The sequence below is a fragment of the Planococcus sp. TJ-302 genome (genome assembly GCF_058268455.1).
The window spans coordinates 1,209,457-1,266,858 of the sequence record NZ_JBZDOI010000001.1 but is presented as its reverse complement, the minus strand read 5'-3'; the positions used below and the strand labels follow the sequence as shown (position 1 = coordinate 1,266,858).

The window sequence follows — 57,402 nt, the reverse complement described above, 5'->3', positions numbered from 1 at the left end:
TGGCAATGGAATCTTTGAAGCATGCCAATGAGCGCAAAGATGAGTTGCTTGCGATGACATCCCATAATTTAAGAACACCGTTGTACGGCATTATCGGCATTGCCGAGTCGTTGCAGGAAATGGCATATGGACGCATACCGCAAAATGCGAACCAGCAGCTCGGAACCATTGTTACAAGCGGGAAGAAATTGGCGCATATGATCAACGATATTTTGGATTTTTCCAAGCTTAAACAGAATGCGCTCGATGTTCATGTCGAACCGGTGAAACTGCTTGATTTGGCTGAAACAGTGCTTACAGTGTGCCGGCCATTGCTTAAAGACAAAGACGTTTCCTTGTACCACACGATTCCAGAAGATCTTCCGGAGGTTATTGCTGATCCGGACAGGGTGCAGCAGGTTCTTTTCAATCTGCTGGACAACTCCATCAAATACACAGTCTCGGGCGAAATTGTCATTACTGCTAATCAAATCGGCAAACAGATTCAAATTTCCGTACGGGATACCGGTATCGGCATCAAAGAAGAAGAGATTCCGACTTTATTCGAACCGTTTCCATTGAAGCCGGAATCGGATGTCGACGGGATCCGGGATACAGGTATCGGCATCGGTTTGAACATCTCCAAACGGCTCGTCGAATTGCAAGGCGGCTGGCTGGAAGTGGAATCGAAAGCTGGAAAAGGGTCGACGTTCAGCTTTACGCTGCCTATCTATATGAAAGAAGAATTGGCCGAACCGCAGGAAGCCGAGAAAGTTAAAATCGAAGAATTGTCCACTGCAGAGCTTACGCAATCCCTTAGCCAGCGTAGACGGGAACAAAAACAGATCCGTATTCTGGTTGTCGACCATATCGATGTCAATCGGCAGATGGTGACCTACCATCTGATGCGGGAAGGGTTTGAAGTGACCGGGGTTTCCGAAGGAAAAGAAGCGCTCAAACTTCTCGGCGAACAGCCGATCGATCTTGTCATTCTTGAATGGGCGCTGGCAGATATGACCGGAGACGAATTATGCCGCAGCATCCGAAAAGAATTCACGTTAACGGAACTGCCGATCCTGATGATGTCGGAAGAAGAAGGTATGCGCCATAAGACAAACGCTTTCACCGCAGGCGCCAATGATTATTTGGTAAAGCCGTGCGATAAGGAAGAATTCCTGCTGCGCGTCGAAACTCTGGCCAATTTGAGAAGCTTGACGCAGGAAATCACGAACGTCAATTATTTCCTGGAGCGCAACATCAAAGAACGTACGATGGCTCTGGAAATCACCAATATGAACTTGGTGACTGTAAACGATGAAATCCAGGAAATCGAGAAATCCAGAAACGAAATGCTATCGACGATCTCTCACGAATTGGGGACGCCGATTACACTGATTCACAGCTATATCCAGGCAGTCAAAGAAAGCCTCATCGACGAGAAAAATCCGAGATACCTGGACATGATCCATAACAAACTGCTGTTGTTGGAACGCCTGACAGAAGATTTAACCGAGCTGTCAAAATACAAATCCGGCAATATGACGCTGCGCTTTGAAGAAGTGAAGCTGAGCCAGTGGCTGAACCGCTTGACCACCGGCATGGAATCCGATGTCACTCAAAGCGGAAGGAAATTCGAACACAGTGCAAGAGGACGCAATCCGCTCGAAGATCAGTTTATCCTGTCAATTGACGTCGACAGAATCGACCAAGTGTTTTCCAATGTCCTATGGAATGCAGTAAAGCATACTTCGTCAGAGGATGGGAAAATCACGATTTCAACCGAAGTCTACGCAAGTGGCACGGAAGGGGCAGTGCTTGACCTGGAGGAATTTGAGGGCGAAGTCATCATAAAAGTGGCGGACACCGGAAGCGGGATCGACCAGGAAGTATTGCCGCATATTTTCGATCGATTCTTTAAAATGGAGAAATCGGAACATTACAAAGGAAGCGGCTTGGGCCTCGCCATTGCAAAAGAAATCATCCTTTCCCATAAAGGGGAAATTTGGGCTGAAAGCGAACCGGGCAAGGGAAGCGTGTTCTATATTGCTTTGCCACTGAGTTTTTAAAAACGATAGGAGGTGTTCGCCATGAACGAAGCTACTGTAATGGTCGTTGAAGATGAAGAAGGAATCCGCGAACTCATGCGGTTGTTCCTGATTAAAAAAGGCTACCGCGTCATAGATGCTGAAGATGGCTATGAAGCGATGGATAAATTGGCGAAGGAAAACCCTGACATTATTTTGCTCGACATCGAAATGCCGGGGATGAATGGCCTGGAAGTCTGTGAACAAATCCGACTGCAGACGAAAATGCCAATTTTATTTGTCAGCTACCGCAAAGAACTTTCCTATAAGATCAATGGCCTCGAAGCGGGAGGGGACGATTATATAACCAAGCCTTTCGACTTCAATGAACTTGAAGCCCGCATCCGTGCCATCCTCCGGAGAAACGGCTGGAAAAACGGCGACGAAGATAAATTGGCCATTTTGGAATTCGGGGACATGAAAATCCACATCGACGCAAGGGAACTTTACGTTAACGACGAGCAGGTCCGGCTTTATCATAAGGAATTCCAATTGCTTCTCCTGTTGGCCCAAAACCCGAACCGCGTGTGGACGGCAGAACAATTATACGACCGGATTTGGGGCTATTATTCCGAAGGGGATATCCAGACCGTCAAAGTCCATATCAGCAACCTACGGCGGAAAGTGGAGAAAGATCCCGCTAATCCGGTGCATATCCGGACCGTCAGAGGCTTCGGCTATAAGTTCACAACAGAATAATATCAACCAGCAACAGCCCCGCCATCCAGGCGGGGCTGTTTTTGTTTTGCGGGATTAACATAGTCCTTTTCATTTCGCTCCAGGCGGACGCTTTCCGCTTCACTCAAAATTGTCTCTTGATACAAATCAAATTCTTTTATCAAAGAATACGAAAGATACACTTTCTGCAGTTTCTTTCAGTTCTCCAGATATGCAGCAAAACAGCTTCGACTCCTAAGGGAACAGTGAAGCGATGAAGTGCCTAAATCCATTCATGCGTCAGCACGAGTTAGTTTGGTGCGAGCCCGCAGCAAAGAATTGGCCGAACTACCTTCGGCCAATTCTTTGCGACGAAGCTAGTGCAGCGATGCAGGAGCATACGTTTTAGCGGGACTATTTTGCGGGATATCAGCTCTTTTATTAGATTAAAATTTATATCAATTAAGCTTAATTTAAAATATTTTAATAATTAAATCTATTTAACTTTGTTTTAACCTTGCCTCTTTAGTATTAGGTCAAATGATTGAGAATAAAGGAGGAAAAGAAAATGGTTGAAAACAATTTTAAAATCACAGACGATCGGCAGCTTGGCAATTTCGATAGTCAAACTGTATTCAAACGCCCCGAAGCGCTAAGAGCTTCCGGCCCCACTGGGACCGTCATCGGGCTGACCGAGAATCATGCCGGATCGCTGGCTTATCTATTCGGTTTTGTATCCGGGTTCCTGCTTCTTATCGTCGAAAGGGAAAATCGCTTCGTACGCTTTCATGCGCTGCAGTCAATTTTGCTTTCAATCGCATTCGTTACTGTATTCACCGTCCTTGGGATGCTTCCAGTCATCGGCTGGTTATCAGGAGTGATCTTAATGCCTATCGGTTTAGTGCTTTGGATCATCCTTATGTTAAACGCCTCTAACGGCAAATATTCAAAAGTCTTCTACATTGGACAATTTGCTGAAAAGCATTTGCGTTAAAAGCATCACAAAATTCATTGGAAACAGAGGTGTCAGGAAATGGAGAGTACATTCAACGTCAAAGAATTTTTAAAGGCTTTACGCAAGCGGCTTCCACTGATCATTATGGTGACTTTGCTATTCGTTGCGTTAAGCGGGGTTGTCAGCTACACCATGATGAAGCCGATTTATCAGGCTTCGACGCAAATTCTGGTCAACCAGAATACGACGGCGGCGCAGCCATTCGATACGCAGGACATTGATGCAAATATCCAGTTGATCAGCACGTACAATGTCATCATCAAAAGCCCAATCATTTTATCGGCTGTCATTAAAGAACTTGGCTTGAACGAGACGGTCGCAGAACTGAACGAACGCATTACGGTATCAAATATTGAAAATTCACAGGTAGTGACGTTGGATGTGGAAGACGCCTCGATGGAAAAAGCGGTCCTTATCGCTAATACGACGGCATCCGTATTCCAGGCTGAAATCAAAAACTTGATGAAAGTCGACAACGTTAATATTCTGGCGCCAGCGATTGTACCGATTGAGCCCGAACCGGTTAAACCGGATCCGCTATTCAATATGGGTGTCGGGGCAATCATCGGACTTATGCTTGGAACAGGGCTTGCAATTTTGCTCGATCAGATGAACACAACAATCCGTACTGAGGAAGACATCGAAGCGATAGTCGGCCTTAACGTACTGGGCATCGTCAGCCGCACTGAAGGCGGCAAGGAAAAACGCAGATCTTCGACATTAAAAGATAAGAAGGAGTTGTTGGTAGATGTGGACAGCGAAAAAATCAAATCGATCGGTGGGACGAAAATTGGTGGTTCGTACTAACCCCCAATCCATTACTACTGAACAATACCGTACGATTCGGACAAATATCAATTTCTCTATGCCGGGCCCTGATACACAGACAATCCTATTTACATCAGCAGCGAAAGAGGAAGGGAAATCGACGACTTCCTGCAATATGGCAATTGTGTTTGCCGAAGCCGGAAAACGTGTGCTGCTGGTCGATGCGGATATGAGACGCCCGACATTGCACCATACCTTCCAGCAAAGCAATAAAGTCGGCCTGTCGAATCTTCTGCTGAAAAAAGGCAGGCTCCAGGATAGCGTGAAACGGAGCGGTGTGGTGGGCCTTGATTTGCTGCTATGCGGCCAGATTCCGCCAAATCCGGCTGAACTTCTCAGCTCTCCGGCTCTTGACTCGCTAATTGAAGAGATGAAAGAAAAATATGATTTGATCATTTTCGACTCGCCGCCGCTGTTGTCGGTTACCGATTCGAAAATCCTGGCGAATAAATGCGACGCCACAGTATTGGTTGTCAATACCGGCAGATCCGAGAAGGAAAGCGTCATTAAAGCAAGGGACGCGCTGGTAACTTCTAAAGCCTTCATCATGGGTGTGGTCATGAATAATTATGAAATCAGCAAAGATACTTATTATTACCAAGGTTACGGAGACGAATAGCAACATTAAAAAACAGAGATGAGATGGGGTAATTCAATTGACGATTAAGAAAAGATACCTGTCGTTATTCTTCATCGATTCGTTGATTATTATTTCTTCTATCTATGCCTGTTATTTATTCTTATATCCGTATGCCAGCGTGTTGACCAATGAAATGCTTTTCATCAGCACGATAGCGCTGTTCATCGCTTGGCACTCATTTGCCTGGCATTACGGGCTGTACCGGAAAATTTGGGCCTATGCTTCAATCGATGAACTCAAGTCGATTGTCATGGCAGTAACGTTCACCATTCTTGTAGCAGCCGTTATGCAATACACGTATTCTACACAATTATATGTGAGAACGCTGATGCTTTCTTGGCTGCTGCTGGTTTTCTTTTTCGGAGCTTCGCGGCTTTCGCTGCGGTTGATCCAGGAACAGGCGATCAGGCGTAAAGCGGTATTAACGAGTCGAACAATGGTCATCGGTGCAGGCCAGGCAGGAAGAATGATAGCAAGGCATATGAAGGATAATCCGGAATGGGGAAGAAATCCCGTGATCTTTGTGGATGATGACAAGAAAAAATGGGGGCTCGAGATGCTGGGCATCGAAGTTGTCGGCGCGCTCGACAATATCCCGGCCTATGTCGTAGACCACCGCATCGATCAAATAGTCATCGCAATTCCTTCATTATCTAAAAAAGCGATGGCGGAACTGACAAAAAAATGTTTGGATACTGGCGCAAAAACACAGACTATCCCGAGAATTGAAGATTTGATGACCGGAAAAATCCAAGTCAGCGATATCCGTGATGTGAAAATCGAGGATTTGCTCGGCCGCGAGGAAGTCAAGCTGGATATGCAAGCAATCAATGACCAGCTTAGCGGCAAGTCAATCATGGTAACAGGTGCAGGTGGGTCGATCGGTTCTGAAATCTGCCGGCAAATCGCAAAATTCAATCCCGCAGAAATTCTGCTTTTGGGGCATGGTGAGAATTCCATCTATACCATCGATATGGAGCTGCGGGCAAAAGTGCCGAAAACGACGAAAATTGTTCCAATCATCGCGGATGTGCAGGACAGGGAACGGATATTCCACGTCATCAAGACCCTTGAGCCGGATCTCATTTATCATGCTGCAGCTCATAAACATGTGCCGCTGATGGAAGCGAACCCGCTGGAAGCGGTCAAGAACAATATATTCGGCACCAAAAACGTGGCAGAGGCAGCTGACAAGTTCGGCGTAGGCAGTTTTGTCATGATTTCCACAGACAAGGCCGTCAATCCTCCGAATATTATGGGGGCAACGAAACGCTTTGCGGAAATGATCGTACAGAACTTGGCCGTCAACAGCAATACCACATTTGCGGCAGTTCGCTTCGGCAATGTTCTAGGTTCCCGCGGCAGTGTGGTCCCGCTCTTTAAGCAGCAGATTGCAGCAGGCGGGCCGATCACGGTAACGGATGAAAATATGACGCGGTATTTCATGACGATTCCGGAAGCTTCCAGGCTGGTGATCCAAGCGGGACTGCTCGCTTCTGGCGGTGAGGTCTTCGTTCTGGATATGGGCGAACCGGTGAAAATCGTCGATCTTGCGCGGAACTTGATCAAACTTTCCGGTTTCGAAGAAAATGACATTAAAATCCAATTTTCCGGCATGCGCCCAGGAGAAAAATTATACGAAGAATTGCTTGATGAAAGTGAAATACAGACAGATAAGATTTTCCCGAAAATCTATATCGGCAAGGCGACTCCAATCAGCCAAGTCGAGATGAGCCGCGTCCTGAAACAGCTTCCGGATTTAGGTCCTGAGGAAACGAAGGAAATCCTGCTGAAACTCGCTAACCGCAAGCGGCCGGAAACTGGCCAGCCGCCTGAATGGCAAGATCAATGGAAAGCTAAAGCAGCGGGCAAGTTCGCATAGGTTTTTGAGAAACCGTCTGCCATCCTTGATGAAGCACCACAACTACTAGAGAAAAATACATTAAAGGAGGAAGTGCGGATGCGTGATTTGCCCATGAAAATATACGACAATTCGCCGATTTACTTCCAAAACCTTTTTGCGAGCGTGGAGGGATACAGAAGGACAAAAAGCCGACATGGCAACATTTACTTCAAATACCTGAAAGAATTGGGCAAACGGGATTATTCTGATGCGGTTTATGAAAAAACCTATCAGCAACAGGAACTCCAGAAGCTAGTCAAATATGCCTTTGAAAAGAGCCCGTTTTACCGGGACTTCTACAAAGGGGTCGACATCAGCTCAATAAAAACGGTAGATGACTTGAAGAGATTGCCGGTGCTGGAAAAAGAGATGGTCCGGGAGAACATCGCTTCCATGTACACCATCTCGGAAAACTCCGCCATCGTATCCCATACGTTGGACTCAGCTGGAATTCCGCTGAAATTCCTTTTCACTAAAGAGGATATGCAAAAGCATATGGCGTTTCTGGATTTTTTCAAAAAACAGCACGGAGTCACCAATTTGGAAATGAAAAGAGCTTCTTTCAGCTCCAATCGGTTTATACCGAAGAGGCAGCAGAAAAAGGTGTTCTGGCGCGACAATTATTCAAGCAAGCAGCGCCTGTATTCCGCTTATTACTGCAACGAAAAGAACGCAGGTTTTTTTGTGGAAAATCTTGATGGCTATAAGCCGGACTTCATCGACGGGCTGCCATCAGCCCTTTATGAGGTGGCGAAATACATCAACCAGCACCGGATCATCTTGTCGTTCCATCCGATTGCGATTTTCTCGTCCGCCGAAACTTTGACGCCTCAGCACCGCCGGGAAATTGAAATGGCTTTCGATTGCCCGGTCCGCAATCATTATGCTTCCGCAGAAGGGGCGCCGTTCATAACGGAATGCCCGAAAGGCAGGCTGCATTATAATTTGAGCTCAGGCATCATCGAAACGACAATCGACAAGGAAATGATCATAACGGGTTTCAATACGTATGGAACGCCATTGATTCGCTACAAAACCGGAGAACGCATCGATATGGCGAAAGATGGGGGATACTGCGAATGCGGCAGCGCTCATCCGGTCGTCCATCCTTTACAGGACCGGGGAGATGATTTTCTCCAATCGAAAAGTAAAGGCAAATTCACGGCTCTGTATATGTCTATGGCCAGCAGCCGTTTTTCCGGCAGCATACGGAAAATACAGTTTATCCAAAATTCGCCGGATGTCATCGACGTGATGATAGAAGCGGCAGAAAGTTATACGAACGCTATGACTGAATCGATCCATGAAGAAATGGTTTATATTTTTGGCAACGACATGCGATTTAATATGCGCATCGTAGAAGAAATTCCTATGCAGCCGAACAGTAAATTCCGGCTGGTGATCAATAATCTGAACGGATAACGAACTGCTTGCAAGAAAAATAGGCGAAAAGCTGAAATTTGACGGGGTGATTTATTGATGAAGATTCTACCAATCGAACAAAACCAGAGCACCAATCTTTACATTCAAGCGCCATACCAGAAGGAAAAGATATTCCTTTCTTCTCCTCATATGACCGGAAACGAAATGAAATACATCAATGAAGCATTTGATACCAATTGGATCGCTCCAATCGGGCCGAATGTCGACAAGTTCGAAGCGGAACTTGCTGCGTATACAGGAGCGGCAGCCGGGGCTGCGTTGAGTTCTGGCACGGCAGCAATTCATTTGGCCCTTCATTTATTGGGTGTCGGCAAAGGGGATCGAGTATTTTGTTCATCACTGACATTCGTTGCCAGCGCAAACCCTATCTTATACGAAGGAGCAGAACCGGTTTTCATCGACGCGGAAGAACAGACATGGAACATGTCCCCAACTGCTCTCCGAAAAGCCTTTGTGGCATCGGCAGAAGAAGGGAAATTGCCCAAAGCAGTGATTGTCGTCAATTTATACGGCCAAAGCGCGCAGATGGACGAATTGCTGGAAATCTGCAACGAGTACGGCGTACCCATCATTGAAGATGCGGCTGAATCGCTTGGCTCTCTTTACAAAGGACGCAGCAGCGGGACCCTCGGTAAATTTGGCATCTATTCCTTCAATGGCAATAAAATCATCACAGCGTCAAGCGGAGGAATGCTGATTTCCGATGATGCTAAAGCGCTGGTGAAAGCTAGATTCCTTGCCTCACAGGCAAAGGATCCTGCGCCATATTATAAACACCATGAAGTTGGCTATAATTACCGAATGAGCAACATCCTTGCAGGAGTTGGCAGAGCGCAATTAGAGGCGATTGAAGACCGGGTCAATGCCCGCCGTGCGATTTATGAGAGGTATGCAGAAGCCTTCAAGGATATCGAAGCTATTGAATTCCAGCCAGAACTGGAAGATACGCGTTCAAACCGCTGGCTGAGCGCCTTTACGCTTAACACGGATATTACCGCATTGACGCCTGAAAACATCAAGCGCGCCCTTGAGACCGAGGAAATCGAATCCCGCAATATTTGGAACCCGCTGCACCAACAAGAGTTATTCAAGGATGCTCCTTTTTACAAAGATGGCGATGGCGAAGCAGTCAGTGAACGGATTTTCCGCCACGGCTTATGCCTGCCGTCGGGATCGAATATGACAATCGCCCAGCAAAATCGAGTCATCCGTGTTATTAAAAACCTTTTTAATAATTGATAAGGGAGTTGAAGGGACATTCCGGTGAGGGATGGCCCTTTTGCGATTCACGGAAGCCATGGCCAAAACGACTCAAGCGTAGCGTGACAGCTAGACTTACTTTTTATTGGCGTCTATTCTGAGAAATGGGGAGATGGCTATGAAACTTGTCCAGCTTATGATAATAATGTTATTCGTAATAATAGTTGCAGCGTGCGGATCGGAAAGGGATCCGGAAGTTCCGGAAAACGGTGGGCAGCCGCCAGCAGAAGAACCAGCAGAAGAACCAGCAGAAGAACCGGCAGAAGAACCGGCAGAGGAACCAGAAGAGGAACCAGAAGAACCTGCAGGCGTGGAAAGCGATCCTTACAGCTTTTTTATGAAAGATGGCACCATCGCGCATTTTAGAGGGGATGGAAACGAATATGCGCAGCTCACGGTCCGCACCGTTTTTCTGGAAGAGGACCATATCGCTTTATACGAAGACAATGGCGGTACTACAATTCTGAAGGTATTCCGGATCGCCGATAATGTGGCGGACTTGGTTCTGGAGAAGCCGGAGTTCTATGAAGAATACAATCCGCCGCTTGAAGAGCTCAAAGCCTTGAAACCGATTTCCCGCTTCTTTGAATTGCCGATTGGAGTTGGCGATAAAGTGGACGGATTAGAGGTAGTGGAGATCGATGTTGCGACGGAAACCCCTTATGCAAATTTCGATAATGCAATCATGACCGAGAAACATGAAGATGATGGCGCGACAATCCGCAATTATTACGTGGAAGGGCTCGGTGAAGTGAAGCGGGAGTTTATCATGGGAGAAGGAACGGATGAGTACCGAGTGACATCATCTTTGGAATCGATTGAATAAGCCAGTATCCGGCCTGTGCGTTCGCAGGCCGTTTTTTTGTTGAATTATCCAAGAAATAAATGCCAAAAGCAGGAAAATGGTGTATTCTAGAATTCGATATCAAGCGCAAAGGAATGAAGAAAATGAAGCACATGGTTACAGCGAATGATGTAGCGAAACTGGCAGGGGTATCCCAGTCTTCCGTTTCACGGGTCTATTTTGAAGGGGCAAAAGTTTCGGAGAAAACCCGTGCCAAAGTGCTGGCAGCGGCTGAACAGTTGGGCTATCGGCCCAATGAATTTGCGCGCAGTCTGATCACCAACAAAACCAAAATCATCGGCTTGGTGATGAAAGGGGTCGAGAATCCCTTTTATCCGCAAGTGTTGAAGCAATTTACAACGGCGTTCAAAAAACTGGGCTACAGCATCTTATTTGTGCATACGCAAAATGAGGAAATCCAGCCGGAAGATGTGGAAACTTTGCTGAATTATAATGTAGCGGGTGTCATTATCACGGATGCTGCGATGTCATTGAAAGTAGCAGAAGATTTCCGTTCAAACCGCATTCCGCTTGTGTTTTTCAACCGCAAATTAAACACGGATGAATTTTATTCGGTGTGCTGCAATAACTTGGACGCCAGCAGAAAAGTCGCCGAGTACCTGATCGGCCAAGGCATCAAAGAGATGGTTTACATTTCCGGCAACGGCAACACGTCGACCAGTCTCGAACGGGAAGCGGGTTTCATGGAAGTCTTGAAGAAAAAAGGCATTAGCCATCGGAAATATGCATCGGACTATACATATGCAGGCGGCTTCAAGACTGCACTGGGCATGGTGGAACAAGGACCAGTTCCAGCGGCTATTTTTGCTGCGAACGATATTATGGCGCTGGGCGTTATCGACGCGCTGAAAAAGAATTCACTGCGTATTCCGGAAGACGTAAAAGTGGTCGGATTCGACAACATCGATATGGCAGCATGGTTGGGTTATCAGCTGACTACGTGGGAGCAGCCCATTGAAAAAATGGTGGAAAAAACAATTGAATATATCATGGATGAAATCGTTGATTACACTGGCTTAGCAAGGGCAGTTGAGATTGATGGGAAATTAATCAAACGAAAAACTGCCTGAAAATTATTGACTTTCAAGATTAATTGCAATATTCTTCTTGGTAGCACATGTTTTGCATACGTATTCAAAAATTGGAGGGAATCCCATTGGTAAAAGTATATAAAGCTGGGAAATCGCAAGAAGAAGTAAGCGCAAACGATTTTAAAGTGTCGCAGATTGTTGCAGAAGCATTGAAAGATGTGGAAGCGCGCGGGGATGAAGCAGTTCGAGATTTGTCGGAAAAATTCGATAAGTGGTCTCCTGAAGCATTCAGACTCACTGAAGCGCAAGTAAATGAAATCGTTTCCAAAGTTCCTGCCTCTGTGATTGAAGACATCAAATTCGCACAAAAGAACATCAAAGCATTCGCTGAAGCACAGCTCGCGTCATTGAGCGATGTAGAAGTCCAACACATTCCAGGCGTCATTCTGGGCCATAAAAATATTCCAGTCAACAGTGTAGGCTGTTACATCCCAGGCGGGCGTTATCCAATGGTGGCATCTGCGCATATGAGTGTGCTCACTGCAAAAGTTGCCGGCGTTAAACGTGTAATCGCTTGCACGCCGCCAATCAACGGAGAAATTCCGAATGCTACGATTGCTGCCATGTCTTTAGCAGGCGCAGATGAAATCTATTTGCTTGGCGGAATTCAGGCAATGGCAGCAATGGCAATCGGCACTGAGACAATCGAAGCGGTCGACATGATCGTAGGACCGGGTAATGCATTCGTTGCAGAAGCGAAACGCCAATTATACGGCAGAGTCGGGATTGATTTATTCGCAGGCCCAACGGAGACTTTGGTGGTAGCAGACCATACAGCAGACGCGGAAATGGTCGCGACAGACATTTTAGGCCAAGGAGAACACGGTCCAACGTCGCCAGGCGCATTGATCACCACTTCTGAGCAATTGGCTGAAGAGACAGTCAAAGAAATTGAGCGCCAACTCAAAACTTTGTCGACTGCTGACGTAGCCCGCGTATCATGGGAAGATTATGGACAGATCCTTATTGTCGACTCTATCGAAGAAGCGCGCATCGAAGCAGATCGCCTTGCATTTGAACACGTGGAAATTCTGACGGAAAACCCGGATTACTTCCTGGAAAATATGACGAATTACGGCTGCTTGTTCCTAGGGCCAGAAACCAACGTCGCTTACGGTGATAAAGTCATCGGCACAAACCACACCTTGCCGACAAAAGGCGCAGCACGCTATACAGGTGGCTTATGGGTTGGCAAATTCATCAAAACGGTCACTTACCAAAAAATCACGACACCTGAAGCAAGCGCCTATATCGGTGAATACGCTGCACGACTGTGCCAGCTTGAAAACTTTGCAGGCCACGCAGAACAAGCGCTATTGCGCGTAAAACGCTACGGTAAAAAATAATAGAGTGCTTATTAAGCCGATATTTTGCAAAACAGTCCCGCTTTCACGTGGACTTGCGCCGAACTAACTCGTGCTAGCGAACAAGTTAGTCGTCACTTCATCGTTTCACTGCTCCCTTATGAGTCGGACTATTTTGCTCCATATCTAAAGAACCGAAAAAAACTGCAGAAAGTGTATCTTTCATGCTCTTCAGTAAAGAAAAAACTCTCTAAAAAGAAATACCTTTGAATGTAGCGGAAGGCGGCGAACAAGTTGGGCAAAAGGATTTTGACCAACTTGTTTGCGACGAAGCGCATGGCGCTGTAGGAGCAATGGTTTTCGCAGCGCGGAAGGCGTCCGCCTGAAGCGAAATGAAAAGAGCTAACAAGTGTCTCTTAGAAAGTTGGCATATCCCAAAGCTTGATGGAGGAAATTATATGATTGGCATGATAGGTTTATTTGGCGGATTGGCGTTATTGATTTACTTGACGATGAAAGGCATGAACTTGCTGATTGCGGCACCGCTCACTGCTTTGCTTGTCGGAATCATGAACGGGTTGCCGCTCTTCCCGCAGCTTGCGGAAGAAGGCGCAGCCAACTTCCTGACAAATTACATGACAGGATTTACGGGTTTTATCGCCTCGTGGTACCTGATGTTCCTGACAGGTGCGATTTTTGGTAAAGTGATGGAAGACAGCGGTGCAGCCGACAGTGTGTCAAAATGGATTGTTGGCAAACTTGGTATGAAACGGGCGGCGCTGGCTGTCGTTCTCGCCTGTGCCGTTTTGACTTATGGCGGCGTGAGTTTGTTCGTCGTGGCTTTCTCGGTCTATCCGATGGCGCTTAGCTTGTTCAAGCAAGCGGACCTGCCTCGCCGCTTTATACCGGCTGCCCTGGCATTCGGTTCGACCACATTTACAATGACGTCAGCGGGTTCACCTGAAATCCAGAACTGGATTCCGATTGAATTCCTTGGCACGACGCCATACGCTGGCTGGGAAGTCAGTGCGATTGTCGCCGTGTTTATGATGATATTCGGTTATTGGTGGCTGAAGAAGATGATCACAAAAGCCGTCTCGAAAGGCGAGCATTTCGTTTCGAGAAAAACGGATCCGACTGCGGATACCCGCAAAGAATTACCGAATCCGCTTCTCAGCATGGTGCCGTTGTTAGTGGTGTTGATCATTTCGTTCATTTTCCACGATTCACTGGGAACTTCTGCGTTGATCATAGCGCTTAGCGGCGGGATCGCCGCTACGTATGTGATCAACCGCAAGTATTTTACGAATATCGGCAAGGCGTTTGGCGACGGAGCGCTTGGCGCAGTTATTGCGATTGCCAATACAGCAGCCGTTGTAGGATTTGGCGGAGTCGTCAAAGCGACTCCTGCATTTGAAACAGCTGTCGGCGTCATTACTGGTATTCCAGGAAGTCCGCTGATCGGCGGCGCGCTTGCCGTTGCCGTCATCGCCGGATTGACAGGTTCGTCATCAGGCGGGCAAGCGATTGCCTTGCCGCTTCTGGCACCGCATTACCTGGATCTGGGCGTTGACCCGGAAGCGCTTCATAGAACGGTCGCTATTTCATCCGGTTCCCTGGATTCCTTGCCGCAAGGCGGTTATGTGGTAACGACAATCCGTTCGATTGCCGGTGAGACCCATAAGGATGCATATCCTGCATTCGGTGCGCTGTCTGTAGTGGTGCCGCTTCTTGGCGCGGTTCTCGCAGTAGTGTTGTTCTCTCTAGGTTTATAAGATCTAAATACCCAATGAGCTAGTTTTCAGCTAGTTTGTTGGGTATACTTTTTTTAGATGGACTATTTGGAAGAGGTGCAAAACATGGAAAAGATTTCGATTCTCGGCAGCGGCACGATGGGGCATTCCATCGCATTATCAGCAGCGTGGGCAGGGCATCCTGTAAAAGTTTTTGGCATTAATGAGCAAGACCTGGAAAATGCAAACAACGGCCTTGCCAATAAACTGGGCGTGATGGTCGACAACGATTTATTCGGCGAAGCGGATGCGAAACGCATCAAAGACACCATCCAATTCTCGACTTCTCTTGAAGAAACTGTCGAAGGCGCGACGTTCATCATCGAAGTGATTCCGGAAGTGCTGGAATTGAAGAAAGAAATGTACGCTACTCTTGAGAAGCTTGTCGGAGAAGACGTCGTTATCGCGAGCAATACATCGGGTTTCATGCCAAGTCTGCTGTCTGAAAAAATGGCGCATCCAAACCGATTCGTCGTGACGCATTTCTGGAATCCAGGTCATCTTATTCCGTTGGTCGAAGTAGTCAAAGGCAGCAAGACCGACGAAGAAACCGTGCAGCGTGCGATGCAAATTATTGTGGATATGAATAAGAAACCGATTTTATTGCAAAAAGAACTGCCTGGCTTTATCGGCAATCGTCTGCAATACGCGTTGTTCCGTGAAGCGCAAGCGCTGTTGGATTCCGGAGCGGCGTCAAAAGAAGATATTGATGCAGCAGTCACTTATAGCATTGGGCGCCGCTTGCCGGTGACCGGACCATTAATGACAGCCGATATGGGCGGCTTGGATGTGTTTTCGGCAATTTCGAATTATTTGTTCGAAGATTTGGCGACCGACCAGCGCTCAGGCAAAATTTTGTCGGAACTTGCGGCAGAAGGCAATTTGGGCGACAAGAGCGGCAAAGGCTTCTACGATTGGGAGCCAGCCGTATCGCGTAAACTCAATGCCGACCGGGAAAGGACGCTGATCCATTTCCTGAAAAATGATCTGCAGGCAATGGGGGAGAGCGAATAATGGGTGCATACTTTTCCGAACTTGCCGGGAAGACCGTCATTGTAACCGGTGGCAGCAAAGGGATCGGCCGGGATATTGCCCGGACTTTTGCAGAACTGGGGGCGAATGTCGTCATCTCGGGACGCAATCAGCAAGCGCTCGATAATGCGCTGAGCGAGCTTCATGAATTTAATCCGCGCTGCATCGCAGTGGCCGGTGATTTGAGTGCAGTAGCAGAAGTACGGCGGCTGATTGAAACGGCAGCGGACACTTTCGGTACAGTCGATGTGCTGGTGAATAATGCAGGCGTTAATATCGCAAAACCTGCGATGGAAGTGACGGAATCAGACTGGGACACGGTCCTGGATTTGAACTTGAAATCGGCCTTTTTCGCCAGCCAGGCAGCTGCTAAATATATGCTTGCACAGAAAAGCGGGCGCATCATCAATATTGCTTCCCAAATGGCATTTGTCGGCTATATCAAGCGCGCAGCCTATTGCTCAAGCAAAGGCGGCATGGTGCAAATGACCAAAGCGCTGGCTGTGGAATGGGCGAAAGGCGGGGTAAAGGTCAATGCCGTAGCTCCGACGTTCATCGAAACAGAATTCACAGCGAAGATGTTCGAAGACGAAGCATTTAAGAAAGACGTCGAGAGCCGCATTCTTCTGGACGGCCTCGCGCAGCCGAAAGACATATCTGGAGCTGTGTTGTATCTCGCTTCGGATTTATCGAATTTCGTGACAGGCGAAACAATCAAAGTCGACGGAGGATGGACCGCCATTTGACGTATAAAACGTAAAACCGTAAAGCAAATAATATTGAAGGGCAGAGAAAACGATTCGTTTTCTCTGCCTTTTATTATTAGTAGTTGCCTGACTGCAAATGGAGACTTCTGGGACTCTTTTAATATGAAGGCGCTTTCATATGAGTTTTGTCTCAGTCAAAAGTCCGAATAATACAATAAAAATCAGAAAAGTCTTTCAATTGGCTCTAAACGCTTTATAATGAACAAATATAAACAAAGGGAGATGAGGCAATGGCGAACCTGAGAAACGACTCTTTGCATCTGCATCGGGAACATCAAGGAAAACTCGAAGTCCGTTCAAAAGTGGCGGTCGGAAATGAAAGGGAGTTAAGTCTCGCCTATTCTCCCGGAGTAGCAGAGCCGTGCAAGGAAATTGCGCAGGACACGGGGAAAGTCTACGAGTACACGATGAAAGGCAATACGGTGGCAGTCATTACAGATGGCACCGCGGTTCTCGGACTTGGCAATATCGGCCCTCATGCGGCGTTGCCGGTGATGGAAGGGAAAGCGGTGCTGTTCAAAGAATTCGCGGGCGTTGATGCATTTCCAATCTGCTTGGACACAACAGACGCTGAAACAATCATCCAAACGGTTAAACTGCTGGAGCCCGGCTTTGGCGGAGTCAATTTGGAAGACATTTCTGCGCCTACTTGCTTTATCGTAGAGCAGCGCTTGAAAGATGAGATGGGAATCCCGATATTCCACGATGATCAGCATGGAACGGCCATTGTGACGCTTGCCGGATTGATCAATTCCCTGAAACTGGTCGGTAAAAACGTTGATGAAGTAAAAGTGGTCGTCAACGGGGCAGGAGCCGCAGGGATTGCGGTCGTAAAGCTGCTGAGCAAATACGGTTTCAGCCAGTTGGTCATGTGTGATACGAAAGGCGCCATTTTTAAAGGCCGTTCCTACGGAATGAATCCATTCAAGGAAGAAGTAGCAGAAATGACCAATTATGGCCGGTCTGAAGGCAAACTTGGAGATGTTATCAAAGGGGCGGACGTGTTTATCGGCGTATCGGCCGAGGGAGCTTTGAGTGAAGAAATGGTGGCATCGATGAATGCAGAACCCATCATCTTTGCGATGGCGAACCCGAACCCGGAGATTTTGCCGCACGCGGCAAAACGCGCAGGGGCCCGCATTGTGGGCACGGGACGTTCCGACTTTCCGAACCAGGTCAATAACGTCCTGGCGTTCCCAGGCATCTTCCGCGGGGCACTGGACGTCCGTGCTACTGAAATCAATGATGCGATGAAAATTGCGGCAGTAGAAGCGATTGCCGGGCTGCTGGAATTGCACGAACTCCACGATGAATACGTCATTCCAGCGCCATTCGACTTGCGCGTTGCACCGGCAGTAGCAGCCGCAGTGGCGCAAGCTGCGATTGATACGGGTGTGGCTAAGCGGCCGATTGGTACAAATGCCTCTGCTGCACAGGAAGCTCTTTCAGGAAAAACGATATATTAAAAGAAAGCCGCCCATTCAGCAAGTTGAATGGGCGGTTTTGTTCTGGAATTTATTTCACCAGTTCGGGAGTTTGTATTGCGCGGCGGACTTTTTGCAGCGCTTGTTCAAGGTCTTCCAGCAAATCGTCGCGGTTTTCGAGGCCGACAGATAAACGCAGAACACCGTCTGTGATGCCGCGCTTCTCGCGGTATTCTTTCGGCATAGATGCATGGGACATTGTCGCCGGGTAAGAAAGAATCGTTTCGACTGCTCCCAAACTTACCGCAAATACCGGAATTTTGAGGCTCTCCACAAAAATCCGGGCAGCATCTTTGTCTCTCAGGCGCAGCGATACAACAGCTCCCGCGTCGCGTGCTTGGCGCTCATGGATCGGATTGCCCGGATGGAATGTGAAGCCCGGATAATAGACTTCTTCCACGGCGGGATGGCTATGCAAATATTGCGCAATGACACGGGCAGAAGCGGATGATTGCTTCAACCGTGCGCCCAGAGTTTTGATGCCTTGGATCAAGGTATAGGAATCATGCGCCCCCAAGACCGAACCGAACGTATTTTGAATAAAGCCGAGACGATCCGCCAATTCCGGATCTTTGACGACTGCGAGCCCCGCGATGATATCGCTGTGGCCGGATAGGAATTTCGTCGCGCTGTGCAAGACGACATCTGCGCCCAAAGCAAGCGGGTTCTGGTACAAAGGCGTCATGAATGTATTGTCGACAAATGTTAAACAGCCATTGGCTTTTGCGAGCTTGGCGGCTATTTCGATGTCGGTGATATTCATGACCGGATTGGATGGTGTTTCTATATAAACGACTTTCGTATTGGACTGGATAGCTGCGGCCATTTCGCTGAGGTCGGTCATGTCGACAAAACTAAAGGAAATTCCGAATTTGGTAAGCACTTCCGTGACAAAGCGGTAAGTGCCCCCGTAGACATCTTCCGATACAAGGACGTGGTCGCCAGCCGACAGCAGCATGAACGCGGAAGAAATGGCAGCCATGCCGGAAGCGAAAGCGAATCCGCGTGTGCCGCCTTCGAGTTTGGCAATGGTTTCTTCCAGCTTTAAACGTGTGGGATTGCCGGAGCGGCTGTAATCGAACGGTCCGAATTCGTCAAAGCTGGCCTGATGGTATGTGGAAGACAAGTGAATCGGGACATTGACCGCCCCGGTTTCTTTGTCGACTCCGGCTGCGTGGATGAATTGGGTTTCCAAATGTGTCATAGGCGAAGGACCTCCTTGTCCAGTTTTGCGAATGCTTGGGTAAGATCGGCTGTCAGGTCTTCAATGTCTTCGATGCCGACGGAAAAGCGGAGCAGGCAATCGCAAATTCCGCGGCGCGTCCGCTCTTCATAAGGGATATCGGCGTGCGTCTGGGTGGCGGGATAGGTGATGAAACTTTCCACGCCGCCGAGGCTTTCAGCGAACGTGATCAGTTCCAAATTTTCCAGAAACGGACCGACCAATGATGCGTCTTGCAAGCGGAATGACAACATGCCTCCTTTTCCGGGATAAAGGACATCTGTGACCGCAGGGTGATGTGTCAGAAACTCAGCAGCTTCGCACGCATTTTTTTCGTGCTGTTTCATGCGAAGCGGCAGCGTCTTCAAGCCGCGGATCAACAACCAGGAATCGAACGGCGATAACACTGCGCCAGCTGAATTGTGAAGCACGCCCAGTTTCTCGCAAAGCGCCTGGCCTTTGGCAGCAACCAAGCCGCCGAGCACGTCATTATGGCCGCCGATATACTTTGTCGCGCTGTGCACGACGATGTCTGCGCCTAATGTTATAGGCTGTTGAAGATAAGGCGTTAAAAAGGTGTTGTCGGCAATGAGCAGCAAACCATGTTTTTTCGCCAGTTTTCCGTAGGCGCCCAGGTCGATTTCCTGCATCAATGGATTGGTTGGCGTCTCGATGAATAACGCTTTCGTTTTATCTGTGATCAAGCTTTCAGTGTGGCTGACATCATTGAAATCTGCGTAAACGGTGCGGATATTGTAAATCTCCGAATAATGCTGGAGCAGCCGGTAAGTGCCTCCGTAAATATCTTCCGGTACCAATACCTCGTCATCAGGCCTGAACAGCGACAGCACCAGTTGAATTGCCGCCATTCCGGAACTACAGGCAAATCCAGCATCCGCGCCTTCAAGAGCGGCGATGCCTTCTTCCAGTACGGAGCGAGTCGGGTTTTTGGTGCGCGTGTAATCATAGCCTGTCGACCTGCCAAGCCCCTCATGTTCATAAGCGGTCGACAAATAGATTGGGGTGCTGACCGCCCCTGTCGTTTTATCGGTTTTATTGCCTAATTGCACTAGTTGCGTTTCAATGCCGAATTTTGCCATGGGAATCATCCTTTCAAAATAAAAACAGGGGCTCGCTTCTTGAAAAAGAAGAAAGCCCCTGTTTTGGGAACCTAATCTTCTCATCTTCTAAGCCGAGGCTTATTGGAATTAGCACCGTAGCCATAAGGGCTGGTTGCTGAGACTTCACAGGGCCAAATCCCTCCGTCTCTCTAGATAAGAAATAAAATATGAAGTTTTAATGTGCGTGCAGGGTAAAGGTCCACCGATCAAACAGCGCCTTTAGATAAAGTTTACTTTAATACAGCAGGGCGAATTTTACAAGGGAAAGTTTAAATTTTTAAAAAATTATTTGTAGATCAGAAAGTTGAGATGGCTCTGTTTCTTTCCGGTTAATTTGAATTACGAAAAAGTTGAACGAACTGTCGTTTCATCTTGAATGGACATCGGAAAAGTCTATCTTGACTAGGTAAGAAGGGATGCGTTCAAGAAAACCAAGCGCCTTGAAAACATTATCGGGAACAGCAATTGACTGGTTTTTCTGGGTGCTGAGCAGGAACCGTGTAGAAAAAAGAAAATACCGCTACACTTGTAAAAGTGAGGAGTGATGAATGATGACTAGTAAAAAATTCGAAAACATACCATTGGCTGTACTGGACTTGGCGCCGGTCAACGCAGACAGCGATGCGGCTCAATCATTCAAGAACAGCGTCGAATTGGCGCAGCATGTAGAGAAATTAGGTTTTAACCGGCTTTGGCTTGCTGAGCACCATAATATGCCGGGCATCGGCAGTTCTGCGACATCAGTTTTAATCGGCCACATTGCCGGGCAAACAAAGCGGATCCGTGTAGGTTCAGGAGGCGTCATGCTGCCGAACCATGCGCCGCTCGTTATCGCAGAGCAATTCGGTACGCTTGAATCGCTGTACCCCGGCCGCATTGACCTTGGTTTAGGGCGCGCGCCCGGGAGCGACCAGGCGACAGCTTATGCGCTGCGCCGAACGTTGCACAGCAGCGGGGATGAGTTTCCACAGCAAGTAGAAGAACTGCAAAACTATTTTTCCGAAAATCCAAAAGGCAGCGTCCGCGCTTTTCCTGGAACCGGTCTGGATGTGCCGCTTTGGCTGCTTGGTTCAAGCGGCTTCAGTGCTAGGCTTGCGGCGATTAAAGGCTTGCCATTTTCATTTGCCAGCCATTTTGCGCCGGACTACACGATGCAGGCTTTGCAGCTCTACCACCAGAACTTTAAACCTTCCGCCGCATTGAAAGAGCCGTATGCCATGGTCGGCGTCAATGTCATTGCAGCGGATACACAGGAGAGGGCGGAATGGCTTGCAACATCCGGCCAGCAGCAGATGTTTGCGCTGATGCGAGGTATGCCGACCCATTTCCAGCCGCCGATCGATGATCTCGAAAAGGTTTGGTCGGACCGTGAAATTGCCATTTTCAAAGAAAAACTGGCTTCAGAATCGATGATTGTCGGCACACCGGATGTGGTCCGCGAAAAGCTGCGGAACTTTATCAATAAAACCCGGGCGAACGAAGTCATTGTCAATTCCCAGATTTTTCATCTTGAAGACCGCCTGCGTTCTTACAGCCTTCTTGGCGATATGATGGAATAAATACCATGTCTCTGCTAAAGCAATTGCTTTGGCGGGGATTTTTTTGTGCAATAAAAAGCACCGCCAGGATTTGGCGGTGCAAGGAGTGGAAGCTATTGGAGCCGTTTAGCTTGCTGCGCTTCAATTTTGATTTCCTGGGGTGCATCGTCATCTTTCGAGTTGGCATAATCTGGTGCGCCTTCGCCAATCATGTTTTGGGCAGCATTATAATCTTCTTCGATTTCGCGCGGTGTTTCCTGCGGATCGATTCTGATTTTGGCCATTGGAAAGACCTCCTTTCCGCTGATGTTTGATTAAAGCCAGTGAAGGAAGGCGGACGTCTATATGCTTTATTATACTGACTATTCCGTCATTAATAAAGTTTCAATGCTTTTTATTGAAAACAAAACCCGCCAGAGCTTGTGGCTCGAGCGGGTTTTGGTTATTGCTGTTCGGTTGCTTCGGCATTCAACAGGATGCTTTCGAAATAGACAGCTGGAGAATCTTTTTGCCATTCCTCTGCTATTGCTTCAGCGGTATTAGAAGATGCGCTATAAGCCATTTCTGTGCGTAGATCATCAGTCAGGGGAATCTTCACCATTGGCCCTTCCGGTGTCAGCCAATTCAACCGTTCGCGTGGATTTTGAGCCGTGTGCGAGATCCATGCTCCCTCGTCTTGGGGAGTGCTGAAGAAGGGTTCCGGCGACATCATAAACCAGCTGTCAGCTTGATGCTTCGGCGGAAGCCAAAAGTTTTTCAGAAGTTTGCCTTCTTCGATTGTCAATTCCGTTATTTCATGGCGCAATTCGTTGACTGGATCGCCATTTCCAAGCGCCAGATTCCGTGAAACGTAAATATTGCCTTGCAGGATTTCAGCAGAATCCATCGCGATGATGCCGTATGGATTAGTAGTCGGGTCGTTGCCGTATTCCGGATCTGTTGTGCGCATGCCGGGTTCGGGGTTCCAAGAACGCACGTCTGCGTCTCCGATGCCTGCTGTATTCATAGAGACGACGAACGGCAGCCAGCTTGTGTTTTCAAGATGTTCGAAAACAATTGTGGTGCCATTGTCTAATTGTCGCTCCGTTAACGTATAGCTGCCGAGCGGCAAGCTGAATAGCGTAATGTTCCGCTTGCCGTCTGCGTCCGGTTCTGCCAGCGTAAAGAAAGCTGGTTTTTCGATCTCCAACTTTATATCATCTTGTGAATAGATTTCTGTTGTATTGGTCATGAACATCATTCCAGTGAACATGATGAGCACCATAAAAAATGCGACTGCAAATAAAACAATGATTTTCCTTAACATTCGGGGGACACCTCAATTTTTTTCTTCACCGTTGATTATATCATGGCCGCGCGGGGAGCTGAGGCGGGAAATAGGGGATGGATATGAACAAATCGACAAAAAAAGATGCCCCAAGAGGCATCTTTCATAATACTTTCTCCAGGAAATCCCGGGCTCGTTCGGTTTTCGGGGATGCAAAGAATTCCCGCGGCTCTCCTTCTTCGACAAGGACGCCGTGATCCAGGAACAGCACGCGGTCTGCGACTTCCCGTGCAAAGCCCATTTCATGCGTCACAACAGCCATCGTCATACCGGATTTCGCCAAATCTTTCATAACATCCAACACTTCTTTGACCATTTCAGGATCAAGTGCGGATGTCGGTTCATCAAAAAGCATCAATTCAGGTTCCATCGCCAACGCCCGGGCGATTGCCACACGCTGTTTCTGGCCGCCGGACAAGCTGCTCGGATAAGCTTTCTCTTTTTCTGACAGGCCGACGCGCAGCAATAACGCACGCGCTTTTTCTTCAGCCAGCGCTTTATTCTCGCCTTTCACTTTCATCGGAGCGTATGTCAGGTTTTCAAGAACCGTCAAATGCGGGAACAAGTGGAAATGCTGGAACACCATGCCGATTTGCTGGCGGATTTTCTGTACATCCTTTTTCGGTCCTGTCAGGTCCTGCCCATTAATGATCACTTTTCCGGCTGTCGGAATCTCCAGCATGTTCAAGCAGCGCAGAAACGTCGATTTTCCTGAGCCGGAAGGGCCGATGATGGAAACTACTTCGCCTTTTTTTATTTCAGCAGTAATGTCTGTCAGTACTTCGTTGGATCCAAATTTCTTGTACAAATGCTCCACTTTAATCACTTTGCTTCAGCCTCCGTTCAAACATTCTGCCAAGTACAGTCAATCCCATAACCAGGCACCAGTAAATCAAGCCGACGAACAGCAGCGGTTCAAAGTTGCGGAATAAATCAGAGCCGACCACTTGCGCGCGGCGCATCAAATCGAGATAGCCGATCGTTGAAACGATTGCAGATTCTTTCGTCAATGTGATAAATTCGTTCATCAACGCCGGCAGGATATTTTTCAGCGCCTGCGGCAAGATGATATCTTTCATCATGGCACGGTAGGGAATGCCGAGAGCTTGAGCAGCTTCCATTTGCCCTTTGTCGACCGCTTGGATACCGGCGCGGATAATTTCAGAAATATAAGCGGATGAGTTCAAGCCAAATGCCAAAATCGCGGACAAGAAAGGCGAGATGTCATAGCCGGTCAGCTGCGGAATCGAATAATAGATGATCATCAATTGCAGGATCAGGGGCGTGCCGCGGAATATCGATGTATACGCGTCAGCGAACCAGCGCAGCGGTTTGATCGAGCCGATTTTGAACAATGCCAAAATCGTTCCCAGAATCGAACCGAGGATGATTGCGACAATCACGAATTTTAATGTGACCCAAATCCCTTCCAGGATAAAGGGGATATAAGGAACCATTTGTGAAAAGTCCAAATTCATAAGTTACAACTCTTTTCTTTTGAAGATTCATCCCGGCAATGGGGATGTTCTAATAAATAGTGAGCGGCGGACAAAGCCCGCCGCTCAATGGAATGTCTTTTATTCTTCAATCTTCCACTTTTTCTTCAATTCTTCCAATTCGCCGCTTTCTTCCAGATCAGCGAGGACAGCATTGACTTCTTCCACCAATTCACTGCCCTTAGGGAATGCGACAGCCATACCTGGTGAAGAAGTTGTCGGATCATCAAAGGCGCCTAAGTCCTGCGCTTCGATATAGCCTTTTGCTACTTCTTTGTCCATGTAAGCTGCATCGATGCGGCCAGAAAGGATTTCCTGGATCAATGCGCCGGAATCATCCAACGCTTTTAATTCAAAGTTTATGCCTTCTTCTTTGATAATGGCCTTAGCGCCTTCTTCCTGGATTGTACCAAGCTGGACACCAACTTTTTTGCCTTCGAGGTCTTCAAGCGTTTTCACATCTGAGTCTTTCGGGGTTACGAACATTTCTCCTGAGAAATGGTATTCTGTCGAGAAATCGACGTTTTCTTTGCGTGCTTCAGTCGCTGACATGCCCGCAATTACCATATCGACACGATCGTTCTGCAATGCGCCGATCAAACCATCGAATTTCATGTCGGTGATTTTCAATTCATAGCCCATTTCCTCAGCAATGAGATTAGCCATATCGATGTCGAATCCGACGAATTCACCGGATGCATCACGCGATTCGAATGGCGGGAATTCTGCTGAAGTTCCCATTTCTAAGACTTTGTCTTCTTCAGAAGCGCCTGAACCACCGGATTCCGGAGTATCGCTTCCGCAAGCTCCAATAAGCAAAGCAGATGATGCAAATAAAACAGCTAATGTGTGTTTTTTAGTAATAGTCAATGTTTTTCCCCCTATATGAGTATATTTGGATAAATATTCATCTGTATGCATTTTAACAAAAATCATGGAATTTGCAAAGTTTTATTTTCATAGAGAGGGACAGGTTTAGGATTTTCGGATTCTGGCGTATAATGGCGGAGAATGGAGGGGGATTATGAAAAAACTATTACTTACAGGATTTGAACCGTTTTTGGCATTTACCGTCAATCCAACGATGCGGATTGTTGCAGAACTGGATGGAAAAGAAATCGGCGGCTTTACGATCATCAGCAAAGTGCTGCCGGTTGATTTTCATTTATCCGGCCAGCATTTGCTGTCGCATATCGAAGAGGTTGAGCCAGACGCGGTCATTTCACTTGGCCTTGCAGCAGGGCGCTATAAAATCACACCCGAACGCATCGCCATCAACGTCAAAGACGGCGAACCGGACAATGAAGGGCATCAGCCGGTGGATGAACCGATAAGAGAAAGCGGCAAGTCGGCATACCTCACCACTTTGCCGGCACGGCAGATGGTTGATCGGCTCAAAACTGAAGGACTGCCTGCGGATATTTCCAATACTGCTGGCGCTTATCTATGCAATAACGTCATGTACGAAGGCTTGCATTTCGCGGAAACGATGAAACCGAGCATGCATACGGGTTTTATTCACATCCCGGCTTCGCATGAACTTGGAATCGAACACGGTAAAATTCCAAGTTGGTCTCACGCGGACCTCGTCCGGGGCATAAAAATCTGCATCGAAGTGTTGGGAGAATATTAAAAAGCAGCCGTTTATGACAGACGGCTGCTTTTGCATTGGAGCTATTAACCTGCGATCGCTTCGTTCAGTTCAATCAGCGTGCCGGAAGGGTCTCTGAAATGGGCCACTTTGCTGCCCTGGCCGCCTTGGGCTGTCGGGGAAGTGATGAATTTCACGGAATGCTTTAGTTTTTCGTAAGCGGCTTCGGTATTTTCGACTTCGAAAATTACAGTCCCTAGTGTGTCTGGCGAAGAAGGAGAGTCGAAGCCAGGCGCCATGCGGCTCCGTTCGATAAGTTCCACCGTACAATGATTGAATTGCAAATCAGCTTCAGCGGAATTTTCATCGCCTGTTTTCACATCGAATCCCAGGACGTCCCGATAAAAAGCGAAGCATTCTTTATAATTATCCACCAATAGGCGGGTGTGAGTCGGTTCCATTGAATTTCCTCCTGCAGATTAAATGATTTCCCAGTGGCGCTGCTCTGCAACTGCCCGCAAACGTGGTTCCGGCCGCACTGCGACAGGATTGCCCACAAGCTCGAGCACAGGCAAATCAGAATGGCTGTCTCCGTAAGCGGAGCTGTTTGCCCAATCCACGTCTTCTCCTGCAAGCGCTTGTATGATTTTCTCCGTTTTCAATGGGCCTTGGACATGCGAAATCTTGGCGCGGAGATCAAGGATATTTTGCGCATATGGGATTTCCGTACCAATGATTGTGCGGATCGGCAGATTTTCCGTCACGGCGTGCAATAGCGGAGTGAAAGCACCCGATACGAGCATGATGTAATCATCATTCTGAACATGGCGCTTCAGCCGTTCGACAACTTCTGGATTGAAATCGCCGTGCATTCTGTCGGCGATTTCGCGGAAATAGGCTTCCAGTTCACTTTGCGTAAAGCTTTCGAGTGCCGCTAAATAAGCCTGAACAGAACTTTCCCGCATCTTTTTAACCGATACGAGCTTCAGTTTCGAGCCGATATAAGGCGGCATGATCGCGCGGTAGAATTGGCGGTAGCGCTTGCTGTGGACAGGGTGGTTCTTCAAATGCTCCATCATCAGCCCAAAAGTTTCTTTGGAATATAAGGTCCCATCAAAATCGAATATCGCAACGCGCATAGCATTCACTCCGGTTCATAAATTTTTTCCTTCACCCATCATAACGGAAAGGCGGGGCTGAGGCTATGGCAGGTTTATCCAACTTGTTTCCGTGGGTATAGGAAGAGAAATTGTGCGGGAGGTTGTAACCATGGGTATACAGCGCATTACAGTAGGATACGTGGAGCTGACGGAACCGGAATCGGAACAGCTTTTCAACAAAGTAAAAAAGGACAAAGGCATCGACAGCTACGATGGGTTGCAAAGTTTGATGGAGGATTTCGATTCCCGCGTCATTGAACCTGCAGCGGTTGTCGCGGACGATGTGGCAGGGAAAAGCGGCCAGGGGACGCGCTTTATCGAAGTGTTCAACACAGTAGAGGATGATACCGTTTACCGGATCAAATCTTCTGATCAAAGCTAATAGCGAAAGGCATTCCAGTGAGAGCTGGAATGCCTTTTTACTTGGAAAATTTAATATTTTATTCCTATGCGGAACAAAATACTGTCCCATCACTCGCGAATACGGTCCGTCAGCATCAAAATACAGTCCTAACACCGACAAATACTGTCCCAGCAACGCCAAATACTTTCCACAAGCAAAAAGAGACGCCCCCGTAAGGACGTCCCAGTAAACACTATTCGTCTTTATTCGCGCTGCAGCGTTCGCATTCGTAGTTGATCGATTCGCGCTGCTCTTTGATTTCACAACCGCATTCCTGGCATTCTTTTTTAGGGCGCATTCCGTAAGTTTGCATGTTTTTCATAATGATCTCCTCCAATAGGTTAGTTTAGTAGTTGATACCCTGGCAGTGTCAAAAACTCGGCAAAATCACTTTGCAATGTGAGTTGAGTAAACAACTCGCGTGCTTCTTCGTAATGTCCGGACTGGTATTTCTCAGCACCAACCGCTTCCCGTATTTTTTCGTTTTCCTGTTCCGTGATTTCATGGAATAAAGTCACGGTGATTTTTTGGCCATCATCCAGAACACCTTTCGGATGGCGGATCCATTGCCAGACTTGGGAGCGTGAGATTTCGGCTGTTGCCGCATCTTCCATCAAATGATTGATGGGAGCGGCGCCGTTGCCAGACAGCCAAGATGCGATGTATTGGATGCCTACGGATATATTGGAACGCAGTCCGTCTTCTGTAATGGTGCCTGCTGGAACTTCGAGCAGGTCTTGGGCAGAAACTTCAATGGTTTCTCGCTGTTTGGCGATTTGGTTTGACGTTGGCATAGACTCGTTGAATTCCTCCATCGCAACGGCCACCATTCCTGGATGTGCGACCCATGTGCCGTCGTGTCCGTCAATTGCTTCACGGCGCTTATCTTCGCGCACTTTTTGGAATGCGGCGTCGTTGGCTTCGGAATCCCCTTTGACCGGAATCTGTGCCGCCATCCCGCCGAGCGCCGGTGCACCGCGCCGGTGGCATGTCTGGATACAGAGGCGGGTATAGGCCCGCATAAATGGCACTGTCATCGTGACTTGCGACCGGTCAGGGAAGAGATATTCCGGTCGGTTGCGCATGCGCTTGATGACACTGAAAATATAATCCCAACGGCCGCAGTTCAAGCCGGCTGAATGGTCGCGCAGCTCGTAAAGGATTTCATCCATTTCAAATGCTGCAAGAATGGTCTCAATCAGAACCGTCGCCCGAATCGTACCTTTGGGGATGCCGAGTTCATCTTGTGCAAAAACGAAGACATCGTTCCAAAGGCGCGCTTCCAGATGGCTTTCGAGCTTAGGAAGGTAGAAGTATGGCCCCGTCCCGCGGTCCTTCAATTCCTTGGCGTTGTGGAAGAAATAAAGCCCGAAGTCGACCAGGCTGCCAGATATCGGCTTGCCGTCGATTTCGATATTCTTCTCTAATAGGTGCCATCCGCGGGGGCGCACCATCAGCACAGCCGTCTCGGGATTAAGCTTGTAGGCCTTGCCCGTATCCGGCGCTTCAAAGTCGATTTGGCGGCGCACGGCGTCGGCCAAGTTCACTTGTCCATCGATGACATTGAACCAGTTTGGCGCAGTCGCGTCTTCCAGGTCCGCCATGAACATCTTTGCACCGGAATTCAATGCGTTGATGAGCATCTTGCGGTTGGCCGGACCGGTGATTTCGACGCGCCGGTCCTGCATATCCCAAGGCAATGGGGCGATCGTCCAATCACCATCGCGGATATGCTTTGTTTCGGGCAGGAAATCAAGCGCTTTGCCGGCATCTATTTCTTGCTGGCGAAGCTGTCGCCGTTCCAGCAGCTCTTCGCGGCGCTGGTTAAAGTTTGCATGCAGGTTTTCAATGAATTCCAAGGCTTCTGGCGTCAAGATCTTTTCCATCTGCGGGACTGGCCCGCCTGTGATGAGAATTGTCGATTTTGTCAGCAAAGAGATCATCCTTTCATTTCGCCGCTGTGAATTGGGCAGATTCAGTAGAACCGCTCATGGCAGTTGTCGAAGAGGTACCGCCGGAGATGACCTGCGATACTTCATCAAAATAGCCGGTGCCGACTTCTCGCTGGTGGCGAGTTGCCGTATAGCCTTTTGCTTCGTTGGCGAATTCAGCCTGCTGCAATTTCGAATATGCCGCCATGCCATGGTCTTTGTAATCGTGCGCCAGTTCGAACATGCTGTGGTTCAAGGCATGGAAGCCGGCAAGCGTAACAAACTGGAATTTATAGCCCATCTTGCCAAGTTCGACTTGGAACTTCGCGATGGTTTCTTTATCAAGTTTCGCTTCCCAGTTGAATGAAGGCGAGCAATTGTAAGCAAGCAGTTTGCCAGGGAACTCGGCATGGATCGCGTCCGCGAATGCTTGAGCTTCTTCCAAGTTCGGATGCGACGTTTCACACCACACCAAGTCTGCGTATGGCGCATAAGCCAATCCACGCGAGATGGCTTGGTCGATGCCGGCGTTTGTCCGGTAGAAGCCTTCAGGCGTCCGTTCGCCGGTGATGAATTGATGGTCTCGCGGATCGATGTCGCTTGTGATCAAGTCAGCCGCATCTGCGTCAGTGCGGGCGATGATCAATGTCGAAACGCCAAGAACATCGGCTGCCAGGCGGGCAGATACAAGGTTTCTTACCGCATTTTGTGTCGGCAGCAATACTTTGCCGCCTAAATGGCCGCATTTCTTTTCCGAAGCGAGTTGATCTTCAAAGTGGACGCCTGCAGCGCCAGCTTCGATCATCGATTTCATCAATTCGAAGACATTCAGCGGTCCGCCGAATCCCGCTTCTGCATCCGCGACAATCGGCGCATACCAGTCGAAGCCTTCCGTATTTTCAACGCTGTCAATCTGGTCTGCACGCTGCAATGCGCGGTTGATCTTTTTCACCACATCCGGCACAGAATTGACCGGATATAAGCTTTGGTCCGGGTACATCTGGCCGGCGGAGTTGGCGTCCGCCGCTACTTGCCAGCCGCTCAAGTAGATGGCTTGCAAGCCTGCTTTTACTTGTTGCACAGCCTGGTTGCCGGTCAATGCGCCAAGTGCATTGACAAAATCCATTTCATGGATTGACTGGAAGAGGCGTTCTGCCCCTTTTTTCGCCAGTGTATGTTCAATGAGTACCGAACCGCGCAACTTCACGACTTCCTCTGCCGTATATGGGCGTTCAATGCCGTTCCATCTGCTGTCCTGTTCCCAACTCTTTTTCAGTTCCTGTGCTTGCTGTTGTTTGTTCGCCATATCCAATTCATCCCTTTCGAATAAAAGATTTTATTAACTGTATTAATACAGTTATTTTTAATGTATATTAATATATAACAGAATAGTTTGACTGTCTTGAAAATTGGATAAAAGCGGATATGCAGCGACAAAAGCGGAAATCTCACGATAACAGCAGATGGAAGGGGAGCGAAGGGATGGAAAACAAGGTATTGGAGCAGATGGGGGCGATTATTGGGGACTGGGTTCCGAAAGAGGCTTCGATTGCGATTGCGGCAGAAGGTTGTTATATCTACTATAAATCGGGCGCCTATGACCTGAGGATTGCTGAAGGCCAGCCCGTCATTCCAGGTAGCATAGCGGCGCGGGCCGGCAAGGAACAGCGGCGTGTCGAGATGTTAGTGGAAGAATCGGTGCTTGGCACAGCGTATTATGGTATCGGCTACCCTGTGGAACTTGATGGCAAAAGGGGTGTCGTCGTCATCATTCTGCCACCTGACTTCGCTGTCTGCAGATTGCAGCCGCTGAAGTTCCTGACAGGCAAATTGGATGAAGCGTGGCGGCCGGTTTCGGTGGAACGCGTTTCTCATATTGAAAGCAGTCAGAAGAAAACATGGTTCTATACAGAAGATGACACGTATTGTTCGATCCATACATTGAAAAACCTGCGCAATCAATTGCCGGACTTTTTTCTGCCGATCCACCGCGCATATATTGTAAACATCCATCATATAGAAGAGATCACCCGCGATATGGCTTCCAATTACCAGCTGACGATGAAAGACGGTTCCTTGCTGCCGGTCAGCCAAAACTATGCGGCAAGCGTCAGGGGGAGACTTGGATTTTGAGTGGAGCAAAGGACAGCTGGCGCGATTAATAAAGCCTTGCATGGGGTAAAGTCCCTATAAATGAAAGGGGTTGGCGCATAATGGCGAATGAACAGTTTTTCCATTTCGAAGACGACGGCGAAATACCGAACAACCCGTCGTTGAATGTTTTATTTTACCCCGCTGCATTCAAAGAAAATCCGCAAGAAATCGAAGAGGTGTTCAACCGCCATAATTGGCACAATAGTTGGAGCGGCGGAGTTTTCGATTACCACCATTACCACAGCAACACTCATGAAGCGCTTGGAGTCCGTGCGGGTTCGGCGACTTTACAGCTTGGCGGGGAGCAGGGCGAACAGGTGAAGGTGAAAGCCGGGGATGTGGTCGTTCTGCCGGCAGGCACCGGCCATAAGAAAATCGAAGCATCAGCTGATTTTGAAGTTATCGGGGCTTATCCGAACGGCGTCAGCTATAACTTGAAAACCGGCAATGCGGAAGAACGGCCTTATGTGCTCGAAGACATTCAAAATACACCGCTGCCGCAGACAGATCCTGTTTACGGCAAGAACGGACCGCTGCAAGAACAGTGGAAATAAAACAAGCCCGAACCGCAAAAGCGGTTCGGGCTTGTTTTTATGTGGCGGGTTCTATAGGGACGCCGTCGAATGCAGACTGATAGATTTTCCGGATATCCGCTTCTTCGAGCGGCAGTGGACTTCTGGCGAGAATCCGTTTTTGTTTGACGCCGTCCGCTGTCAGACTGTCGAGCGCAGACTCCGGCACATCGAATCCGGACAGGGTCGAAGGGATGCCGACATCTTCCACAATGCGCTTCAACTCATCGACGCATTTATAGGATGCTTCTTCTTCCGATAGGAAACTTGGGTTGCCGCCAAGCGCTTCAAGGATATCCGCCATGCGTTTCGGACAGCTCTTGCGGATATAGCTCATGACGTAAGGCAGCAATACTGCGTTTGAATCGCCATGCGGAATGTGGAATTGGCCACCAAGCGGATAAGCTAATGCATGGACGCCCGCGACGCCTGCATTGAAAAATGCGAGTCCAGCCAAATAGCTGCCTTGGCTCATGTCCGTGCGCGCTTGCTTGTTTTCACCATCTTTAACGGCAATGCGCAGCGATTTCGAGATAAGCCGGATGGCGTGCAATGCCAAGCCGTCTGTCGCAGGGCTGGCATTAATCGAAATATAGGCTTCGACTGCATGTGTCAAAGCGTCGATGCCGGTCGCAGCGGTCACTTTCGGCGGCACTGAAATCGTCAGCTGCGGGTCGACAATCGCTACACTCGCGATCATATTGTCGTGCGTGATGACATCTTTGGATGACTCGAGCGACAATACGGCAATACTCGTCACTTCGGAACCAGTGCCGGAAGTTGTCGGAATCAGGACGAGGGGAAGTGCTTGGTGTTCAATTTTGCGCGTTCCGGTCAAATTCAGGTAGTCTGCGACAGGCCCTTCATGCGTTGCCATGATTGCTGCAAGTTTTGCCAAGTCAAGCGCGCTTCCGCCGCCAACTCCGATAACGAGATCAAAGCCGTTATCGCGTGTGAATGCTGCCAATTTCTCGCCGGTTTCAAGCGGCGGCTCCGGCACGACGTCGGTGTAGAGCGCTATATCAAAGCCGGCGTCCCGGACAGGTTTCGCCACTCGATCAGACAGTCCGATTTTTTCGAGCATCGGATCGGTGACGAGGAGGATTTTATTGGGCGAAAAGCGCTCAATCTCCGGAATCAGCTGTTCAAGTGACCCCCAACCGGTATAGCTTAAAGGGGCGAAAACCAATTTAGAAACAGTCATGGATCATGTCCTCCATTATTCGTAATAGCCTTCAGTGGATTTGCGGAATTTGCTGAACTGCGCTGCGTCGTGCCCGAACCAGACGTCGGAATTCGTTTCTTGCGCAATGCGCCGAATGCGTTCGACGGTCGAGGTATAGCCGACGGAATCGTAAAGGATGCCTGGCGGTTTCACGGGCGGACCATAACTTTCCGCCGTGTAGATGGCATCTGAAGCAAGAATGATTCCACCGGTCTCCGGCAAATTGATGTGCAGTCCGAGCATTCCCCAGGCATGGCCGCTGCCGAAGTTAAGGAGATGGATGCCTTCTGCAAGTTTTAATCCGTCTTCAGTCCGGCGCACAGTTTTCCATTGGAGGTTATTTTTAATCCAAGCGTCGATATCCCCCCAGATATATGCGCCTTCTTTGGTGTTTCTTGCGTATGTTTGGAGAGCGCCATTCAATTCGTCTTCATGAACGATGATGGTGGCGTTTGTGAAGAGTTCGAGACAACCCGCGTGGTCTAGGTGAAGGTGGGAAGCAACGACGTACTTGATGTCTTCAGGCCGTACGCCGAGTTCTTCCAGTCGATGGTGGAGGTAGCACTCTTCTGGCATATCGAGCGGGAACAGTGACTGAGTCGCGGTGCCCCAGCGCCCGTTCAAGCCGGTAGATTCGGGATTGCAGGCTGTGTCGAAAAGGATTTTCCCATCCGGATGGTCGATCAGGACGGTATAAACTGGGAATTTCACCAGCTCATTTGGCACATTCGGATTTTCCGCGCTTGCCGGGTTGTGCATGGAAATCATGTAATTCTTATCCATGCTGAGCTGGCCGTTATCCATCACGTACAATTTCGGGTTCGGTTTGATAATTCCTGTCATTAAAAAGCCTCCCTTCAGAATGATTCCATAATATCATAATTTTCTGATTACTAGAAATGATTTCCTGTCTTGCCGCAAAAAAAGCCCCTGCCGTTGTACGCAGGGGAAAGTTTAACCGGCGAATACCGGAGTGAAGAATTCGCTGTAGAGTTCTTGCAGGATTTTCGTTTCGTCTTTTTGCAAAACACCGAACACCAAGCTGACCTCCGAAGAGCCTTGGTTGATCATTTCGATGTTGGCACCTGTGCGGGCAATCGCCAGCGTCGCGCGGGCAGCAAGCCCGGTCGTGTATTTCATGCCTTCACCCACCAAGACGACCATCGAAAAGCCGCTGCTGAATGAAACATCGTCTGCATGTAATTCGTTTTTGATGCGGTCGACGATGCGCTGTTCTTTGCCTGGCGTCAATTGGTAACTTCTGACGATGACGGAAAGGTTGTCGATGCCCGAAGGGATGTGTTCATAGGAAACCTGTTCTTCTTCAAGAATCTGCAGCAATTTGCGCCCGAATCCGATTTCACGGTTCATTAAATATTTACTGACATATAAGGTGGAAAATCCGCTATCAGCTGAAATACCAGTCACCGGCCGTACAGAAGAATCCCTCTCGGCAACAATCATCGTTCCTTTAGAAAACGGATTATTCGTGTTTTTGATGCACACTGGCACGGATGCTTTGAAAGCGGGCATCAATGCTTCATCATGGAGCACGGCAAAACCCGCATAGGATAATTCACGCATTTCCCGGTATGTCATTTTTTCGATTTCCATCGGGTTGTCGACAGCTTTCGGGTTGGCCGCAAACACACAATCGACGTCTGTAAAATTCTCGTAAAGTTCGGCGCCGACAGCCGCTGCAAGAATAGAGCCGGTAATATCGGAGCCGCCGCGATCGAATGTTCGCAGCATGCCGCTTTCCGTAAAACCGAAAAATCCTGGGAATATGCTTATTGCTTGGCGATTGCGGAGTGCCGAAAGATTGGCGTAAGATTCTGGAAGTGCCTGGACACGCGCCGGCGGATGGTTGACGACGAGTCCGCCGTCTTGCGGATTGATGTATTCGGCAGGAAGGCCGATTGAAGTTAAATATGCTGCGATCAACTTAGCGGAATTGTCTTCACCGCTAGCTTTTAATTGATCAAAATACAAGGAAGGATTTTCTTTCGATGCGGCTAAGTGGCGAGTCAAGTCATCCGCTATGATGGAGGCGATATTGTCGCCAAGCCCGAGGTCTAGAGCGATTTCCCGGTAACGGGCCAACACATCGTCCAACGCTCGGTCAACGGGTTCGCCGGCCAGCGAGGCGTTTGCCAGCCGGATCAGCAGATCTGTCACTTTCACATCACTGTCAAATCGTTTGCCGGGGGCGGAAACGACGACAATGCGCCGGCTTGGATCCGCTTTGATGATGTTTGCCACTTTTTTTATTTGGGCGGCGCTAGCGACTGAAGTGCCGCCGAATTTACTTACTTTCATCTCATCAGATCCAATCTTTGTGGGATTAAGGGTTGCTTTCAAATTTATATAATACTATAATGTCCTTATGCAAAAAACAACTGTATTTTCACAGTGTACACAGCCTAGGGGGAATCGTCAATGAAAAATGAAATTTCAATCGGATTATTAGGACTCGGGACAGTAGGAAGCGGTGTAGCGACCATCCTGCAACAGCATCAGCAGGATTTACGCCATAAGTTGGGCGTTCAGGTAACCATCAAAAAAGTCCTGATCAAGGATATTAACAAAGAAAGACTATCCAGTCTGGATCCGTCTGTGTTTTGCACAGATATTCATGAATTATTGAATGATCCTTCATTAGATATCATTGTTGAAGTGATGGGCGGCATCAGTGGCGCTAAAAATGCCATTGAGGAAGCCTTGAAAGCCGGCAAACAAGTTGTGACAGCGAATAAGGATGTCATGGCGGAATACGGCCATGAATTATTGAAGCTCGCCGATGAACAAAAATGCGATTTGTTTTACGAAGCGAGTGTAGCTGGCGGAATTCCAATCATCCGTACGCTCGAAGACGGACTCGCATCCGACCGCATCAGAAGCCTGATGGGAATCGTCAATGGTACGACCAATTTCATCCTGACAAAAATGAAAAAAGAAAATATGAGCTACAGGGATGCACTCGCCGAAGCGACAAGGCTCGGCTACGCGGAAGCAGATCCATCTGCAGACGTCGACGGACTGGATGCAGCACGGAAAATGGTCATCTTATCATCGCTGGCGTTTTCCACCGAGGTCCATCTGGATGATGTGCTCGTCCGGGGCATGAAAGAAATCCGCGATGGCGACCTCGACATGGCTGCCAATTTCGGCTATACAATGAAAATGATCGGTTCATCGAAAAAAGACGAAGATGGCATTGAAGTAGCCGTTGAACCTGTATTTATGGCAAGTTCACATCCGCTAGCGTCTGTGAACAACGAATACAACGCTGTTTATATCCACGGCGATGCGGTCGGCGAGACGATGCTGTACGGTCCAGGAGCGGGTTCCTTGCCGACTGCCACATCAGTCGTTTCTGATATTATCGCGGCTTGCCGCAATCTATTGCTGGAAGTCAATGGCAAGCGCGTCCATTCGGCGCAGCACGAGCGGGTCATGAAGCCGGAATCGAAGCAATTTGCAAAGTATTTCCACCGCGTTTTGGTCAACGATGAAGTGGGCGTATTATCGAAAATGACGTCGATATATGGCAAGCATGGCGCAAGCATCCAATCGGTTATGCAGCATCCAGCGGAAGAGGAAGGCAAAGCGGAATTGGTTTTATTGACACACCGCATTTCCCGCCAGCAGCATTTGAATGTGTTAGGCGATTTGGAAGGCACGGCTAGCGTCATCAGCCATTACCGCATTGAAGGGGAGGAATCGGCATGAGATGGCCTGGTTTGATAGAGCAATACAAAGAATGGCTGCCGGTCAATGAAAACACACCGGCATTAACGCTGCAAGAAGGCAACACGCCATTGGTCCGTTTGGATAAATTGTCCGCGCGATGGGGCATCGATTTATACGTTAAGCTGGAAGGGGCGAATCCGACGGGCTCATTCAAAGACCGCGGAATGGTCATGGCAGTGGCAAAAGCGAAAGAAGAAGGCAAAAGGGTGCTCGTCTGCGCTTCGACGGGCAATACTTCAGCATCGGCTGCTGCTTACGGCGCAAGAGCTGGCATGCGCACAATCGTCGTTATTCCGGAAGGGCGCATCGCACTTGGAAAATTGGCGCAAGCCAAAATGTACGGCGCCGAAATACTGGAGATCAAGGGCAATTTTGACGAAGCTCTCCGGATGGTTCGTGAAGTAGGGGAAGAAGCCGGCATTGCATTGGTGAATTCGGTGAACCCTTACCGCCTGGAAGGGCAGAAAACAATTGCATTCGAAGTGATTGACCAGCTCGGGAAAGTACCGGATATCTTCGCGTTGCCGGTCGGCAACGCTGGCAATATTTCCGCTTCATGGAAAGGCTTCAGCGAATACGCTGAAAAAACAGGGGCGAAACGGCCAGAATTATTGGGCGTTCAGGCATCGGGCGCGGCGCCGATTGTCCATAACCGGGTGTTCGACAATCCGGAAACGGTAGCGACAGCAATCCGCATCGGCAATCCAGCGAGCTGGCAGCTTGCGCTTAATGCATTGGATGAATCAAGAGGTACAATTTTGGAAGCGACTGACGAAGAAATATTGGAAGCCTACCAAATGCTGGCTTCGACAGAAGGTGTATTTGCAGAACCGGCATCTTGTGCATCAATTGCCGGCATAAAAAAACAAGTAGAAAACGGCAGCATCAAAAAAGGGGCATCGATTGTTGCTGTATTGACTGGCAATGGCTTGAAAGACCCTGAAACCGCCATTGCGGTCAATGCCGACAAAGCACAGCTGGCCCCTGAAGACATGGAGCGGTTCTGGGAGGATTTGAAAAAAGGAGTTAAGGTATGATGTGGACGGATTTCACAGTCATCGTGCCGGCTTCGACTGCAAACTTGGGGCCCGGCTTCGACTCGATCGGCCTTGCTTTAGACCTCCAATTGACGATCCACGTTTCCCGTGCTGAACAATGGCACGTTGAATACAAGGATGAAAGCTACAGCCACTTATCCGGTGCCGCCGAAAATTTAATCGTCGAAGCGGCAATGCACACAGCCAGCAAGATAGGTCGAACCTTGCCGCCTGCCAAACTTTTTGTGGAGACGGACATCCCTCTCGGCCGTGGTCTCGGGAGCAGCGCTTCTGCCATTGCCGGCGGCATAGAAATTTGCGTGTGTTTGCTGGGAATCGATATGCCGATGAAGGAAAAAGTGGCAATCGGCACGGAAATGGAAGGGCATCCTGATAATATTTCAGCTTCGCTCATGGGCGGATTGACAATTTCCTATGCGGATGGCGAGGATTTGGAAGTGGTCCACATTCCGGATGCTGCAGTAGGAGTAGTGCTGATGGTGCCGCCAACTGAATTTTTGACTTCGGAATCGAGAGGGCTGCTGCCAGAGAGTCTTGCATACGGCACGGCAATTCGAAGCAGTGCGGCCGGCAATGTTTTATCAGCCGCATTGGTGCGCGGCGATTGGCGGATGGCGGGACGCATGATGGAAAAGGATGCTTTCCATGAACCTTTCCGGCAAAGCAGATTTCCAGAGTTCGATAGGATACGCCAGGCCTGCCGGGCGGCAGGGGCATATGGTTCTGCTATCAGCGGAGCGGGCCCTTCACTGTTCATCGTAGCTCCAGAAGGCCGGGAGCAAGAAATCTGCAACTCTTTAAGTGAACTATTTCCGCATTACGATTGCAGTTTTACTAAACCGAGCACATCGGGTATAAAATCGTTTGAGACAGTGGTCTAGCACGCGAAAAAGCGGTCCGGGTATATTCCCGGACCGCTTTTTTTTTGCGTAACTAGATTTTGATGGAAATGTATTTGGTTTCGACAAAGGCTTCGAGGCCTTCTTGGCCGCCTTCGCGTCCAATTCCGCTTTCTTTCATGCCGCCGAATGGCGCTTGAGCGGTTGACGGCGCTCCGTCGTTCCATCCCACAATGCCGTAATCCAGGTTTTCAGCAATATAAGTACCACGCGTCATGCTGTCAGTGAAGAAATAAGCGGCCAAGCCAAAGCGTGTATCATTTGCCAGCTTAATTGCTTCTTCATCTTTTTCGAATGTCATGATCGGCGCAACAGGGCCGAACGTTTCTTCGTGCATGACCAGCATATCGGAACTCGCATTTACCAGCACAGTCGGATTATAGAAATAGGAATCGTTATCCGTTGAACCGTCACCGCCAATCAATACTTTCGCGCCTTTGGAAACTGCGTCCTGAACATGTTGTTGGACTTTTACATATCCGTCTTTATCAACCAACGGCCCAATCGTCACGCCTTCATCCATGCCGTTTCCGACTTTCAGCTTCGCGGTCGCTTCCTGCAGGCGTTTCGAGAATTCATCTGCAATACCCGATTGGACGTAGATCCGGTTTCCGCAAACACAAGTTTGGCCAGCGTTGCGGAATTTGGAAGCCACTACGCCTTCGACAGCCAGATCAAGATTTGCATCGTCCAGCACGATGATTGGTGCATGTCCGCCCAGTTCAAGCGACAGGTTAAGCATATTTTCTGAACTTTGCTTCATCAATTCTTTGCCGATTTCCGTTGAACCGGTAAAGGTCAACTTCCGCACATCAGGGTGGCTGGTGAAGACTTTACCGATTTTGCTAGCACTGCCTGTCACCAGATTAATGACGCCTTTCGGAAATCCGGCTTCTTCCGCCAGTTCAAACATGCGCACAGCAGTAAGTGGCGTCAGCTTCGCTGGTTTGGAAACGAATGTACAGCCTGCTGCGAGCGCAGGAGCCATTTTGCGCGCCATCATCGCTGCAGGGAAATTCCAGGGTGTAATTGACACCACAACGCCTACCGGCTGCTTATTGATTTGAATCCGTTTGCCTTCTTTGCTCGCTGGAATCGTGCGGCCATATAGCCGCTTGCCTTCCTCGGCGAACCATGAGATGAACGAAGCGGAGTATTCAACTTCACCGATGGCTTCAGCAAGTGGCTTGCCCATTTCCTTCGTCAAGATCTCGCCGACTTCTTCTTTATGTTCCAAAAGCAAATCATGCCATTTCATCAAAAGTTCAGCGCGTTCATACGCAGTTGTCTTGGACCATCCGGGGAATGCGGCAGCAGCAGCTTCGACAGCAGCAGTCGCTTCTTTTTCGCCGCCGTTCGGAACCGTTCCGACTTGTTCACCGGTTGCTGGGTTCATGACGTTGATGACGCCGTCTCCTTCTGTGTTCCACTCACCATTGATATAATTTTTACCTTCCATCCATACAGCCTCCTTCTATAAATAACTATTCTATCCACATACCTCTAACCGGGAAAGATAAACCATGGTAAAGTAGCAGGGAAATATAATATCAAGTTTTACAAAGCTAAACGCACAATACAATGCAATTGTAATCGTTTTCAAAAGAATTGGCAATTTCTAAATTGTGCATTTATTCTATTTTCTTAAGCAAAAAATTATGCTAAGATGTCAACAATCCTTTATTCGGTTAAAGGATTGTTGAAGGATATAGATTAGGAGGCAAAAACGTATGGCTCAAATGTTGGCATTTTCGATTTTAGCATTTATTTTGTTCATCGGCGAAGTTGTTTCGATTCGCACAAAAGCTTGGATTCCTTCTATTTTTATCAGCGGATTCTTATTCTTGCTGGGGTACTGGACGTTCTTCCCTCCAGAAATCGTAGCGATAGCAGGCATTCCGCCGGCTGTTGTCACAGTGCTCATTTATCTATTAATCACTAATATGGGTACGCTGCTGTCGGTTCAAGAGCTGAAAGCACAATGGAAAACTATTTTGATCGCTTTGTCCGGTATCCTGGGGATCATTGCAGCCCTGTTTGGCATCGGTATGCTGCTTTTCGATTTCCAAACAGTCGTAGTGGCAATTCCGCCATTGGTTGGTGGTGTTGTTTCCGCATTGATCATGTCCGAAGGTGCAGAGGCAGCAGGCTTGCCGACATTGGCGGTTTTCGCAATCGTCATCTACGTCATGCAGGGCTTTGCTGGCTATCCGCTGACTTCGATCATGCTCAAACGCGAAGGACGTTCGCTATTGGAGAAATATAGAAACAATGAATTGATGCTCAAGGAAAGTGGCCCTAAAGATGAAAAAGCTAAACCGAATGAAGAAGTACGCGAACCAAAAATGTTCGCTAAAATACCACCAGAATATAATACCGATTTCTTCAAATTCTTCCGTTTGGCCCTCGTCGGCTATGCAGCATACTTGGTATCTACCCTGGCTGCTCCCTATGTAGAAATCAGTCCATTTGTCTTGTGTCTATTCTTTGGCGTAGTAGCACGCAGCATCGGTTTCCTTGAGCGTCATCCGCTCCAAAAAGCGAACGGATTCGGTTTCGCAATCCTTGGATTGCTATTATTCGTCTTCGACGGTTTGAAGAATGCGACGCCAAGCATGATGCTTGAAATCATTTATCCGCTTGTTACCTTGATTGCGTTAGGGGTAGCGGGTATGTATGTGTTTTCTTTCATCGTCGGAAAATTGCTGAAAGTCAGCAAAGAAATGGCTTTTGCTGTGTCTTTGACGGCCCTTTATGGATTCCCGGCGGATTACGTCATCACTGTGGAAGTCATCAATTCGTTGACAAAAGATGAACAAGAGCGTGAAGTGTTGACCAGCCATATGCTGCCGCCAATGCTTGTTGCTGGATTTATTACCGTGACGATTGTTTCCGTCATTCTAGCCGGAATATTTGTCGGCTTCCTATAAAAATGGAGGTTCTAACTCATGATCAATGAAACCATCAAAAAAGCGATTCAGGACAATAGCGTAGAAATGATCGATATCCGCAGAAAGCTCCACAGCGAACCGGAATTGTCGTGGGAAGAGTTTAAGACTTCCGAGTTTGTTTATGATTATTTGACAGAGCTCGGGATTGATTGCCGAAAGACAGAACCTACTGGGGTTATTGGTACGCTTACAGGGGGGAGGGCTGGAAAAACGGTTGCGCTCCGGGCGGATATGGACGCTTTATCGGTGCACGAATTAAATGAAGATCTGCCATTTAGGTCAGCCCAAGCTGGCAAAATGCATGCCTGCGGACATGATGCCCACACGGCGATGCTGCTTGCAGCGGCGAAAGCGCTTGTTGCTGTTAAAGAACAGATTCCTGGCAGCGTTCGATTTATTTTCCAACCGGCAGAAGAGGTGGCTACAGGAGCGAAGGCAATGGTCAGCCAAGGGGCTGTCGACGGAGTGGATGATGTTTTCGGCATCCACATCTGGTCACAAATGCCGACGCATAAAGTAGCGTGCCAGCCTGGGCCTTCTTTCGCTTCGGCGGACATTTTCAGTGTGCATTTCAAAGGGCAGGGCGGACACGGCGCGATGCCGCAAGACTGCATCGACGCAGCCATCATCGCATCGGCCTTTGTTATGAACGTGCAGTCGGTTGTATCCCGGACGATTGATCCTCAGCAGCCTGCGGTGGTGACTATCGGCAAGATGACAGTCGGTACACGCTTTAACGTCATTGCTGAAAATGCGGAACTTGAAGGAACCGTACGCTGTTTTAATCCGGATATCCGGGACCATATTGAAAAACAATTAAAAATTTACGCAGAGCATACTGCTGCTGTTTATGGCGGCACAGCCCATGTGGAATATATCCGCGGCACACAAGCCGTGATTAATGGCGAAGAAAGCGCGCAACTAGTCCAGAAGGTGGCAGCGGAAGCATTTGGTGAAGAATCGGTATTTGATGAAAAACCGACAATGGGAGGGGAGGACTTCTCCTTTTACCTGGATAAAGTACCAGGCAGCTTTGCGCTTGTAGGCAGCGGGAACGCCGGGAAAGATACCGAATGGGCCCACCACCACGGTAAGTTCAATATCGATGAAGACGCCATGGCAACCGGTGCTGAATTATACGCTCAATACGCCTGGGCTTACTTAACTAAATGACTGAAAGCAAAGGGGCATGAAAATGGCTTTAGAAAATCCGATATATGATGACTTGATGAATGGCTACGATCCAAAGCTGGATAGTTCTGGCTTAAAAGGAGAACGGCTTGCAAAGCGCCTTTATGAACTTTCAAAAATCGGCTATACCCAGATCGGAGGCGTCCGGAGGCCCGGATTGTCGGCCGAAGAAAAAGAAGCGAAGGAATTGGTGAAACAATGGATGGCGGAAGCTGGCTTCTCCATAAGAGAAGACGGAGCCGGCAACGTAATCGGCAGACTTCCGGGTAAAAACAATTCCGCTAAAGCGATTGCGTCCGGATCGCATTTGGACAGCGTGCCGAATGGCGGAAACTTTGACGGGCCGCTTGGTGTCCTGTCGGCATTGGAAGTTGCAGAAGCGTGGAAAGAAAATGGATTTGTTCCAGAGAAGCCTTACGAACTGATCATTTTCACGGATGAAGAAGGCTCCCGCTTCAATAGCGGGTTGACTGGCAGCCGGGCAATGGCAGGCGACATTACCGAAGAAGAAATACAACAGCTCCGTGATTACAATGGAGAAAATCTGGAGCAAGTGCTTGAACATTATGGCAGTTCCCTGGATGCTTTTAAAAAAGCAAAGCGCGATGTCACCGAATTGGAACTATTTGTTGAAGTGCATATAGAACAAGGAAAACGGCTGGAACAGGAAAATCAACCTGTAGGCATCGTCAGTGGCATTGCCGGCCCCGCCTGGCTTGAACTGGAATTTACAGGTGAAGCGGGCCATGCTGGGAATACACCGATGATAGGCCGCAAAGATCCGCTTGTAGCGGCATCTGAATTTATTCAAGGAATTCCTGAATTTCCTGCAAAAGTCAGCGGGACTTCAGTTGCGACTATCGGAAAAATGGAAGTGTTTCCGAATGGCATCAACGTCATTCCGGAAAAAGTTGTTCTCCACGCCGATATCCGCGACATCAAAGAAGAAACACGGGACGAACTGCTTGAACAGATCAAACAATACGCCGAAGAAATTGCTAGCCGCCGCAACGTTAAATTAGCTATTAAGCAAAATACCAAAATCATGCCTGTGCCAATCGAGGATGAATTAAAGCAAAAACTGGAACAGTCTTTGAACGGGCTGGGCATAAAACCTGTTCATATTCCAAGTGGTGCAGGGCATGACGCAATGGTACTCGGACGTTACATTCCGGTGGCAATGCTCTTTGTCAGAAGCAAGGACGGCATCAGCCACAATCCAAAAGAATGGTCATCGTTGAATGATTGCGTATATGGAATCCATGCTTTGAAAGACTTTATTGAAACCGCGATGAAAAACTGAAAATAATGTGCCCTGTCCTTTGAGATGGGGCTTTTTTTATTTGTTTTTCAGGTATTTGAAGCAAAATGTTGAAATTATAGAACTACATTCTGAATATCTTGAATAAATAAATTAATTAAGGGTATATATGTAAATAAGATAATACAAAAGTAAATAAGTGGGAGGCGAGATTATAATGTCAGGCAGAAATAACATTTATGAAACTCGGCCATTTAAAGAACAGAAAGTCATGAAGCAATGCATCAATTGTTTTGCAGGAGAACCAGACCGTATCGTAGAAATCGGGCAAACATTTATAGAATACTTTATGAGAAATGCTACTGCTGATGGCGTGCTGTTTAAAACTATAAAAGAAATAACAACGGATATGGATATACCTCATCAAACTTTATCCAAAGTGTTAAAAACGCTTGAAGCAAATCGGATCATTTATCGACGGAATGGCATTATAGGATTATGGGAGGATTAAAAATTGTAAGCCGCTTCTTAAATGAAGCGGCTTTTTTATTTTGTTCAGCAATCTTTGATCTAATACTATTCTATTGTCAGCAGTTCTAGCGATGCCAATTAGAATTTTGGTATTAATAGAGAGTTTAAACATCTCCGGGAGATGGTTCCCTCTGAAATTTGCCGGAACACAAGAACGAAATGCTTTAATAATCCAGGTTTTCATAGTTTTTTTATAAAAAATCTAATTTTTTTAAATTTAATTACTGGTTAAATAGAACCATTACTTCGTTTGTAAAATAAACTTAAATTATATTAGTAGACTAATTGCTTAAAATAATTAAAAAATTATAATAATTTTTCACGATAATAGTAGATTGTACTAAAAAAGTGTGATATAAATGAACTATAATTATCTGAATTTTAAGAAATGATTTTAACTGTAAGTCTTTTTGCTTAAAAGGAGGTATATTGTATGGGTAAAAAATCGCTTGTTCTCATTATCGTTAAAAACTTAAGAATGCGCGTCAAGATGATTTTGTCGATCTCGCTTTTATCAGTTGCAATCGTATGGATTTTAAACAGCTTTATAATTGTTCCGGAATATCAGGCGACTACGCAGATATTCATCGAGCAACCCCTTGTGGCCGCTCAGATGACTGATGCACCTGCAATGGGCGCTGGACCAGCCATCACCGATACCTATAGCGTTATTGTCAGAAGCCCTGAAGTGCTGAAAAAGGTCATCATTGAAATGGATCTGGATACAACAATTTCTGAGCTTCATGAACAAATTATTGTAACCAAACCAGTTGACTCACAAGTTTTAAATATCACTGTAGCAGGAGAAGATAAAGTCGAAGCCGCAGCAATCGCGAATTCATTGGGCGCTATCTTTATTGAAGAAATTCCGAATCTGACGCAGGCGACCAATGCCGTTATCATCGCCAGCGCTTCGGAAGTACCTGAGTCAACTCTATTCGAGGAAAATACGGCTTTCAGCTTGGGGGTTGCAGGGGCATTTGGATTGATTATAGGAATTCTGTTGGCTTTCATTTTGGAAATGCTAAATACGGTATTTAAAACAGGGAAAAAAGAAAGTCAATCTTCTGTGAACAAGATACAGACGGTATTCAAATAGGATTCAGCTGATAAAACAGGGGTGAGCGGGATGTATGAGGTGATTTCCATACAGGAAGGGATGCGCTGGAAGGAAATTCTGGATTTCATGCGGATAAGAAATGTTTATTATTCAAGCCATTATTTCCTCAGTGCATTGAGTTTGGATCCTGGCGAAGCCCTAATGTTTTATTATTCCGACGAGGACGGCAGCATCGTATACCCTTATATTAAGCGTCAGATAGACGGGGAGCCCACTGTATATTTCGATATTACGACTCCTTTTGGGTATGGGGGGCCAGTAGTTCGGGCAGATGGGGATCACAATGCATTAGTGGACAAGTTCCTGGAAGCATTTTCCGGCTATTGCCGGGATGAACGAATTATAGCAGAATATATCCGTTTTCATCCCTTATTCGGCAATGCCGCTTATTTTGAAAAGCATCTGAAACTGCTGCCGCTATATGAAACATATACCATCAATTTGGATAGGCTATTAAAAAATTCCGAGGCTACATCCCTAAATAATCCAGAAGAGCCAGGGATTGTGGTTAAAAAATTGGGAACAGTGCGCCATATGTTTGAATTCTTGGTGCTTTATTATTCGGAAGTGAGAAGGCGCGAAGAAGCGGACAGCTATTATTTTTTTACCGAGGACTACTTTGAAGCGCTTATAAGCAATATGGGTCCAATATTGCACTTGTTCGGCGCATATCGCGACAAAAAACTTATCACTGCCTGCTATATTCTGGCAGAAGGAAACACGATCTACCAGCATTTAGATGGAACGCTTGAAGGGGAAGAGAAAACAGGAATGGCAAAAATACTCCATCTGAAAATTGCCGAATGGGGGGCTGATAACAATATGGCTTTCTATCACTTAGGCGGAGATTTTAAAATGGAAAGTGCCCAAATCTTGCCCATCAAAAAAAGTATAGCCAATATGCAGCCGGACATGTTTTATATCTGCGAAAAAATTCATAACGCTTCCGTTTATAAAGAATTGAACGTACTAGAAGAAACGGATACGATCAAGCGTTACCGGAATGTCTAAAATCCGTACACCATATAATAAAATAATTTTTTTAAAAGCCAGGGGAGGTTTTTTTATGAGATACTTACAGTATAAAGGACTCATTGAAAGAGAATATAAAAAATCCTTAAAGAAAATTATGTACGGGCTTTGCGTAGAAAAAGGGTTGAATGCTTCTGATGGAGCGAAAACGTTGGGAGTCGCAAAAGAAATATTCGTCTACTGGCGCCATTATTACAGATTCGAAAGAAAGCAATTATTATTCGATCAAACCGTAAGGGATTTAGACAGTTTTCAAGATCTCTATGCCGAGGACGTCAAATCCATGAACCTTAGTAAAAAGCTTGAGTTTGAAGACGAAGAATCTATTCAAGGGTTAGAAGAAGTGATTGTCCATATGATCGATTATTATAAATACCTGCATTATAAAAGTTCCGGAATGTCGCTAGATACAGCGAAACTGCCTTTATTTGAATTCAGCCATAATGTCGTTGAAAGATATCGCACAGGGGATTTGTTGTATGAAGCGAAGTCCCATAATCAGCATCTCGATCAATAATGATTCAGCAACAGGATAGGATGAAAAGAAGTGCAAGCATTTACTGAAAGAGTGATCGAAATCATCAAGAATATCCCAGAAGGCAAAGTCATGACTTATGGTCAGATTGCTGCTTTTGCCGGGAGTCCGAGAGGCGCTAGGCAAGTCGCCAGGCTATTACACAGCATGAGCAGCAAATACGGACTGCCGTGGCATCGGGTAGTGAACGCAGCTGGCCAAATTGTGGTAAGCGACGAAGAATCCCGGTTTACACAGCAAGCTTTTCTTGAAGAAGAAGGCGTTGAGGTTAAAGCATCAGGCAAGGTCGACTTGCGCCTTTATAGATTCGAGCCGCAATAAAAGGCTATACCTTGTGGCTGGTTAAAAGGGAAAAGCAAAATACATAATGGCATACCGCATTGAATGCGTTCAAAGTTTAGCTGCAGAGCATACGGGGTATAATCCTTCGGTATGCTTTTTTTTAGGTTAGGCTTTGTTAGCGGACTCTGCACGTAGACAGTTAAACAGTAAGCCTTAGGGAAAGAGGGAAAACATTATGAAAAACAAGAAAAAGCCGGTTATCGGCATTACAGCAAGAGTTGAAAAGGATCAAACATATGCTCTTGATCCAGTTTACGGAAAAGCGATTTTACAATCAGGCGGCCTTCCGCTTATTGTTCCAATAGTAGATGAAGAAGATATCCCAGCGCTTTGCGAACGGTTGGACGGCCTCATCGTTACAGGCGGAGGAGATATCAACCCGAGCTTGTATGGCGAAGAACCGCACTTGAAATTAGGAGCGGTATACCCAGGCAGCGATCTTTACGAGAAAGAATTGATCTTGAATTTTTTGAAGTTGGATAAACCTTTCATCGGCATGTGCCGTGGCCTGCAAATGTTGAATATTTCATTGGGCGGCACCAACTATCAAGACTTGGAGAGCCAATTTGAAGGCACACTTTATCAGCATAAGCAAATGGCGCTTCGCACCCACCGCACACATTCAGTGACGTTGGAAGACGATAGCCAGCTTCTGAGCATCATGGGAGAAAAGAGTTTCCATGTGAACTCTTTCCACCATCAAGGCGTTAAAGACGTTTCCAAAGAATTGAAAGTTGCAGCGCGTGCAGCCGATGGCCTGGTTGAAGCGCTTGAAAGTGATAAATATCAATTTGTCATGGGAATCCAGTGGCACCCTGAAGAATTTGCTGTAGAAGGTGACGAGGCTTCTAAAAAGCTTTTCGATCGTTTTGTCAAAGAATGTGCAAAAGACAAAGATCAAAACCAATAATCTTTGGGCGTCCCAAGACATGGGACGCTTTTTCAATTCCATTAACACAGAAGCTACGGTACCCCAGCAACTCTTTTTTAAGCCCATGGAAAATGGTAAACTGAAATCATCCTAAAGAGTGGAGGTTATGCAATTGACAGCTAAAGTAAACAATAAATTTATCCAAGAGTTCGTGGATGCAAACGAACTGGCTGCATTAGAAGATTTTGTTGCAGCGTCTCACAAGAAAATTCACGATAAGACCGGTGCGGGAGCAGAATATCTAGGGTGGCTGGATTGGCCATCAAAAATGGACGAAGCTGAACTGAGCCGATTGGAAGAGGCTGCAGAAAAGATAAAAAGTGATGCAGAGGTGCTGATAGTTATCGGCATCGGCGGATCTTATCTTGGCACAAAAGCGGTTCAGGATTTATTGCTGCCAGCATTTGGCGCAGGCGGAACAGAAGTGATATTCGCGGGCCACAATATCAGTGGGCGCTATTTAGAAGAATTGATGGCACACATCGAAGGGAAAAAAGTGGCGTTGAACGTCATTTCCAAATCTGGTACAACGACAGAGCCAGCGATCGCATTCCGAATCCTTCGCAAATGGATGATAGAGGCATACGGAGAAGAGGCAGCAAACCGTATTATCGTAACTACAGACGAAAAGGAAGGCGCATTGCGCAAAGCCGCTGATAAAGCTGGCTATACTTCTTTCGTAATTCCAGGCGATGTTGGAGGCCGCTATTCGGTACTAACATCTGTCGGTCTTTTGCCTTTAGCGGTAGCAGGAGTGGACATCCGTGCGCTACTGAAAGGTGCGGCATTGGCAGAGAGCACTTTAGCGAATCCAGCATTAATGGAAAATGACGCATACCTTTATGCAGCCTATCGCCAAATCCTCAATTCGCGCGGCTATTCTGTGGAAGTAATGGCAAGTTTTGAACCGGCGATGGCGGGCATCAATGAGTGGTGGAAGCAATTATTCGGCGAAAGTGAAGGGAAGCAAGGAAAAGGTGTTTTCCCGGCATCCGTTATTTACTCAACGGATTTGCATTCTATGGGCCAGTATTTGCAGGATGGGCGCCGTATGCTTTTTGAAACAATGGTCAGCTTTACAGAAGACCAAAATCAGACGGAAATCCCATTCGACGAAGAAGATGGCGATGGCTTGAACTACCTTGTAGAAAAATCCTTGCACAAAGTCAATCAGACAGCTATGGAAGCAACAGCTTTGGCACATGCAGAAGGCGGCGTGCCGATCCTTTCGCTAGAGGTGCCGAAACTTGATGCACATCATGCAGGTTATCTGCTCTACTTTTTCATGAAGGCTTGTGCAATGAGTGCATATCTTTCAGGCGTCAACCCATTTGACCAGCCAGGAGTAGAACAATACAAACAGAACATGTTTGAACTGCTTGGAAAACCAGGTTACGAAAAATAAATCATATAAAAAACGGCAGCTCACATGAGCTGCCGTTTTTAAATACGATTGTTTAGGCTTTAGATGATTGCTGGACGGACCAAGGTTCAGGAATGCGGCTCGCGACTTCCGTGCCAACGGACCAAGGTTCAGGAATGCGGCTCGCGACTTCCGTGCCAACGGACCAAGGTTCAGGAATGCGGCTCGCGACTTCCGTGCCAATGGACCAAGGTTCAGGAATGCGGCTCGCGACTTCCGTGCCGACGGACCAAGGTTCAGGAATGCGGCTCGCGACTTCCGTGCCAACGGACCAAGGTTCAGGAATGCGGCTCGCGACTTCCGTGCCAACGGACCAAGGTTCGGGAATGCGGCTATTAGCAACATCAGTGCCAACGGACCAAGGTTCAGGGATGCGGCTATTAGCGACTTCATTTTCATCAAAGTTTGAAACAGCAGGTAAGCTTGAAAGTACCAATATTGTTGCGAAGATAAATTTAGTTGTCTTCTTCATTTATTTCACTCCTCATCTGAATGTAATTAAATTTCTAAAAGCTTTTTGAGATTCTTTCAAAACAGTTGCTGATTTTTCAAAAAACTTCTGTTTATAGTATACATTACCCAACTCATTATAAAAATATCCCATTTCATAAAAACTTTTGTAATCTTTTAAACTTGGAATCAAATGGCTAACAACAATGCTTTCAAATTCATCAAATTTTTCGTTTATCAAATAGTATAGAGCCAAACTTTGTCTAAAAGCTATTTTGAAAATATCACTTGTAGGGGAATTTATGTTTAAACTTTTTGAAACGATCAACTCGTGTCCTTTTGTTGCCCAAGCTTTAGCTGCTTCAAAATTGCCTAATTCTAATTCAGACATTATTAAAGCGCTATAGCTTAAAAGAATGTCTGCTGTATATTCTTGAGGTACATAATTTAGAGCTTCTTCCATATGATGGATAGCCAAACTGAATTGCTGGTTTAGTAAATATAAATATCCTACGTTGTACTCGGTAGTGAATCGTAAAATATCAATTTCTAACTTTCTTCCAATAGTGAGAGCATTTTTATAATGCTCTAAAGATGTTTTATAATTTCCAAATCGTGTGTGGATTACGCCCATGTTCATATGACATTCTACGATGCGTTTTGGAATAAATTCTTGTTGATATGTTTTCAATGCCATGTCAGTGTATTTGAAAGCTAATTCGGTTTCCCAGCATTGTGAAGCGGAGATTCCGATAGAATAATACAAGTCCCCTTTTTCAGAAGGGGATACAGAGTTAGGAACAATTTTTTCAGCCATTAAGTATGTTTTTAATGCTGCTTCAAAATCATTTAAAATATAATGATAATTGCCGTTGTATTTATGGAACAAATAGAATTGCTCTTGGTCCATGAACTCCTTGAAATGTTCCATGTTTTTCAGTTTTTCCTCAGCACTGTCCAAGTCACCAGTGATGATGAAATAACGGATTTGCTGGATGCTGTATTCGAGTTCGATGTCTTCGTTCACATGGAGTAGTGGATGATCGTGGATATCCGAATATAATTCCATGATTTTTCCTTTGTTTTGTGGGTGCAGCAAAGAAGTTTTGAAATTTTTCACTAACACTTTTCCTACGGGATTGTCTTTTGGAGCGAGAGGGATTTCGAGTTTTTTGCATAGAGCTTCCAGTTCTTTGAGAGCTGGATCTTTCGCACCGGTTTCAATTTTCTTAAGCTCCCGTGGGGTGATAATTCCAGCGGCAGCTTCTTCCAAACTAATTTTCTTTTTAAGCCTATGGTATTTAAGGCGCAAACCTGTATCCATTGATTCTCTCCTTTCCATCTGCATGGGAAGAACTTCAATCATCCAAGTAGGAGAGTTCTTATCCTGCAGGACTGTGGGGTCTGGATAAGAGAGCGATGATAGATTATTAAGTACTATGGTATTCGCCTCCAGTAACAATAGTATATTCCAAAAAAACTTCGTATTTCCATGATATCATCAATTTTCTAAATAAACTGCCTTTTTAAGACCTATTTGTGGTAATTAATTTAAAAGGTAAATTATACCTAGTAATGGAAAATTTATAATGTATTTTAACGCATGGAATAGTTTAATTAAGAAGAATCTACGCGATCTATTCCCGTTCTTCTTCTAATTCTCCAAAGAAAGGGTGTTTAATAATAAAAATTTTTCTTTTCAGGCATATTCTCATGAAGCAATAAACTGAAAATGGTTTTCAAATTTTGTAAAGCTGCCGATTTGATCGGCAAGTTTAGGTATTAGTGGAAGAAGGGTAAAGTGTTGAAAATACTTTATTCCCCTGGAGGTTATTTGCATGAGTTCAAATATTCAAGTTCTAGCAGTATTATTTTCAGAAGAAGATTTGCTTAAGAAGGTTGATGCTCTAAAACAACAAGGGTACAGCGAAGAAGATTTGCATTTAATGGCAGAGGACGAGGACCGCTTTGAAAGAGCGGAACAGCGCACTCACATTGAAATAGAAGAAACTGGTGGTTTTTCTGAAAAATTTAAAGGCATTTTTGGAAAAGGCGGCGTTAAAGCGCTGGATTTAACGGACGAAGATAAGAAGCGCTATCAAGAAGACCTGGAAAAAGGCGGCATCTTAGTTTATGTCGATAAAAGCCGGGACAATATTAGCGAAGTCATCCATGCGGGCGGTTTGCGCGACCGTGAAGGCAATCCCATCGAGCCGTCGTCAAATGAGTTCGTCAATTCTGTAGACAATAATTTTGATGAGCAAGAAGACCGTTTTGCCCGAGGTGAAAGCTTTCAGCATGATCCAAATCTTGTAGTCGATGAGCATCATGTTTCTTTCACTACCCAGCAAAAGCCGGAAGTGGAAAAAGCAAGAGGCGGCATGACTGAAGGCGAACGCCATTCGTCGAGTGATAAGAAATACAAATGATTCAGCGGTCTTGCCTCCAGTAGGCAAGGCTTTTTTTAATAAGTTCGATTAATGGAAGGTCATTTGCCGCCCTTTGAAACGGCAAGTGAAATGTTTCAGATTTCGTGATGGCAGGGTAGACAAGAATTAATAACTATTAAACAGGAGGCTGATATAGATGGAACCGACAAACCGTGATTTTGAATTAGTATACAGTCCGGAAGAACTAAGAAGCAGAATCGAAGAATTGAAAGGGCGCGGCTATAGCGAAAGTGACATCCACATTCTTGTGGAAGATAGTGCAGTGTTAGGGGCTTCTGATGATCTTGCTGGAGTCCATACGCATAACGCAGGCGGTGTTGGAAGCAAGTTTAAGTCATTTTTCACAGGACGTGACAGCGTGCGGGAAGAATTGAAAAACCTTGATTTGGAGCAGCGGGAAATCGATAATTATCAACATGATTTGGAAAAAGGCGGAATTCTCCTTTACACAGATCGTGGGTCATTATCTAGAGAACGCGACAACCAATCCTCATTCGGGGATGACACGCGAGCTTTGGACAGCGATGAAGTAAACCGCAATACCGCTTTGAATGATAAAGACGTAAAAACCGATTATAGTGATCCTTCCAGAAAGGATTCCGGTGAAATTTACACTACAGCTGTTCCGCGCGAGGAACAATATGGTGTGCCAAACTATGGAGACGAGCACAAAGATAGCCGTTTAAAAGGCGAAAATATCCATCCCACGACAGACCGGCCGACACTTGACGAAAGTTCGCCTTCAGAAAAATTAATGGAACATGAACCGGCGCTTGGCACGAAAGAAGGAATTGACAATTTGAATCGCGAAGATGGTGTCAATCGCCGGCAAGATGAACAATCTCCTGGAGTCGATCCGAATCTGGGGCCAGCTCCATTCGGACGGGATTCAGAAGAAGAACATCTCCTGCAAGATGAGAACGGCGATTATGTAGAGCCTCTTAATCCCGATGGAACGCGACGCAACTACGATGGCGAAGATCGCAAATCAGACACTCCGCCATCACCAAAACTTTTTTAAAAACAGGCTTTGCAACTCTTTATCTAATTTAAATTCAAAAAGACCAAATGCCCTGCAATTCCACGGGGTATTAGGTTTTTTCTTTTATAAAGCAATTAAGCAAAAGCTCATTTCATCATTTTTCGCGCAATGATGACACCGATAATGGTACCGATTGCAGCTGGCAACAGCCAGCCTATGCCTTGCTCGTGTAATGGAATGTTATTAAGGAAGGCATCAACTGCTTGGAATTCAATTCCGGCCGCCCGCAGCCCATCGAAGACGCTAATAACGCCTGTCAACGCCAATGGAATGATGTAGACAAAAGGTTTACGGCCGAATGCATAATCGAAGAACGACAAAATTACCAGTACAATCGCCAATGGGTATATCGCCAGCAACACCGGCAATGAAATGGCCAATAATTGAGTAAGCCCTACATTGGCAGCTGCTGTACTGAATGCCGCAAAAATGAGTACATAAGCAATATAAGGAATCTTAGGATAAATTTTATTGGAAAACTGAGCGCTCGCCGATATCAGCCCGATTGCAGTTGTCAGGCAGGCGAATAAAATCGCGGCAGCTAAAATGATTCCGCCGAAATCACCGTACAAAATCCGTGCTGACATTGCGATGATGGTTCCTCCGTTATCCTGCAACCCGATTGCGTCAACGCTCGTGACGCCGATATAGCCCAGAGATAGATAGACTGCAGCCAGTCCGACAGCAGCAATGGCTCCGGCGAATGCCGTGGTTTTCAAGATGACATTTTTGTCGGTGACCCCTTTGGCGCGGATGGCTTGAATAATGACAATGCCGAAAACGAGCGCTGCAATCGCGTCCATGGTCAAATAGCCTTGCAGGAAACTTTCGAAAAACGGCTCAGTTGTGTAATTGCCAACGGGCGCGTTAATCGAGCCCATTGGTGAAACAATGCTTTTAACAGCAAGCAAGCCGATGACCAGTATCAAAATCGGCGTCAGTATTTTACCGATGCGGTCGACAAGTTTAGTCGGATTTGAGGCAAAGAGCACCGCAATAGCAAAAAACACGAGTGTAAACAGGAATAGTGGCAATGAAGAGGACTGCTGCTCTGATAAAAACGGGGCAATTCCAATTTCATAGGCGACTGTCCCAGTTCGCGGAATACCGAAGAAAGGTCCGATGGCCATATAGACAATCCCGGTAAAAACGATACCGAATACCGGGTGGACTCGGCCCGCAATCGTCTGAAGATCGCCGCCGGCTTTCGCGATAGCGAGGATGCCGAGCAGCGGCAAGCCGACTCCGGTCAATAAAAAGCCAATTAAAGCGATAACAATATTGTCGCCAGCCAACTGGCCTAGATAAGGTGGAAATATGATATTACCGGCCCCGAGAAACAAGGCGAAAAGCATAAGGCCGATTGTAATGGATTCATTTAGTGTAAGCGTTCTCTTTTCCATGTAAGCCTCCTATCTAAATAAACTTTGCACAAAATATTAGTATATAGGAGAAAGTGAATTTTTTAAACTTTAAAAATTATTGAGAGTATTTCTTGCATATTTTAGCAGTTGCAGTTTTAAGGCTCGAGAATAAAGGGAAAAGAAGTAAATAGAACGAATAAAAACTTTCAAGATGAATTGAAAGTTTTTGGCATCTTATTCTTCTAGGGTGGATAATGTCTTTTTCGCAGTCTCCTGAACGCTGCTGCAAAAGTCGTCCTCAGCCAGTCGCTTTAAAGTTGGGGCAGGCGTGCAAGGGTTGGCAGCTACGCCTTTTCGCACCTCTGTATGCTGGTCCATTGACAAGTCGACAAGTAATCCTGTACATGTGATCAACTCGGCCAATGCGGCGCGTTCACTGTATTGCATTTTCAACACGTCCGCTTCGTCCCATGGCGTCCAGTCAGTCAAGCCTGCGTAAAATTGGTGATTGCCGTTCATTAATTTTGCACCCCTATTTGAAGTATGTTGGATTAATGCAAGTTGCTTTTATAAAGTTTGGCAAAAGGGCATGGAGTCATTAAAGTGCATATAGGTAGTTTTACCAGTATTATATCACGTTATCAGAAAAATTAAACAAAATAGAAATGCTTAGAAGAAAGGGGCGATAAGATGAATATTCTAGTGATAGGTGGGACATCTTTTGTAGGGCGCCATATTGTAGAAGCCGCCTTGCGAAGTGGCCACCAAGTCACCTTGTTCAACCGCGGCTTCAGCAATCCGGATGTCTTTCCGGAACTGCGCCATATTACCGGCGACCGCAGAAAAGATGCTGGTAAATTATCTGGGCTAGCCTGGCATGCGGTAATTGATACATGTGCTTATACACCAGCAGATTTGGCGCCGCTGTTCGAACATATTGAAACCGAACTTTACGTTTTCATCTCGACAATATCGGTTTACAGCGATTACACCAATGGTGCACCCACAGAAACTTCAGAGGTGTTAAACAAACACCTGGAAAATGATGAAGTGACCGGTGAAACTTATGGACCATTAAAAGTGCAGGCTGAAAAAATAGTGATGGATGCTTTCAGAAGCCGTGCATTGATTGTACGTCCAAGCATCGTCGCTGGGCCTTATGATCCTACTGACCGCTTCACGTT

The 57,402-nt window shown here is 47.0% G+C and carries 56 protein-coding genes and 1 riboswitch (2 of these 57 cut by a window edge); of the genes, 36 read left to right on the top strand and 20 right to left on the bottom strand.

Annotation, left to right across the window (positions count from 1 at the left end):
- The 15 genes from AC4EHB_RS06415 to ystJ all read left to right on the top strand — a co-directional run.
- A protein-coding gene (locus AC4EHB_RS06415) for an ATP-binding protein (RefSeq protein ID WP_490980963.1) crosses the window boundary here: on the top strand, positions 1-2,045 show its 3' portion. The gene continues 1,267 nt to the left of window position 1, outside the view; the window shows 2,045 of its 3,312 coding nt (coding positions 1,268-3,312); the start codon falls outside the window, past its left edge; its stop codon occupies positions 2,043-2,045.
- A gap of 21 nt (positions 2,046-2,066) precedes the next feature.
- Positions 2,067-2,762 (top strand): response regulator transcription factor, encoded by a 696-nt coding sequence (locus AC4EHB_RS06410; protein WP_490974736.1) that lies wholly within the window; start codon positions 2,067-2,069, stop codon positions 2,760-2,762.
- Positions 2,763-3,288: 526 nt separating this feature from the next.
- A complete protein-coding gene (locus AC4EHB_RS06405) occupies positions 3,289-3,714 on the top strand; it encodes a DUF4870 domain-containing protein (RefSeq protein WP_490974735.1) in 426 nt (141 codons plus the stop codon).
- Positions 3,715-3,753: 39 nt separating this feature from the next.
- The gene (locus AC4EHB_RS06400; RefSeq protein WP_490974734.1) at positions 3,754-4,542 is read left to right on the top strand and encodes a YveK family protein; all 789 of its coding nucleotides are present in this window, start codon (positions 3,754-3,756) and stop codon (positions 4,540-4,542) included.
- On the top strand, positions 4,529-5,182 hold the full coding sequence (locus tag AC4EHB_RS06395; RefSeq protein ID WP_490974733.1) for a CpsD/CapB family tyrosine-protein kinase: 654 nt from the start codon (positions 4,529-4,531) through the stop codon (positions 5,180-5,182). The genes AC4EHB_RS06400 and AC4EHB_RS06395 overlap by 14 nt, the downstream gene beginning before the upstream one ends.
- Positions 5,183-5,219: 37 nt before the next feature.
- Complete coding sequence (locus tag AC4EHB_RS06390; RefSeq protein ID WP_490980962.1) at positions 5,220-7,085, top strand: polysaccharide biosynthesis protein; 1,866 nt, start codon at positions 5,220-5,222, stop codon at positions 7,083-7,085.
- A gap of 78 nt (positions 7,086-7,163) precedes the next feature.
- On the top strand, positions 7,164-8,528 hold the full coding sequence (locus tag AC4EHB_RS06385; protein ID WP_490980961.1) for a phenylacetate--CoA ligase family protein: 1,365 nt from the start codon (positions 7,164-7,166) through the stop codon (positions 8,526-8,528).
- Between the two features lie 150 nt (positions 8,529-8,678).
- A complete protein-coding gene (locus AC4EHB_RS06380; RefSeq protein WP_490975629.1) occupies positions 8,679-9,788 on the top strand; it encodes an aminotransferase class I/II-fold pyridoxal phosphate-dependent enzyme in 1,110 nt (369 codons plus the stop codon).
- A gap of 139 nt (positions 9,789-9,927) precedes the next feature.
- Positions 9,928-10,635 (top strand): hypothetical protein, encoded by a 708-nt coding sequence (locus AC4EHB_RS06375; RefSeq protein ID WP_490980960.1) that lies wholly within the window; start codon positions 9,928-9,930, stop codon positions 10,633-10,635.
- 122 nt (positions 10,636-10,757) lie between these two features.
- The gene (locus AC4EHB_RS06370; protein ID WP_490980959.1) at positions 10,758-11,744 is read left to right on the top strand and encodes a LacI family DNA-binding transcriptional regulator; all 987 of its coding nucleotides are present in this window, start codon (positions 10,758-10,760) and stop codon (positions 11,742-11,744) included.
- A gap of 86 nt (positions 11,745-11,830) precedes the next feature.
- The gene (gene hisD / locus AC4EHB_RS06365; protein ID WP_490980958.1) at positions 11,831-13,111 is read left to right on the top strand and encodes a histidinol dehydrogenase; all 1,281 of its coding nucleotides are present in this window, start codon (positions 11,831-11,833) and stop codon (positions 13,109-13,111) included.
- 416 nt (positions 13,112-13,527) lie between these two features.
- Positions 13,528-14,844: a GntP family permease gene (locus tag AC4EHB_RS06360; protein WP_490980957.1), complete on the top strand. Its 1,317-nt coding sequence runs from the start codon at positions 13,528-13,530 to the stop codon at positions 14,842-14,844.
- A gap of 84 nt (positions 14,845-14,928) precedes the next feature.
- On the top strand, positions 14,929-15,876 hold the full coding sequence (locus AC4EHB_RS06355) for a 3-hydroxyacyl-CoA dehydrogenase family protein (RefSeq protein ID WP_490980956.1): 948 nt from the start codon (positions 14,929-14,931) through the stop codon (positions 15,874-15,876).
- Positions 15,876-16,640, top strand: coding sequence for an SDR family NAD(P)-dependent oxidoreductase (locus AC4EHB_RS06350; protein WP_490980955.1), 765 nt, complete (start codon positions 15,876-15,878; stop codon positions 16,638-16,640). The genes AC4EHB_RS06355 and AC4EHB_RS06350 overlap by 1 nt, the downstream gene beginning before the upstream one ends.
- A gap of 251 nt (positions 16,641-16,891) precedes the next feature.
- The gene (gene ystJ / locus AC4EHB_RS06345) at positions 16,892-18,127 is read left to right on the top strand and encodes an NADP-dependent malic enzyme (RefSeq protein ID WP_490980954.1); all 1,236 of its coding nucleotides are present in this window, start codon (positions 16,892-16,894) and stop codon (positions 18,125-18,127) included.
- A gap of 49 nt (positions 18,128-18,176) precedes the next feature.
- On the opposite strand, the gene metC is transcribed toward ystJ, so the two are convergent.
- Positions 18,177-19,349, bottom strand: coding sequence for a cystathionine beta-lyase (metC, locus tag AC4EHB_RS06340; protein WP_490980953.1), 1,173 nt, complete (start codon positions 19,347-19,349; stop codon positions 18,177-18,179).
- Positions 19,346-20,467, bottom strand: a complete 1,122-nt coding sequence (locus tag AC4EHB_RS06335; RefSeq protein WP_490980952.1) for a methionine biosynthesis PLP-dependent protein — start codon at positions 20,465-20,467, stop codon at positions 19,346-19,348. The genes metC and AC4EHB_RS06335 overlap by 4 nt, the downstream gene beginning before the upstream one ends.
- 77 nt (positions 20,468-20,544) lie before the next feature.
- Positions 20,545-20,648: riboswitch (SAM riboswitch) on the bottom strand.
- A gap of 391 nt (positions 20,649-21,039) precedes the next feature.
- On the opposite strand from AC4EHB_RS06335, the gene AC4EHB_RS06330 reads away from it, so the two are divergent.
- Positions 21,040-22,047, top strand: coding sequence for an LLM class flavin-dependent oxidoreductase (locus AC4EHB_RS06330; RefSeq protein ID WP_490980951.1), 1,008 nt, complete (start codon positions 21,040-21,042; stop codon positions 22,045-22,047).
- A gap of 92 nt (positions 22,048-22,139) precedes the next feature.
- On the opposite strand, the gene AC4EHB_RS06325 is transcribed toward AC4EHB_RS06330, so the two are convergent.
- From AC4EHB_RS06325 to AC4EHB_RS06305, 5 genes are all read right to left on the bottom strand, one after another.
- Positions 22,140-22,310 (bottom strand): hypothetical protein, encoded by a 171-nt coding sequence (locus tag AC4EHB_RS06325; protein WP_490974720.1) that lies wholly within the window; start codon positions 22,308-22,310, stop codon positions 22,140-22,142.
- A 158-nt stretch (positions 22,311-22,468) separates the two neighbouring features.
- Positions 22,469-23,332, bottom strand: coding sequence for a hypothetical protein (locus tag AC4EHB_RS06320; protein WP_490980950.1), 864 nt, complete (start codon positions 23,330-23,332; stop codon positions 22,469-22,471).
- A gap of 124 nt (positions 23,333-23,456) precedes the next feature.
- Positions 23,457-24,179, bottom strand: a complete 723-nt coding sequence (locus tag AC4EHB_RS06315) for an amino acid ABC transporter ATP-binding protein (protein WP_490974718.1) — start codon at positions 24,177-24,179, stop codon at positions 23,457-23,459.
- Positions 24,172-24,831 (bottom strand): amino acid ABC transporter permease, encoded by a 660-nt coding sequence (locus AC4EHB_RS06310; RefSeq protein ID WP_135500423.1) that lies wholly within the window; start codon positions 24,829-24,831, stop codon positions 24,172-24,174. Before AC4EHB_RS06310 ends, AC4EHB_RS06315 begins: the two co-directional genes overlap by 8 nt.
- A gap of 99 nt (positions 24,832-24,930) precedes the next feature.
- The gene (locus tag AC4EHB_RS06305) at positions 24,931-25,713 is read right to left on the bottom strand and encodes a transporter substrate-binding domain-containing protein (protein WP_490981496.1); all 783 of its coding nucleotides are present in this window, start codon (positions 25,711-25,713) and stop codon (positions 24,931-24,933) included.
- A gap of 160 nt (positions 25,714-25,873) precedes the next feature.
- On the opposite strand from AC4EHB_RS06305, the gene pcp reads away from it, so the two are divergent.
- Positions 25,874-26,482: a pyroglutamyl-peptidase I gene (gene pcp, locus AC4EHB_RS06300; protein ID WP_490974717.1), complete on the top strand. Its 609-nt coding sequence runs from the start codon at positions 25,874-25,876 to the stop codon at positions 26,480-26,482.
- A 44-nt stretch (positions 26,483-26,526) separates the two neighbouring features.
- On the opposite strand, the gene AC4EHB_RS06295 is transcribed toward pcp, so the two are convergent.
- Positions 26,527-26,901 (bottom strand): VOC family protein, encoded by a 375-nt coding sequence (locus AC4EHB_RS06295; RefSeq protein ID WP_490974716.1) that lies wholly within the window; start codon positions 26,899-26,901, stop codon positions 26,527-26,529.
- 18 nt (positions 26,902-26,919) lie between these two features.
- Positions 26,920-27,579, bottom strand: a complete 660-nt coding sequence (locus AC4EHB_RS06290; protein ID WP_490980949.1) for an HAD family hydrolase — start codon at positions 27,577-27,579, stop codon at positions 26,920-26,922.
- Positions 27,580-27,709: 130 nt separating this feature from the next.
- Between AC4EHB_RS06290 and AC4EHB_RS06285 the strand changes: the two genes are divergently transcribed.
- A complete protein-coding gene (locus tag AC4EHB_RS06285; RefSeq protein ID WP_490974714.1) occupies positions 27,710-27,982 on the top strand; it encodes a hypothetical protein in 273 nt (90 codons plus the stop codon).
- Between the two features lie 214 nt (positions 27,983-28,196).
- On the opposite strand, the gene yhfH is transcribed toward AC4EHB_RS06285, so the two are convergent.
- Genes yhfH through aceA form a run of 3 tightly spaced genes read right to left on the bottom strand, consistent with a single transcriptional unit; the run spans position 28,197 to position 31,240 of the window.
- Complete coding sequence (gene yhfH / locus AC4EHB_RS06280; RefSeq protein ID WP_135500417.1) at positions 28,197-28,325, bottom strand: protein YhfH; 129 nt, start codon at positions 28,323-28,325, stop codon at positions 28,197-28,199.
- Between the two features lie 19 nt (positions 28,326-28,344).
- The gene (aceB, locus tag AC4EHB_RS06275; RefSeq protein WP_490980948.1) at positions 28,345-29,946 is read right to left on the bottom strand and encodes a malate synthase A; all 1,602 of its coding nucleotides are present in this window, start codon (positions 29,944-29,946) and stop codon (positions 28,345-28,347) included.
- 4 nt (positions 29,947-29,950) lie between these two features.
- Complete coding sequence (gene aceA / locus AC4EHB_RS06270) at positions 29,951-31,240, bottom strand: isocitrate lyase (RefSeq protein ID WP_490980947.1); 1,290 nt, start codon at positions 31,238-31,240, stop codon at positions 29,951-29,953.
- 176 nt (positions 31,241-31,416) lie between these two features.
- Between aceA and AC4EHB_RS06265 the strand changes: the two genes are divergently transcribed.
- Entirely contained in the window at positions 31,417-32,067 is a 651-nt protein-coding gene (locus AC4EHB_RS06265; protein ID WP_490980946.1) for a LytTR family DNA-binding domain-containing protein, read from the top strand.
- An 80-nt stretch (positions 32,068-32,147) separates the two neighbouring features.
- Positions 32,148-32,642: a cupin domain-containing protein gene (locus tag AC4EHB_RS06260; RefSeq protein WP_490974709.1), complete on the top strand. Its 495-nt coding sequence runs from the start codon at positions 32,148-32,150 to the stop codon at positions 32,640-32,642.
- A 37-nt stretch (positions 32,643-32,679) separates the two neighbouring features.
- Here the strand turns inward: AC4EHB_RS06260 and AC4EHB_RS06255 are convergent, their stop codons facing one another.
- The 3 genes from AC4EHB_RS06255 to AC4EHB_RS06245 form a co-directional block, all read right to left on the bottom strand.
- On the bottom strand, positions 32,680-33,864 hold the full coding sequence (locus tag AC4EHB_RS06255) for an iron-containing alcohol dehydrogenase (protein ID WP_490980945.1): 1,185 nt from the start codon (positions 33,862-33,864) through the stop codon (positions 32,680-32,682).
- A 15-nt stretch (positions 33,865-33,879) separates the two neighbouring features.
- On the bottom strand, positions 33,880-34,728 hold the full coding sequence (ahlS, locus tag AC4EHB_RS06250) for an AhlS family quorum-quenching N-acyl homoserine lactonase (protein ID WP_490974707.1): 849 nt from the start codon (positions 34,726-34,728) through the stop codon (positions 33,880-33,882).
- A gap of 111 nt (positions 34,729-34,839) precedes the next feature.
- A complete protein-coding gene (locus AC4EHB_RS06245; RefSeq protein WP_490980944.1) occupies positions 34,840-36,204 on the bottom strand; it encodes an aspartate kinase in 1,365 nt (454 codons plus the stop codon).
- A 120-nt stretch (positions 36,205-36,324) separates the two neighbouring features.
- Between AC4EHB_RS06245 and AC4EHB_RS06240 the strand changes: the two genes are divergently transcribed.
- Genes AC4EHB_RS06240 through thrB form a run of 3 tightly spaced genes read left to right on the top strand, consistent with a single transcriptional unit; the run spans position 36,325 to position 39,577 of the window.
- The gene (locus AC4EHB_RS06240; protein WP_490974705.1) at positions 36,325-37,617 is read left to right on the top strand and encodes a homoserine dehydrogenase; all 1,293 of its coding nucleotides are present in this window, start codon (positions 36,325-36,327) and stop codon (positions 37,615-37,617) included.
- Positions 37,614-38,675: a threonine synthase gene (thrC, locus tag AC4EHB_RS06235; protein ID WP_490980943.1), complete on the top strand. Its 1,062-nt coding sequence runs from the start codon at positions 37,614-37,616 to the stop codon at positions 38,673-38,675. The genes AC4EHB_RS06240 and thrC overlap by 4 nt, the downstream gene beginning before the upstream one ends.
- Positions 38,672-39,577: a homoserine kinase gene (thrB, locus tag AC4EHB_RS06230; protein WP_490980942.1), complete on the top strand. Its 906-nt coding sequence runs from the start codon at positions 38,672-38,674 to the stop codon at positions 39,575-39,577. The genes thrC and thrB overlap by 4 nt, the downstream gene beginning before the upstream one ends.
- A gap of 52 nt (positions 39,578-39,629) precedes the next feature.
- On the opposite strand, the gene AC4EHB_RS06225 is transcribed toward thrB, so the two are convergent.
- Positions 39,630-41,054: an NAD-dependent succinate-semialdehyde dehydrogenase gene (locus AC4EHB_RS06225; protein ID WP_490980941.1), complete on the bottom strand. Its 1,425-nt coding sequence runs from the start codon at positions 41,052-41,054 to the stop codon at positions 39,630-39,632.
- Positions 41,055-41,325: 271 nt separating this feature from the next.
- On the opposite strand from AC4EHB_RS06225, the gene AC4EHB_RS06220 reads away from it, so the two are divergent.
- From AC4EHB_RS06220 to AC4EHB_RS06175, 10 genes are all read left to right on the top strand, one after another.
- Entirely contained in the window at positions 41,326-42,525 is a 1,200-nt protein-coding gene (locus AC4EHB_RS06220; RefSeq protein ID WP_490974701.1) for a hypothetical protein, read from the top strand.
- 18 nt (positions 42,526-42,543) lie between these two features.
- Positions 42,544-43,719 (top strand): amidohydrolase, encoded by a 1,176-nt coding sequence (locus AC4EHB_RS06215; protein ID WP_490980940.1) that lies wholly within the window; start codon positions 42,544-42,546, stop codon positions 43,717-43,719.
- 16 nt (positions 43,720-43,735) lie between these two features.
- Positions 43,736-45,040 carry a M20 family metallo-hydrolase gene (locus tag AC4EHB_RS06210; protein ID WP_490980939.1) on the top strand — a complete coding sequence of 435 codons (1,305 nt, stop codon included), beginning with the start codon at positions 43,736-43,738 and terminating at the stop codon, positions 45,038-45,040.
- A gap of 175 nt (positions 45,041-45,215) precedes the next feature.
- Positions 45,216-45,509 carry a replication/maintenance protein RepL gene (locus tag AC4EHB_RS06205; RefSeq protein ID WP_490980938.1) on the top strand — a complete coding sequence of 98 codons (294 nt, stop codon included), beginning with the start codon at positions 45,216-45,218 and terminating at the stop codon, positions 45,507-45,509.
- Positions 45,510-45,962: 453 nt separating this feature from the next.
- Positions 45,963-46,628, top strand: a complete 666-nt coding sequence (locus AC4EHB_RS06200; protein WP_490980937.1) for a YveK family protein — start codon at positions 45,963-45,965, stop codon at positions 46,626-46,628.
- A 30-nt stretch (positions 46,629-46,658) separates the two neighbouring features.
- Positions 46,659-47,660: a GNAT family N-acetyltransferase gene (locus AC4EHB_RS06195; RefSeq protein ID WP_490980936.1), complete on the top strand. Its 1,002-nt coding sequence runs from the start codon at positions 46,659-46,661 to the stop codon at positions 47,658-47,660.
- A gap of 55 nt (positions 47,661-47,715) precedes the next feature.
- Positions 47,716-48,198 (top strand): hypothetical protein, encoded by a 483-nt coding sequence (locus tag AC4EHB_RS06190; RefSeq protein ID WP_490974695.1) that lies wholly within the window; start codon positions 47,716-47,718, stop codon positions 48,196-48,198.
- A 30-nt stretch (positions 48,199-48,228) separates the two neighbouring features.
- Positions 48,229-48,537: an MGMT family protein gene (locus AC4EHB_RS06185; protein ID WP_490980935.1), complete on the top strand. Its 309-nt coding sequence runs from the start codon at positions 48,229-48,231 to the stop codon at positions 48,535-48,537.
- Positions 48,538-48,733: 196 nt separating this feature from the next.
- Positions 48,734-49,468, top strand: a complete 735-nt coding sequence (locus AC4EHB_RS06180; protein ID WP_490974693.1) for a gamma-glutamyl-gamma-aminobutyrate hydrolase family protein — start codon at positions 48,734-48,736, stop codon at positions 49,466-49,468.
- 127 nt (positions 49,469-49,595) lie between these two features.
- Complete coding sequence (locus AC4EHB_RS06175; protein WP_490980934.1) at positions 49,596-50,894, top strand: glucose-6-phosphate isomerase; 1,299 nt, start codon at positions 49,596-49,598, stop codon at positions 50,892-50,894.
- A 52-nt stretch (positions 50,895-50,946) separates the two neighbouring features.
- Here AC4EHB_RS06175 and AC4EHB_RS06170 read toward each other — a convergent pair whose 3' ends face one another.
- Positions 50,947-51,384, bottom strand: coding sequence for a hypothetical protein (locus AC4EHB_RS06170; RefSeq protein WP_490980933.1), 438 nt, complete (start codon positions 51,382-51,384; stop codon positions 50,947-50,949).
- A gap of 12 nt (positions 51,385-51,396) precedes the next feature.
- On the bottom strand, positions 51,397-52,686 hold the full coding sequence (locus AC4EHB_RS06165; RefSeq protein ID WP_490980932.1) for a tetratricopeptide repeat protein: 1,290 nt from the start codon (positions 52,684-52,686) through the stop codon (positions 51,397-51,399).
- Between the two features lie 514 nt (positions 52,687-53,200).
- Between AC4EHB_RS06165 and AC4EHB_RS06160 the strand changes: the two genes are divergently transcribed.
- Together AC4EHB_RS06160 and AC4EHB_RS06155 are read left to right on the top strand one after the other, a co-directional pair.
- On the top strand, positions 53,201-53,791 hold the full coding sequence (locus tag AC4EHB_RS06160; RefSeq protein ID WP_490980931.1) for a general stress protein: 591 nt from the start codon (positions 53,201-53,203) through the stop codon (positions 53,789-53,791).
- Between the two features lie 157 nt (positions 53,792-53,948).
- Entirely contained in the window at positions 53,949-54,833 is an 885-nt protein-coding gene (locus AC4EHB_RS06155) for a YflT domain-containing protein (RefSeq protein ID WP_490980930.1), read from the top strand.
- Between the two features lie 107 nt (positions 54,834-54,940).
- On the opposite strand, the gene brnQ is transcribed toward AC4EHB_RS06155, so the two are convergent.
- Complete coding sequence (gene brnQ, locus AC4EHB_RS06150; RefSeq protein WP_490980929.1) at positions 54,941-56,257, bottom strand: branched-chain amino acid transport system II carrier protein; 1,317 nt, start codon at positions 56,255-56,257, stop codon at positions 54,941-54,943.
- Between the two features lie 195 nt (positions 56,258-56,452).
- Complete coding sequence (locus AC4EHB_RS06145) at positions 56,453-56,737, bottom strand: hypothetical protein (protein WP_490980928.1); 285 nt, start codon at positions 56,735-56,737, stop codon at positions 56,453-56,455.
- A gap of 171 nt (positions 56,738-56,908) precedes the next feature.
- Here AC4EHB_RS06145 and AC4EHB_RS06140 point away from each other — a divergent pair, with 171 nt between their 5' ends.
- A protein-coding gene (locus tag AC4EHB_RS06140; protein WP_490980927.1) for an NAD-dependent epimerase/dehydratase family protein crosses the window boundary here: on the top strand, positions 56,909-57,402 show its 5' portion. It continues 469 nt past the right edge of the window; only the first 494 of its 963 coding nucleotides appear in the window; its start codon is at positions 56,909-56,911; its stop codon lies off the right edge, out of view.

What these genes read in the sequence shown, in the direction of transcription:
- AC4EHB_RS06170 (WP_490980933.1), bottom strand. Translation starts at nt 51,384, where the DNA reads ATGAAGAAGACAACTAAATTTATCTTCGCAACAATATTGGTACTTTCA.
- thrC (WP_490980943.1), top strand. Translation starts at nt 37,614, where the DNA reads ATGAGATGGCCTGGTTTGATAGAGCAATACAAAGAATGGCTGCCGGTC.
- aceB (WP_490980948.1), bottom strand. Translation starts at nt 29,946, where the DNA reads ATGATCTCTTTGCTGACAAAATCGACAATTCTCATCACAGGCGGGCCA.
- AC4EHB_RS06225 (WP_490980941.1), bottom strand. Translation starts at nt 41,054, where the DNA reads ATGGAAGGTAAAAATTATATCAATGGTGAGTGGAACACAGAAGGAGAC.
- AC4EHB_RS06310 (WP_135500423.1), bottom strand. Translation starts at nt 24,831, where the DNA reads ATGAATTTGGACTTTTCACAAATGGTTCCTTATATCCCCTTTATCCTG.
- AC4EHB_RS06410 (WP_490974736.1), top strand. Translation starts at nt 2,067, where the DNA reads ATGAACGAAGCTACTGTAATGGTCGTTGAAGATGAAGAAGGAATCCGC.
- AC4EHB_RS06370 (WP_490980959.1), top strand. Translation starts at nt 10,758, where the DNA reads ATGAAGCACATGGTTACAGCGAATGATGTAGCGAAACTGGCAGGGGTA.
- aceA (WP_490980947.1), bottom strand. Translation starts at nt 31,240, where the DNA reads ATGGCGAACAAACAACAGCAAGCACAGGAACTGAAAAAGAGTTGGGAA.
- AC4EHB_RS06160 (WP_490980931.1), top strand. Translation starts at nt 53,201, where the DNA reads ATGAGTTCAAATATTCAAGTTCTAGCAGTATTATTTTCAGAAGAAGAT.
- AC4EHB_RS06355 (WP_490980956.1), top strand. Translation starts at nt 14,929, where the DNA reads ATGGAAAAGATTTCGATTCTCGGCAGCGGCACGATGGGGCATTCCATC.
- ystJ (WP_490980954.1), top strand. Translation starts at nt 16,892, where the DNA reads ATGGCGAACCTGAGAAACGACTCTTTGCATCTGCATCGGGAACATCAA.
- AC4EHB_RS06205 (WP_490980938.1), top strand. Translation starts at nt 45,216, where the DNA reads ATGTCAGGCAGAAATAACATTTATGAAACTCGGCCATTTAAAGAACAG.
- AC4EHB_RS06325 (WP_490974720.1), bottom strand. Translation starts at nt 22,310, where the DNA reads ATGGCCAAAATCAGAATCGATCCGCAGGAAACACCGCGCGAAATCGAA.
- AC4EHB_RS06385 (WP_490980961.1), top strand. Translation starts at nt 7,164, where the DNA reads ATGCGTGATTTGCCCATGAAAATATACGACAATTCGCCGATTTACTTC.
- ahlS (WP_490974707.1), bottom strand. Translation starts at nt 34,728, where the DNA reads ATGACAGGAATTATCAAACCGAACCCGAAATTGTACGTGATGGATAAC.
- AC4EHB_RS06350 (WP_490980955.1), top strand. Translation starts at nt 15,876, where the DNA reads ATGGGTGCATACTTTTCCGAACTTGCCGGGAAGACCGTCATTGTAACC.
- AC4EHB_RS06180 (WP_490974693.1), top strand. Translation starts at nt 48,734, where the DNA reads ATGAAAAACAAGAAAAAGCCGGTTATCGGCATTACAGCAAGAGTTGAA.
- AC4EHB_RS06285 (WP_490974714.1), top strand. Translation starts at nt 27,710, where the DNA reads ATGGGTATACAGCGCATTACAGTAGGATACGTGGAGCTGACGGAACCG.
- yhfH (WP_135500417.1), bottom strand. Translation starts at nt 28,325, where the DNA reads ATGAAAAACATGCAAACTTACGGAATGCGCCCTAAAAAAGAATGCCAG.
- AC4EHB_RS06190 (WP_490974695.1), top strand. Translation starts at nt 47,716, where the DNA reads ATGAGATACTTACAGTATAAAGGACTCATTGAAAGAGAATATAAAAAA.
- thrB (WP_490980942.1), top strand. Translation starts at nt 38,672, where the DNA reads ATGATGTGGACGGATTTCACAGTCATCGTGCCGGCTTCGACTGCAAAC.
- AC4EHB_RS06155 (WP_490980930.1), top strand. Translation starts at nt 53,949, where the DNA reads ATGGAACCGACAAACCGTGATTTTGAATTAGTATACAGTCCGGAAGAA.
- AC4EHB_RS06165 (WP_490980932.1), bottom strand. Translation starts at nt 52,686, where the DNA reads ATGGATACAGGTTTGCGCCTTAAATACCATAGGCTTAAAAAGAAAATT.
- AC4EHB_RS06145 (WP_490980928.1), bottom strand. Translation starts at nt 56,737, where the DNA reads ATGAACGGCAATCACCAATTTTACGCAGGCTTGACTGACTGGACGCCA.
- AC4EHB_RS06320 (WP_490980950.1), bottom strand. Translation starts at nt 23,332, where the DNA reads ATGTTAAGGAAAATCATTGTTTTATTTGCAGTCGCATTTTTTATGGTG.
- brnQ (WP_490980929.1), bottom strand. Translation starts at nt 56,257, where the DNA reads ATGGAAAAGAGAACGCTTACACTAAATGAATCCATTACAATCGGCCTT.
- AC4EHB_RS06200 (WP_490980937.1), top strand. Translation starts at nt 45,963, where the DNA reads ATGGGTAAAAAATCGCTTGTTCTCATTATCGTTAAAAACTTAAGAATG.
- AC4EHB_RS06290 (WP_490980949.1), bottom strand. Translation starts at nt 27,579, where the DNA reads ATGCGCGTTGCGATATTCGATTTTGATGGGACCTTATATTCCAAAGAA.
- AC4EHB_RS06405 (WP_490974735.1), top strand. Translation starts at nt 3,289, where the DNA reads ATGGTTGAAAACAATTTTAAAATCACAGACGATCGGCAGCTTGGCAAT.
- AC4EHB_RS06220 (WP_490974701.1), top strand. Translation starts at nt 41,326, where the DNA reads ATGGCTCAAATGTTGGCATTTTCGATTTTAGCATTTATTTTGTTCATC.
- metC (WP_490980953.1), bottom strand. Translation starts at nt 19,349, where the DNA reads ATGACACATTTGGAAACCCAATTCATCCACGCAGCCGGAGTCGACAAA.
- AC4EHB_RS06210 (WP_490980939.1), top strand. Translation starts at nt 43,736, where the DNA reads ATGAAAATGGCTTTAGAAAATCCGATATATGATGACTTGATGAATGGC.
- AC4EHB_RS06380 (WP_490975629.1), top strand. Translation starts at nt 8,679, where the DNA reads ATGACCGGAAACGAAATGAAATACATCAATGAAGCATTTGATACCAAT.
- AC4EHB_RS06215 (WP_490980940.1), top strand. Translation starts at nt 42,544, where the DNA reads ATGATCAATGAAACCATCAAAAAAGCGATTCAGGACAATAGCGTAGAA.
- AC4EHB_RS06265 (WP_490980946.1), top strand. Translation starts at nt 31,417, where the DNA reads ATGGAAAACAAGGTATTGGAGCAGATGGGGGCGATTATTGGGGACTGG.
- AC4EHB_RS06195 (WP_490980936.1), top strand. Translation starts at nt 46,659, where the DNA reads ATGTATGAGGTGATTTCCATACAGGAAGGGATGCGCTGGAAGGAAATT.
- AC4EHB_RS06335 (WP_490980952.1), bottom strand. Translation starts at nt 20,467, where the DNA reads ATGGCAAAATTCGGCATTGAAACGCAACTAGTGCAATTAGGCAATAAA.
- AC4EHB_RS06240 (WP_490974705.1), top strand. Translation starts at nt 36,325, where the DNA reads ATGAAAAATGAAATTTCAATCGGATTATTAGGACTCGGGACAGTAGGA.
- AC4EHB_RS06175 (WP_490980934.1), top strand. Translation starts at nt 49,596, where the DNA reads ATGCAATTGACAGCTAAAGTAAACAATAAATTTATCCAAGAGTTCGTG.
- AC4EHB_RS06260 (WP_490974709.1), top strand. Translation starts at nt 32,148, where the DNA reads ATGGCGAATGAACAGTTTTTCCATTTCGAAGACGACGGCGAAATACCG.
- pcp (WP_490974717.1), top strand. Translation starts at nt 25,874, where the DNA reads ATGAAAAAACTATTACTTACAGGATTTGAACCGTTTTTGGCATTTACC.
- AC4EHB_RS06245 (WP_490980944.1), bottom strand. Translation starts at nt 36,204, where the DNA reads ATGAAAGTAAGTAAATTCGGCGGCACTTCAGTCGCTAGCGCCGCCCAA.
- AC4EHB_RS06375 (WP_490980960.1), top strand. Translation starts at nt 9,928, where the DNA reads ATGAAACTTGTCCAGCTTATGATAATAATGTTATTCGTAATAATAGTT.
- AC4EHB_RS06330 (WP_490980951.1), top strand. Translation starts at nt 21,040, where the DNA reads ATGACTAGTAAAAAATTCGAAAACATACCATTGGCTGTACTGGACTTG.
- AC4EHB_RS06255 (WP_490980945.1), bottom strand. Translation starts at nt 33,864, where the DNA reads ATGACTGTTTCTAAATTGGTTTTCGCCCCTTTAAGCTATACCGGTTGG.
- AC4EHB_RS06295 (WP_490974716.1), bottom strand. Translation starts at nt 26,901, where the DNA reads ATGGAACCGACTCACACCCGCCTATTGGTGGATAATTATAAAGAATGC.
- AC4EHB_RS06400 (WP_490974734.1), top strand. Translation starts at nt 3,754, where the DNA reads ATGGAGAGTACATTCAACGTCAAAGAATTTTTAAAGGCTTTACGCAAG.
- AC4EHB_RS06360 (WP_490980957.1), top strand. Translation starts at nt 13,528, where the DNA reads ATGATTGGCATGATAGGTTTATTTGGCGGATTGGCGTTATTGATTTAC.